The organism is Devosia sp. (assembly GCF_039927955.1).
Lineage (GTDB): Bacteria > Pseudomonadota > Alphaproteobacteria > Rhizobiales > Devosiaceae > Devosia.
Window position 1 is genome coordinate 1 of sequence record NZ_JBDSUA010000022.1, and the last position, 56,871, is coordinate 56,871.

Here is a 56,871-nt window from a genome sequence, read left to right on the forward strand (position 1 = left end):
TTGAGGGACTTGGAGGTAGTGGCGCAGCCACAAACCGCTCCAGCGGAGCGGTTTGAACCGAACAAGGACAGACTTTTCGCGTTCAGCGAAAAGTCAGGGTGAGGGGTTGCTTCCGCAAACTGGAAGCAAGCAAGACACCCCTCATCCGCCTGGAGCCTGCCCTCGGGCGCGACGCGACCCGTGGGGGCACCTTCTCCCTCAAGGGGAGAAGGAAGACTGAGAGATTGCCCTTAAACCGCCTTGCCCATCTCCCCCGCCAGGCTCCGCACCAGCTGGATCGCCACGCGACCGGACCGCGCTCCGCGTGTCGCCGACCATTCGATGGCCCGCGCCCGCAGCGTCTCGTCGTCGATCTCCAGCCCATAATGATCGGCATAGGCCCGGACCATGGTCAAATAGGTCGGCTGGTCGCAATTGTGGAAGCCCAGCCACAGCCCGAACCGGTCGGACAGCGACACCTTTTCTTCCACCGCCTCGCCGGGATTGATCGCGGTCGAGCGCTCATTTTCGATCATGTCGCGCGGCATCAGGTGGCGGCGGTTGGAGGTGGCGTAGAACAGCACGTTCTCCGGCCGCCCTTCGAGCCCGCCATCGAGAATGGTCTTGAGCGATTTGTAGCTGGCTTCGCCATTGTCGAAGCTCAAATCGTCGCAAAAGATGATGAAACGGGCCGGCTCATCGGCGATCTGGCGCATCAGCACCGGCAGGGATTCGATATCCTCGCGGGCGATTTCGATCAGCACCAGCCGTTCAAAGCCGTCGCGGTCGGCGATATGGGCGTGGATGGCCTTGACCAGCGAACTCTTGCCCATGCCGCGCGCGCCCCAGAGCAGCGCGTTATTGGCGCCATGGCCGCGTGCGAACTGTTCGGTGTTGCGCAGCAGGATATCCTGCACCGCATCGATGCCCTTGAGCATTGCCAAAGGCACGCGGCTGACCTTGTTCACCGGCATCAGATGGGCCGCTTCTGCATCCCAGTGGTAGGCATTGGCGCTGGTCAGGGCAGGGGCACTGTCAGCGGAAGCTGGCGCCATGGCCTGCAAGGCGATGCCGATGGCATCGAGCGAAGTGGCGATCCGGGCCAGAAAATCTTTGGTTTTCAAGAGCATATCCTTGGAGGCTGTTCGAAAAATCGCTCTGGTGAGTCGGCTGGCGTGGCTTTCGAGAACCGGCGCGGAGCGTACATTTGGTACGTGAGCACCGGAAGCGCAGAAAGTCGCGCCAGATGACCGCCAGAGTAGAATTTCCGAACGGCCTCCGGGCTTGCCGCGGCAATTTGCGGCGTGGTGAATGCCTTTGCAATGCTACGGTCGCGATTGTATAGTCCGCGCGATTTTGACCGGGGCGCAAGTGCAGATAGCCCCATATGCGTCCACTTGGCGCCATCTCGGTGTTCAACGCTGATGCGCCATCCTCCCAAGAAAAAGAACCCGTAAGGAACTCGCCTCATGTTTGTTACCCAAGCTTTTGCGCAGGCCGCAGGTGCCGCTCCCGCCGGCGGCGGCATCCAGGACATTCTCGTCCAGCTGATGCCGATCCTGCTGCTGGTCGTGATCTTCTGGTTCCTGATTTTCCGCCCGCAGCAGAAGCGCGTAAAGGCCCAGCAGGCCATGCTGTCGGCCGTGCGTCGTGGCGATACCGTGGTGACCACCGGCGGCATTGTCGGCAAGGTGACCAAGGCCGTTGACGGCGAAGACCTCGAAGTCGAAATCGCCCAGGGCGTCAAGGTCAAGCTGACCCGCGCCGCGATTGCCGATGTCCGCTCGAAGGCCGAACCGGTCAACGACAACAAGCCTGCTTAATCAGCCGCCGTTTCAGCCGGGCCCAACGGGCCCGGTTTTGTCGTTTCAGGACCTGCCCAAATGCATATCTCGCCGATTCGGACTGTTATCATTGCTCTCGTCACCATTGCGGGGCTGTTGCTGGCCATTCCCAGCTTCCTGAGCAAGGACCAACTGGCCGCGTGGCCGAGCTTTTTGCCGCACCAGACCGTGGTGCTGGGTCTCGATCTGCAGGGCGGCTCGCACCTGCTGCTGCAGGTCAACAAGGCTGGCATCATCAAGGACCGGCTGACCGAACTGCGCCGCGATGCGCGCCAGGTGCTGGCCAATGATAACGGCATCGGCAATCTGATCACCACCGACGAGCCCAATACCGCGATCAATATCGAGCTGACTGATCCGACCCAGCACGATGCGGCGCGCAAGGCGCTGGATGGGTTGCAGAACAATGTGGCTGGCGGCCTGTTTGGCGTTGCTGGCACAGCCGAGCTGGAATATTCCGACGCGCCGGACGGCAAGATCATCGTCAAGCTGTCAGACAAGGGCGTCAGCGAGCGGATGTCGTCGCTGGTCGCCCAGTCGATGGAAGTGATTCGCAAACGTATCGACGAATTGGGCACTACCGAGCCGCAGATCCAGCGCCAGGGCACCGATCGCGTACTGGTACAGGTGCCGGGCTTTGAAGATTCGACCCGCCTCAAGGACATCATTTCGCGCACGGCCCGCCTGACCTTCCACATGGTCTACAATGGCATGACCGCTGCCCAGGCCCAGGCCCAGGGCCTGCCGGCCGGCACCATGATCCTGCCGAGCGCTGCTGGTGGCGAAGAGTTGCTGGAAGAAGATGTCGCCCTGGGCGGTGAATCGCTGGTCGATTCCCAGCCGGGCTACAACCAGCAGAATTCCCAGCCGGTCGTGACCTTCCGCTTCGATACGCGCGGGGCGGTGACCTTTGGCCAGATTACCGGCGCCAATGTCGGCAAGCGCTTTGCCATCGTGCTCGACAATCAGGTGATCACTGCCCCGGTCATCCAGCAGGCGATCACCGGCGGTTCGGGCCAGATTTCTGGCAGCTTCACCACTGCCAGCGCCAATGACCTCGCCGTGCTGCTGCGCGCCGGTGCGCTACCCGCTTCGCTCGATATCGTTGAAGAACGCTCGGTCGGCCCAAGCCTGGGTGCTGACTCGATCAAGTCCGGCCTCACCGCCGGCATCGTCGCCGCCATCGCCGTGGTCAGCTTCATGGTCATCGCTTATGGCCTGTTCGGCGTTTTCGCCAACGTTTCGCTGATCCTCAACATCGTGCTGATCTTTGGCGCGCTCTCGGCTCTTGGCGCCACGCTGACGCTGCCGGGCATTGCCGGTATCGTTCTGACCATCGGTATGGCCGTCGACGCCAACGTGCTGATCTACGAGCGTATCCGCGAAGAACTCGGGGCCGGCCGGTCGCCGTTGCAGGCGATCAATGCCGGTTTCGCGCGCGCCTGGGGCACCAGTATCGACTCGCACCTGACGCAGCTGATTGCCGCCGTCGTGCTGTATTTCCTCGGCTCGGGTCCGGTGCAGGGCTTTGCCGTGACCCTGGCGCTCGGTATTCTGACGTCGCTGTTCACCGCCTATACGGTGACGCTGTTTCTGGTCGGCATCTGGTTCCGTGCCCGTCGTCCGAAAACCCTGCGCATCCAGCATTTCCGGTTCATTCCGGATGGCACCAAGATCAATTTCATGAAGATCTCGCGTTACGTGATCATCTTCTCGATCGTGATGACCGTGCTGTCGCTGGGCTCTGCTGTGTTCAAGGGCTTCAATTTCGGCATCGACTTCAAGGGCGGTTCCGCCATCGAAGTGCAGCACACCGCCGATGGTCCGGCCGATCCGGCCCGCATCCGTGAGATCATGGATGGCTTGAAGCTGGGCGACGTGCAGGTGCAGGGCTTTGGCACTGCCGAAGACGTGCTGATCCGCGTCGAAGCCCAGCCGGGTGGTGACATGGCCCAGCAGGCCGTGGTCACCAAGGTCAAGGAAGCGCTGTCGGTCGAAAACTACGAAATCCGCCGGACCGAAATCGTCGGGCCGTCGGTCTCGGGCGAACTGGCCACCAAGGGCGTTATCGCGCTGCTGGTGTCGCTGGGCGCCATCCTGATCTATGTGTGGTTCCGCTTCGAGTGGCAATTCGCGCTCGCCGCCATCACCACCACCACGCACGACGTGATCATGACCATCGGTCTGTTCTCGATTACCGGGCTGGAGTTCAATCTGACCTCCATCGCTGCGGTGCTGACGCTGGTCGGTCTGTCGCTGAACGAAACCGTGGTGATCTCCGACCGTATTCGCGAAAACTTGCGCAAGTACAAGAAGATGCCGCTGCCTGACCTGATCAACCTGTCGATCAACCAGACCATCGTGCGCACCTCGCTCACCGCCTTCACCATCTTCCTGGCGCTGATCCCGCTGGTGCTGTTTGGCGGCGAAGTCATCCGCGGTTTCACCATCGCCATGACCTTCGGCGTGTTCGTCGGCACCTATTCGTCGATCATCGTCGGCGGCCCGATCCTGATCTTCTTTGGGCTCAAGGCCCGCGCCGATGTGCCGGCCGAAAAGGCCAGCGAAAAGCGCGCCGACGGTGCGTCAGTCTAGTCGGCCAATAAATGGCCAGTGAAACCGGACATTATCCCTACCAAGCCGCCATTGACGCCTATGGCAATGGCGGCTTTCGCTTTGCCGACATGTCGCATCGCGGCTCGCTGCTCTGCCTGCCCACCGGTATGCACGCCTGGGACGTGAACAATGCGGGGCAGGTGACCCTGGCCTCGCTGGAACCCGTGCTGGCACTGGCCGACCAGATCGACGTGCTGTTCATTGGCCTGGGCAATGACATTGCGGCCATCGACCCGGCCATCCGTGCTGCCTTCCGCGACAAGCAGGTCATCGTCGAGGCGGTCGCCACCGGCGGCGCGGTCCGTACCTACAACATCCTGTTCGGCGAGAAGCGGGCGATTGCTGCGGCCCTGATCGCCGTCGATCAAGTGCGTCGATGAGCGCCGAAAACCAGCGCCTCACCGGCGAATTCCTGCGCGACAAGGACCGCGATCGCTATCTGTCGACATTGGTTCTCAGCGGCGCGACACGCGATGCGATCGTTTCGCTCTATGCCTTCAACGCCGACGTCGCCTCGATCCGCGAACGGGTCTCCGATCCGGCGCCGGGTGAAATCCGCCTGCAATGGTGGAACGATGCGCTGACCGGCGAGGGCCACGGGGCGGTGCGCAGCAATCCGGTTGCCGATTGCCTGCTCGACACAGTCAAGACCTACGCCATTCCCACCGGCACGTTGCAGCGCCTGCTCGCCGCGCGCCGCTTCGATCTCTATGGCGATCCGATGCCGGACCTCGAAACCTTCGAGGGTTATGCCGGCGAAACCACGTCGACGCTGTATCAGCTCGCAGCGATGGTGTTGAACAACGGTGCCGTGATCGAAGCCGGTGACGCCGCTGGCCATCTCGGCGTCGCCCACGCCATGATCGGCCACCTGCGCGCCTTCGGCTACAATGCCTCGATGGGCCGGATGTTTCTGCCGTGGTCGATCTTCGAAGCCAATGGCGTCGCCGAGCGCGACGTGTTCTCGGGCACCGCTAGCGAAGGTGTCGTCGAAGCTTGGAGCCAGATCGCCGAATTGGCATCAGGTCACCTGAACAAAGCCGAAGCGGCGATCAAGCAATTGCCGCCTCCCCTCCGACCCGCTTTTGCGACCCTTTCGGTGCTCAAAGCTCAGCATCGGCTGGTGCTGAAATCGTCCGATCCGTTCGGGGCGGCTCCCGATTTAGCAGCGTGGCAAAAAATCGCCGCGATGAGCTGGTGGATGCTAACCGGGCGCTGACAGTTTCGGCCCTGATGCTAACGCGATGCTACACCCAGCCCATGATATCAACCAGCGCCCGGCTGGTAATCGCCTTGCGCTTGAGCTGGGTCTTTTCCGTGCTCTTGAGCCGCTTGACGCCCTCGGGCTTCACCACCGTAACCTCGGGAAACAGCCCGAAATTGACGTTCATCGGCTGGAAGCTGCGCGCCCCGCTATAGCCTTCGGCCTCGATATGGCCGCCGGTAATATGGTTGATCAGTGCGCCCATCGCCGTGGTGGCGGGCGGGGCATCGAGCGAATTGCCATGGTACTCGGCAGCCGCCATGCGGCCGGCCATCAGGCCGATGGCGGAGCTTTCGACATAACCTTCGACGCCAGTGACCTGACCGGCAAAGCGCAGCCGTGGATCAGCTTTCAGTTTAAGATCGCGCCCGAGCACCTTGGGGGAATTGAGGAAGGTGTTGCGGTGCAGCCCGCCCAACCGCGCGAATTGCGCGTTCTGCAGCCCCGGAATCTTGCGGAAGATTTCGGCCTGGATGCCGTAGCGCATCTTGGTCTGGAAGCCGACCATGTTCCACAGCGTTCCCAGCGCATTGTCCTGCCGCAACTGTACAATGGCATAGGACTTGACCAGCGGGTCGCGCGGATTGGTCAGGCCGATCGGCTTCATCGGGCCAAAGCGCAGGGTTTCGCGGCCGCGCTCGGCCATCACTTCGATCGGGAGGCAGCCGTCGAAATAGGGCACCTTCTCCCAGTCCTTGAACTGGTGCAGGTCGGCTGCCAGCAGCGCGTCGACGAAGTCATTATACTCCTGCTGGTTCATCGGGCAGTTGAGATAATCCGCGCCGGTGCCGGCCGGGCCGACCTTGTCGTAGCGCGACTGCGCCCAAACAATTGATCTATCAATGCTTTCTTCATGCACGATTGGCGCGATGGCGTCGAAAAAAGCCAGCGAGTCCTCGCCAGTCAGCCTGCGGATACCTTCGGCCAAGGCCGGGGAAGTCAGGGGGCCGGTGGCGATCACCACATTGGTCCAGTCAGCAGGCGGCAGGCCGGCCACTTCGCCGCGTTCGATCCTGATATTGGCGTGGCCCTCGATGGCCGCGGTGACCGCCGCCGAAAAACCGTCGCGGTCCACTGCCAGCGCGCCGCCGGCCGGCAGTGCGTGCTGGTCGGCGCAGGCCATGATCAGCGAGTTGGCGCGCCGCATTTCCTCGTGCAGCAGACCGACGGCGTTGTGTTCCTTGTCATCCGAGCGGAAGCTGTTGGAACAGACCAACTCGGCCAGGCCCTCGGTCTGGTGCGCGTCGGTCATGCGCTGCGGGCGCATTTCGTGCAGGATGACTTTGGCGCCGGTCTGGGCTGCCTGCCAGGCGGCTTCCGAACCGGCAAGACCGCCGCCGATGATGTGAATTGGCTGTGTGTTTGACATGGCTGCGCCTTTAGCAAGCGGGCCGGCGCAAAGCAATGTTCATCGCCGGTTCGCGGTTGACGCACCGCGCGGACTCGCCGATTTTGCCGCCCAAGGAGGGCGCCATGAGCAGTGATTTGACCCTGTGGGGTCGCAAGAATTCCGCCAATGTGCGAAAGGTGTTGTGGACGCTGGCCGAATTGAACCTGTCCTACGGGCATATTCCGCTCGGGGGTTCGTTCAAGGGGCTGGATGATCCGGCCTATCTGGTGCTCAATCCCAACGGCAAGGTGCCCACCTTGCGCGACGGCGCCATCGTGGTCTGGGATAGCCACGCCATCGTGCGCTATCTGGCTGCATCGTATGGCGCCGGCTGGCTCTGGCGGGAAGATCCGCGCGAGCGGGCAATCGTTGATCAATGGACCGAATGGGCCGCGACGACCTTCCAGCCGGCCTGGATCGCGGTGTTCTGGAATGTGGTGCGTATGCCCAAGGCGCGGCGGGACGATAAGCTCATCGCCAGCAGCGTTGCCGCCACGCTTGCGGCGCTCCGCATTCTGGATGCGCAGTTGGCGGGCCGGGATTATGTCGCCGGGACATTCAGCTATGCCGATATCGTCATAGGCGCGGCGATGTATCGCTGGTTCACCATGCAGATCGAGCGGCCATCGCTGCCTAATCTCGAAGCCTGGTATGCGCTTCTGTCTCAGCGTCCGGCGTTTCAACAGGCAATCATGGTATCATATGCTGAGCTGGTGGGTCGTTCGGTCTTCTAGACCCAAAACAAAACGCCCGCTTCGTTGAAGAAGCGAGCGTTCAGGGCGTACAGAAGGCTAGTCTAGTCGGGTATGATTTAGAGGTTGCCGACATGATCGCGCGCGATACGGCTGATGTCGGTGCGCGAGATACCCAGGTCATTGAGCTGGCGATTGTCGAGAGAGGTCAGTTCGCGAACGGTCTGCTGATAAGCGGCCCACTTGCGGAAGGTTTTACGGATGTCCATTGGAAGTTTCCTTTCGTTTACGAGACTATATCTAGAGGCGTTCGGCCCCTTTGAGCAGTGGGCTATTGCTCAACCGAGCTATGCGCGTTTCGCAGTGCTTTAACCAGCGTTATTCACCTTGAGTTAAGGTTGAAGGCAAAAGCGCGGCCGCTGGATGGCTTTCCAGCGGCCGCGCAAATTTGGTCTCATTTGATCAGCGGTCGAACAGACCGCGGGTCATTTTGGAGAAGTCTGGGCCAGAAAGCCCCAGAAGATCGACGTCACGCGTGGTGGGAACGTCCATTTCCCGCAAAGTCTGCTTGATATCGATCAGGCGCCTGACGCGCCACACGGCACGGACAAACATGGGCGTATTCCTGAAATAGTGGCTTGGGCACCTTAGAATGGGGTGATTTGTACCCCCTCGCCATGCCCTATACGTCACCTTTGCTATGCAATCAGTGCATGGCAATTTTCACGACCCTGTCACGAATAGGCCACTATGGGCCTATTCAGCCGCCTTGCGCTCAAACTGGTGACGGCGCGCCATCACTTCCTTGAGGAACTTGCCGGTGTGCGAGCGCGGGTTCTCGGCGATATCCTCGGGCGTGCCGACGCCAACGATCTCGCCGCCGCCGTCGCCGCCTTCCGGCCCCAGATCGATCACCCAATCGGCGGTCTTGATCACTTCCAGATTGTGCTCGATGACGATCACGGTATTGCCGCCGTCAACCAGTTCGTGCAGCACTTCCAACAGTTTGGCGACGTCATGGAAGTGTAGCCCGGTGGTTGGTTCGTCGAGCATGTAGAGCGTTCGGCCCGTAGCGCGCTTGCTCAATTCCTTGGAGAGCTTGACGCGCTGCGCTTCGCCGCCAGACAGCGTGGTGGCCGGTTGACCGACCTTGACGTAGCCCAGTCCGACCCGCTGCAGGGTGGCGAACTTGTCGCGAATGGTGGGGACGGCGGAGAAAAAAACGACGCCCTCGTCGATGGTCATGTCCAGAATGTCGGAGATCGATTTGCCCTTGAACTGCACTTCCAGGGTTTCGCGATTGTAGCGCTTGCCCTTGCAGACGTCGCAGGTCACATAAACGTCAGGCAGGAAGTGCATCTCGATCTTGAGGACGCCGTCGCCTTCGCACTTCTCGCAGCGTCCGCCTTTGACGTTGAACGAGAAGCGACCGGGGCCGTAGCCGCGGGTCTTGGACTCGGGCAGGCCGGCAAACCATTCGCGCAGCGGGGTGAACGCGCCGGTATAGGTGGCGGGGTTGGAGCGCGGGGTGCGGCCGATCGGGCTCTGGTCGATATCGATGACCTTGTCGAGGAATTCCAACCCGGTCAGGCTTTCATGCGGCGCCGGCGTGACGCGCGCACCATTCAACCGCCGCGAGATGGCCTGATACATGGTGTCGATCATCAGCGTCGACTTGCCGCCGCCGGATACGCCGGTGATGGCAACGAACAGCCCGAGCGGCACGTCAACCGAGACGTTCTTGAGGTTGTTGCCGGTGGCGCCCTTGAGGCTGAGCTTTTTGGTCTTGGACGGCTGCTTGCGCTCGGCGGGTAGGGGGATGCCCATGCGGCCGCTGAGATATTTGCCGGTGATGCTGTCGGGGTGGTTGAGGATATCCTCGGGCGTACCTTCGGCCACGATATGGCCGCCATGCACACCGGCGCCTGGCCCGATATCGAGCACATAGTCTGCCGTCAGGATCGCATCCTCGTCATGTTCGACCACGATCACGGTATTGCCGATGTCGCGGAGGCGCCGCAGTGTCACCAGCAGTTGCGCGTTATCGCGCTGATGCAGCCCAATCGAGGGTTCGTCGAGGACGTAGAGCACCCCAGTCAGGCCCGAACCGATCTGGCTGGCCAGCCGGATACGCTGGCTTTCGCCACCCGACAGCGAGCCGGAATTGCGCGCCAGGGTGAGATAATCCAGCCCCACATCGTTGAGGAAGGTCAGCCGCTCGCGGATTTCCTTGAGGATGCGTTCGCCGATCGTCGCCTGGGTCGGCGTCAGCTTGGCCGACAGTTCCTCAAACCACTGGGCGCTCTTGCGGATGGATTTTTCGGTGACCTGGCCGATATGCAGGCCATCGATCTTGACCGCCAGTGTCTCGGGCTTCAGCCGATAGCCATTGCAGGCCACGCAGGGAGCCGAGGACATGTACTTTTCGATTTCCTCGCGCATGCCGGCGCTTTCGGTTTCCTTGTAGCGGCGCTCAAGGTTGCCGATCACGCCTTCAAAGGGCTTGGAGGTCTTGTACTGGCGCAGGCCATCGTCATAAACGAAATTGATCGCGGTCTTGCCGGTGCCATAGAGTACCGCGTTCTGAACTTCCTCGGACAGGTCCGACCAGGCGGTACCGGTGGAGGCACCATAATGCTTGGTCACAGCCGTCAGCGTCTGCAGATAATATGGTGCCGAAGTCTTCGCCCAGGGCAAGATAGCCCCGTCGCGCAGCGACATGCTCGCGTCCGGCACAATCAGGTTGGGATCGATCTTCTGTTCGGTGCCCAAGCCATCGCAGACCGGGCAGGCGCCGAACGGGTTGTTGAACGAGAACAGCCGGGGCTCGATTTCGGCGATGGTGAAGCCTGAAACCGGGCAGGCGAACTTTTCGGACATGGTGATCCGCTTGGGCAGACCTTCGTCGTCCAACTCGTCCGCATATTCGATCAGCGCGATGCCATCGGCGATCTTGAGCGCCACTTCAAAACTTTCGGCCAATCGGCCACCGATATCGGATGCGACGACCAGCCGGTCGACCACCACTTCGAGGTCATGCTTGACCTTCTTGTCGAGGTTGGGCGCGTCTTCGATATCGTGGAACTGGCCATCGATCTTGACGCGCTGGAAACCCTTGCGCATGAGCTCGTTGAGCTCTTTCTTGTATTCGCCCTTGCGGCCCCGGATCATCGGCGCCAGCAGGAAAATGCGGGTGCCTTCGGGCAGCGCCAGCACCTTGTCGACCATCTGCGACACGGTCTGGCTCTCGATCGGCAGGCCGGTGGCCGGTGAATAGGGAATGCCGACGCGGGCGAACAGCAGGCGCAGGTAGTCGTAGATTTCGGTGACGGTGCCCACCGTCGAGCGCGGATTGCGCGACGTGGTTTTCTGCTCGATGGAAATGGCCGGCGAAAGGCCTTCGATGTGTTCCACATCGGGCTTCTGCATCATCTCGAGAAACTGCCGCGCATAGGCCGACAGGCTTTCCACATAGCGGCGCTGGCCTTCGGCATAGATAGTGTCGAATGCCAGCGACGATTTGCCGGAACCTGAAAGCCCGGTCATCACGATCAGGCTGTCGCGCGGCAGGCGGACATCGATGCCCTTGAGGTTGTGCTCGCGCGCGCCACGGATGACGATTTCACGGTTTTGGCTGGGCTTTTGCGTCATCAATTCGTCCATTGCTGTGGCGCAGGCCAAGGCCGCGCATAGGCAGATCAATCCGGGTCTGGTCGGGGCGGGCAGGGAGGCTGTTGAGATAAGCACATCGCCACGCTGCGACAAGCGGGCCGCGCGCATGTCCGCCTAGCGCTGCGCTCACCTTAGCGTGTCCACCGCGTTTGACTAGAACGCAGTCGAGTTTGATAGGAACATAAGCGGAACAAATCAGATTCGGTCAAGGGGTTCTCCACTTTTGTCTAGCGTCCGCCAAACTGGGTGAGCCCGTGCCAGGCGGTCAGCGCCGCGGCGACGATGAAGAAGGCGCCGACGCCGCGCCCGATCCATATGGTCACCTGTGGGCCTGATACCAGGAAGTCGCGGCTCTTGCCCGCCGCCAGCGCCAGGCTGCCGTAGATCGCCAGTTGCATGATGACGCCGAGGGCAGCCAGGACCAGCGCCTGGCTCCAGATCGGCCCGAACTCGGCCCGGATAAACTGCGGATAGACGGCAAACACAAACAGATAGGCCTTGGGATTGAGCAGGCAGGTGACGGTGCCTTGGCGAAACGCGCGCCATAGCGAGCGACTATCGGCTCGCCCCACCGCATCGACGTGGATCGAGCTGCGCAGCAGCGTGTAGCCGATCCACGCCATATAGGCAGCGCCGGCCAATACAAGAATGGAAATCAGCGTGTAGGGCAGTTGGGTCAACAGACCGACTGCAAGGTCGCCGAACAGGCCATGCACGGCGCCGCCCACCATGATGCCGCCGGTTGCCGCCAGCCCGGCGCGCCGTCCGCCGGTCAGCGCATTGGCTAATACGAACAGCATATCCATGCCCGGCACCACGATGATGCCAAACAGCAGGATGAGGTAGATCCAAATCGACTGGCCGTATGCCATGACGCGCCCCTTGTGGACCCGTTCCTTGGGGCACTTCTGCTGACAGGGTATGTCAGCAGGTTGGGTTTTCCCCGCTGGCCTAGCACTGGCCGACCATGGCGCAGGGTGCGCCATATTCATCGGGCCAACCTGCCGCAACCATGGCGGTGGGCCAATGTCGAACACCACGACATCCCAACGGTCGCCGGTCTTTTCCAGCACCACCCGCACGAACGGGCCTTCGGAGAACTCTTCAGCGACGGCCTCGGCATACTGGGTTCGCATGAAGTCGATTGGCCGGCCGGTCTGTTTCTGCCAGTCGGGAGGGCTCCCGAATCAGGGTCGGTCGGCGGGGCCAGGAAAGATGTTGGCGATCTTGCCGGTCGCCCAATAGGCCACCAGCCCGATCCATTCGCGCATGGCGATGCTGGTCGTGGACAGGTTTTCCGATGGAATGCTCAAATCCACGCCAAAGCTCTCATGGCCGGTTGAGCGAAAGTCCACGGGCCACGGCAAAACTGGCACCTCTGCCGCCCGGAACAGGCCGACCGAACGCGGCATATGAAATGCCGAGGTCACCAGCAACAGCGCGCCCTGATCGTTGCCGAGCAGTTCCTTGGTCAGGGTGGCGTTTTCCTCGGTGTTGCGCGATTTACTCTCCAGGATCAGTCGCGCTGGATCGATGCCCATGCTGGCATAAAACCCGGGAGCGGCTTCCGCATCGCTTTCTCCGGCGGGGAACAGCGAGCCAAAGCCACCCGTCACCAGGATTTTGGCGGTTGGGTAGAGCCGGGCCAGCCGCAGTCCTTCAAGGAACCGGTCGCCAGCGGCGGACAGTTCTGTCGCGCCCCTCGCTTCGGTGACGGTTGGGTCAACACCACCGCCCAGGATGATGATGGCGGCCACCTGGTCCGGCATTTGTGCCGGCCGGGCGAAGCGGTTTTCCAGTGGCGCAACCAGCAAGGTCCCAAACGTGGTAAAGGCACAAAGGCAAAGCAGCGCCAAGCCGAGGCCAAAGGCCGTTCTGGCAAGGCGCCGCCTGTTGCCCAGCGCCAGTAGGGCCGAGGCGAACAGCAACAGGGCGATCAGCGACAGCGGTTGGACAATTGCCCAGGCAACCTTGGAAACGACAAAGAACATGTCAACTCATCGACTTGAGGGGTGGTTGGGCAGGATTGGCGCGAGGCGCGCCAGCCGGCCGGTGCGAAAATTTGGCAGGCCAGTTGACTCAGTGAAACTCAAATGAGAACATAATAAGAACAAATGGTAGGCGGTTGATGAAACTGCGCTGTTGAATACATAGCTTTAGGCGGCGCATCGGCGGACGATCGGCGTTAAAGTGCGCGCAAAGGCGGCCTTGCCGCCACACAGCATTAGAAGGAATTGTGCCATGGCAGGTAGTGTCAATAAAGTCATCCTCGTCGGCAATCTGGGCGCTGATCCGGAGGTTCGCAATCTGCCGAGCGGCGGCAAGGTAGTGAACCTGTCGATCGCCACATCCGAGCGCTGGAAGGATCGTACCTCCGGCGAGCAGCGCGAAAAGACTGAATGGCATCGCGTGGTGATCTTCTCGGAAGGTCTGACCCGCGTTGCCGAGCAATATCTGCGCAAGGGCTCCAAGGTCTATATCGAAGGCCAGTTGCAGACCCGCAAATGGCAGGACCAGTCTGGTCAGGATAAATACTCCACCGAAATCGTGTTGCAGGGCTTCAATTCCAACATGACCCTGCTCGATGGCCGTGGCGAAGGCGAGGGCGCCGGTGGTGGTGACAGCGGCGGTTTCCGCGGCACCCGCCAGTCGGAAAGCTCGTCCGGCAATAATGGCAACAATGGTGGCGGCGCCCGTCGCCCGTCATCCAATGCGCCGGCCTTCGAATCCGGCGGCATGGACGACGATATCCCGTTCTAGGCTTTTCGGCTTTCATCCGGCCTGGCAGGCGTTTTCAACGCCGCCGGGCCATTTGGGATTATCCCGATTTGATCGAATCGGCGTTGCGACTATGACAGCGCCATGACTGAAACCCGGTTAAGCGATGTCTCTGCGTGGCGCCGCCGTCTGGCGGTTGCCGGCCATTACGGCATTGTGCTGGGTGCCGGCCTGCCGGGCACCATCGGCACCGTGGTTTCGTCGGTTTACCTGATCACGGTGGTCGGCGCCGATCCGCTCGTGGTTGGCCTGTTTGCCAATGCCGGCACCATATTGGGCATGCTGGTCACCTACTATGCCGGGCGCGGGCGCATCGATCAGCGCAGTCCGGTGGCCATCATTGTCTGGTCGATGTCCATTGCCCTGGTCGCGACCGTGCTGCTGCTCCTGGCGCCGGTCACGCTTTGGGTGCTGGTGCTGGTCGTACTATTGCGGGCGCTGACCAATCTGCTGAGCCCGGCCATCTACATGTTCGACGAGCGGTATCGACCGCCGCTCGCCGACGAGAATGCTGGCATGTACTATACTCGGCTGGTGATCTCGATGGTCTGGATCGTCGGGCCGCCGGTCGGGTTCTTTGTATTCTGGATTGGTGAATATCCGCTCATCACGCTGGTATCGGGCGTGTTGACGGTGCTTGCCTGCGCTGCCGTTCTCTACGTCGCCGCCACGCGGCAACCCCATGCCGCGCCGACAAAAGCTGCAGCCAAGCCGGTCGTCGCCGGGGCTCGTCCTGCGATGGACAGATGGCAGGTTTTCACCATCATGGTCTGTGTCACTGCGGCCAATGTCCTGCATTCAATGGCGATGCCGCTCTATCAGTTGCAGCAGCTTGGTGCCGAGCCATATTGGCCAGGCTTCAACATGGCAGTGGCGGCCAGCACCGAAGTTGTCGTCATCTACTGCATCCCGATCCTGCTCAAGCGCACCACCGAAGAAGTGCTGCTGCGCATCGGGCTGGGTATCGGGTTGGTGTATTTCCTGCTGCTGTTCGTCGTGCGCTCGCCGGTGCCGATTCTGTTCATGCAGGTCATTTATGGTGCCCACTTCGCACTTTCGACCGTAGTGTGCCTCGGCCTGCTTAAGACCGCGACCCAACAGAAAATCGGCGCCGTGGCGGCTCAGTTCCTCAATGCCGGCAAACTCGGCGGGCTGATTGGCGCGTCGATTTTCGGGCTGTTTGCAGCGCGGTTGAGTTTTGGTGGGGTGCTCAGCGATTTCGGGCTGGCGCTGATTGTCGCCGCTGCGGTTCTGGCGCTGGTGGTCAGCCAGCGGCGTGTCGTCGCTTGAAACAAAGCTGCGCCGCCGACCTGCCTGGTCCCAACTATTGCTTGGTGAACGGCACCTGGGCTTCGACGCTCTGGCCGCTTTCGTCGTAAACCACCTGGAACTGTACCTGAATATCGCTGTTGTCGAGCACGATCTGGGCGGTGATGGTCACGTCGCGGCCATCGACACCTTCTTCGCGGTCACGCTGGCGTAGGTTGAACACCACTCCGCCATTGCGCTTCTGGCCAACGGCCAGGCCGTTGAACATGGCGTTGGAACTCATTACCGCTTCGAACCGGCGTTTGTCGTCGATATAGGCGATGGTGCCGCTGATCGTCAGGTTATTGCCGGCGATGGCGCAGCGGCCGTTGTAATTAACCTTGTCACTATTGCCCTCGGTCAACGCCAGCCGGCAGATCACGGTTTCCGAATTATCGCCGGTGATCGTGCCGCGACCGCGCCAGTCGCCAAGGTAGGATTTGATCAGCGCCACATCGGCCGGGGCGGCGATGGCAGGCCTGGCAAGGGCCGAGCCACAAACCAGAAGACCGACGAGCGCGACACTGCGCGACAGGGGTCCGAAAAACGTCATGTCGTAGGCCTCCAATAAATGTCGCCCCCCGGCGAAGTGATGTTTGCAAGCCTTAGCAAATTCCCGGGCGATTTGCACAGTTCCGTCGCCGATCGACAAAGTTCACTGTGGAGCCGGCGGCGGCCCTGATGTTTCGGGGCGATCCGGTGTCCGATGATGGTCGATGTTGCGCTGCTTCATCTTGCCCAGCGGCTGAAAGAATTTGCCGCCGGCCGCCAGCAGCGATGGCAGGATGAACAGATCACCCAGAACCGCCAGCGCCAGAGTGATCACGAACAGTGTGCCGAACAGCGCCACTTGGGGCAGGGCCGAGAACGCCACGATGATGGTGCCTGAACACAGGATCAGTGTCGTGGCGATAATGGCACCGCCGATACGGTCCAGCGTGTGCTTGACCGCCTCCATATGCGACAGCTTTTGCTCGCGCCGCGCATGCAGGTAATGCGACAGGAAATGCACCGTGTCGTCCACCGCGATACCGAAGGCGATGGTCAGGGCGATCACTGTGATCAGTTGCAGGCCCTGATGGGTGAAATACAGCCACGCCTCGGTGCCCAGCACCGGGAACAGGTTGGGGATGGCCGACGCCGCCGCGACGCGGAACGATTGGAACGCAAAGCCGATCAGCCCCAGATTGACCAGCACCGAAACCGTCAGATCGAGTTGCAGCCCGCGCACGATCTGGTCGGTGGCATAGGTGGTCAAAATGCGGAAACCGCCGATTTCGGCGCCCTTGATCCCCGCCGCATCCATTTCGTTCTGCACATCGACCACCAGATCGCGCAGCGTATCGCTGTCGATGATGGTGGGCATGAATCCTGTAACCAGCGCCTGGTCGCCATCGTCGGTGATGAAGCGCTTGCGCATGAACGGGCCAACGGCGTCGAACACCTCTTCGCGGCTGAAGCCGGACTGGGTGTAATTGTCCATGCTGGCCGCCGAAATCACCTTGTTGGGGCCGAGGTGTTTTTCCAGAATCTGATGTACGGTCTTGATGGTTTCAAAATCGACCGGCCCGACATAGGGGTTATGTTCGACCAGCGGCACGCGGATATAGAGCGGCGCTACGCCGCCGACGCCACTGTCGATCTCTTCGGCTGCCGCCAGCGCCGTTGAATCCTTCGTCATGAAGTCTTCAAACGAGAAGTGCGGCTGGATCAGCACATAGGGCACGAACAGCCCAAGGGTGAGCACGATGGCAAAGATCGACATCGCCTTGCCGTAGCGGCTGGCAATGAACCATGACAGCGGCAGCGGCGCGGTCAGCACCAGGCTGGAGCGCTTGGGCGGCTTGAAGCCGAGGCGGATCGCCAGCTTGAGCAGCAGTGGCATGAACGTCATCAGGCAGACAAACAGCAGGAAGCTGCCGATGGCGCCGGCGATGGAGAATTCCTGAATGCCCTTGCCCGCCGTCATCGACAGCGAGGCAAACGAGATCAGCGTCGTCAACATGGTCAGAGCCGTGGCAGGTCCCACCAGCCGCACGGTTTCGTCCACCGCCTTGTTCGGCTCCATGCCATCGTCGCGCCAGAACGCGAGCCAGTTGAAGACGAAGAAGGTGCTTTCGGCAAACGAGATCACCAGCACCAGCGTGGTGACGATGATGGTGAGGAACGAGAACGAACCAAAAAACAGCAGCACGATGCCGATGGTCCATATCAGCGCCAGGAACGGCGTGGCGGCGACGATCAGCGCGCCGGCCAGCGAGCGCAGCGACAGGAAGGCGATCAGCGCGCCAAGAATGAAGCCATAGGCAGTGAACTTGACCAGGTCATCGACCGAGGCATTGAGCATTTCCGAGGTCCATACCGGCGGCCCGGTCAGTTCGACATGCAGGTCGTCGCTCTCGTAGCCGGCGATGGTCTTGCGCACGCTGGCGATCATCTCCTTGGTGCCGTCGCCCTTGGTCAGTTCCGGATTGGGGAACATGATCAGCACCACCCCGGTCAGGTCGGGCGTGATCAGATTGCGCATCATCGGATCGTTCTGCTGCAGGTCGCTCAGTGCCAGCGCCACCTGGGCGAAGTCGGTCATGTTCTCGGGCACGGCCGGAACCGAGCCGCCATTCGCCGTCGGCTTGCGCAGGGTGAACGGCGACATGGTGCCGACGGCAAAGTCATTGAGTTCGAGATCGAACGCCAGGGCCCGGACCCGCTCCAGCACTTCTGGGTTGGTCAGGTCCGGCGAATTGACCAGCACATAGATATCGTTCTCGAAGGTGCCGAAGGTCGAGGCCAGCCGCTCATAGGCGTCATAATAATGGCCGGAATCGGCATAAATCCGCAGCAGGTTGCCATCCACATTGGCGCGCGGAACCTGCGAAAAACACAGGATCGAAAAGGCCAGAATGGCGAAGGCGATAAAGCGGGGATATTTGAGCGTGGCCAGCCCGATGTATTCGAGGCCAAAGCCGATCGAGCGATCATGGGTAAACAGCGCCCAGAGGCGTTTGAACACTGAACCCAAGGCCACGAACTGCCCCCAAACCGCAACAAAGTAGGCGATTTTTACGGAATGGCAGTAGAGTCGTCCAGCGGTGGCGGGACAATCGGTTCAACATACAGGCGATTTAGCGCCACCCGCCCGCACCGCGCGGGGCGGATGGCGTTGTGGCCACTGTCAGGCGAAAGCGGCCTTGTTGGTGGCGAGGAATGCCGCGACGCTCTGCGGCTTGCGGCCGGAGAAGGTCTCGACCACATCGGTGCTCAGAGCATGGTAGCCCTTGGCAGCGTCGATGTCGAAATTGACCATCAGGTCGGCGACGGCTTCGGGCAGGCCATTGGCGACCATGCCGCTCTTGAGCTGTTCGCCGGTCAGGCCAACGCGATTGACCGGCTTGCCCGAGAGTTCGGCGAGCAGGCCAGCGACTTCGGCCTGGGCAACCGGAGCAGGGCCGGTCACGTCGAGGATGGCATTGCCTTCTGCACTGAGCAGCGCGCCAGCGGCAGTGCGGGCGGCGTCTTCGCGCCAGACATAGCTGCGCAGGCCATCGCCGGTGGCATCATAGAGTGCGCCGCCGGCCACTGCCGAGCTGGCGCCGTAAAGGATAACTTCGGCATAGAGGTGGTTGCGCAGAATGGTCGAGGTGGCGCCGCTATTGGCCAGTGCCTGTTCGGTGGCGAAATGCTCATTGGAGAGCACATTGCCGGGGTTCGGATTGGCATTGGGGGCGGAGGTATAGACAAAATGCTTCACGCCAGCGGCAGCGGCGGCCTTGACGGCTTTGATCTGCTGTTCGGCGCGGCGGCCGATGGAGTCGGTGCTGATCAGCAGCACGCGATCGACGCCGTTAAAGGCGGTCGCCAGATCTTCCGGCTTGTCGAAATCCAGCGCACGGACGGTGACGCCCTTGGTGGCGAGATCGGCCAGCTTGGATGGATCGCGGGTGCCGGCGATGATTTTGGTGGCGCCGCGCGCCAGCAGTTCGTCGATGGCGATGCGACCAAAATGGCCGGCGGCGCCGGTTACCAGCAGGGTCTGATCTTTGAATTGGGTCATTTGTCGCTCCAGTCCTCAATTGACATCGATCGGCCCGCTTGCGGCATATGCAGCAAGAGAGTAAGTATCGATTGGAGAGTGTATCTAGGGCATGCCGACCGGCTGCGAAAGGAGGCACTTTGAACGCTGAACGGCACCTGGAGGTGACCTTATGAATCAGATGCTCGTGAGCCCAGGACTCGATGCCAAATCCATTCTCGATCAATGGGTGGCCGCCGCAGCCGATGGTCCGTTCGACAGCGGCTGCCCGGTGCGCGGCGTGCTCGACAAGATCAGCGACAAATGGAGCATGCTGCTGGTGATGACCCTGGCCAGCGCCCCCAGGCGCTTTAACCAGCTCCGCCGTGAAGTGCCCGATATTTCCCAGAAGATGTTGACCCAGACGCTGCGTGATCTGCAGCGCGACGGCCTGGTGTCACGTCAGGTGTTCGACACCAAGCCGCCATCAGTGGAATACCGCCTGACCCCGCTGGGCCAGTCGATCATCGTGCCGTTCGGCTACCTGATCCGCTGGGCCAATGAAAACCATCCGGTGATCAACGTGGCCCGGCTGGCATTTGACGCGGCTTAGGAGACAAGCGAATTCGCCACATCCTCGGATCCATTCTTGCGGTGCATGCAGTGTTGAGCAACGCCGCTTTGCCTACAGTCCTGCCCACCGACGATCTGGCGGTATGCGTGAATTGCGGTTGACGGCAGCCATCGCCCCTAAACCACGCCACTCTCCAGCAGCGTCAGCGTGGCTGCCTCACAATCAAGCTCCGCCAGCGCCCCGTAGGGCAGCGTCAGCATCGGTTGGGTGTGCCCAAAGTCGAGCCCCGAAAGCACCGGCATGTGCTCCCGCCCGGATTGTGCCAGCACTGTCGTCACGGCGTCCTCGATCTGCGCTTGATAACGCGGATTGGTGCCGGGGTCGGCCCTGGCAATCAAGATGCCCTTGACCACACCGAGAATGCCTTGTGCCGCGTAGTTGCGCAGCCAGTAGCGCACGAAATTGCCGGAGGGCACGTCCTCCGAGGTTTCGAGGAACAGGATTGCGCCCGTCCAGTCGTCCAGCGATGGCCACCAGGCCGTGCCCTTGGTCATTTCCAGCACTTCGATACAACCGCCCAGCAGATGCCCTTGGACGGTGCCGCTGCCTTGCAGGATGCGCGGCGGTTCGGCGAGCGTCAGTGTGCGTTGGCGCGATTGCAGTGCGGGCTGATCCCAGCCGAGATGCTCACTCGTCCAGCCCTCGGCATTGCGCGGTATCGCGCGTATTGGATCGGTGTTGAACAGCGCCCGGCGGACGCTCTCGGCTGTATAGGCATGCATGCCGGCGTTTTCGGCAAACCCGGCCATGATCGCCGGGCCATAGAACGAGCCGAGGCCCGCCTTGTAGCAGGCCAGATGCAGCGCGGTGGTGTCGGAAAAACCCAGGAAGACCTTGGGATTGTGGCGAATAACCTCTAGGTCGAGGAATGGCAGTAGCCGAATGCAATCCTCGCCACCGATGGTGGTAATGATGCCGTCGATGGACGGGTCGGCGAACGCCGCCATCAAGTCGTCAGCGCGTGCTTTGGGATTGGCCGAAACCCAGTCTGCAGCGGCCAAAGTATGCTGCATTTCAACAGCTGTTACGCCGAACGTCTCCTCCAGTTGGCGTTTGCCGGCCTGATAGCGCGACGGAAACGTGCCCGGACCGCCCCAGGATGGGCTGACCGTGGCGATGCGGCTGCCAGGCCGCAATTGCCGAGGTTTGAGCAGTGGTTTTTGCATGTTCAGCGGCCTCGTGGTGGCGAGCGCCGGGTTGGCGCGTCTCTCCACAGATCGCCAGTGGTTCGACGACGCTGGAATTAGCAATTTCGCGCGGAATCGCCTATACAATTCCCATGTTGGCCAACGTAGAATCAGCCCAGTGACAGATAAGCCAGAAGCCCCCGCCGGCGTACCGCCGTCGTCCGATATCGAACTCATTTCCATCACCGATGAAATGCGCAAATCCTATCTCGATTACGCCATGAGCGTGATCGTGAGCCGGGCGCTGCCAGACGTGCGCGACGGGCTGAAGCCCGTGCATCGCCGCATTCTGTTTTCGATGAGTGAGAATGGCTATGAGTGGAACAAGCCCTATCGCAAGTCGGCGCGTGTGGTCGGCGACGTTATCGGTAAGTACCATCCGCACGGCGACCAGTCGGTGTATTTCGCGCTGGTGCGCATGGCGCAGGATTTCTCGATGGGCCTGATGCTCATCGATGGCCAGGGCAATTTCGGCTCGGTCGATGGCGATATGCCCGCTGCCATGCGCTACACCGAAGTGCGCATGGAAAAGGTCACCAACTCGCTGTTGGATGATCTGGACAAGGACACCGTCAATTTCCGCGAGAACTATGACGGCTCGGAAAAAGAGCCGGTCGTGCTGCCGGCGCGGTTCCCCAATATGCTTGTCAATGGCGGCGGCGGCATTGCCGTGGGCATGGCCACCAATATCCCGACCCATAATCTGAGCGAGGTGATCGACGCCACGCTCCTAGTGCTCGATAACCCGAGCGCCACTGTCGAAGAGCTGATGGAAGTGCTGCCGGGGCCGGATTTCCCGACCGCCGGCATTATTCTTGGCCGTCATGGCATCCGCTCGGCCTATGAAACCGGTCGCGGCTCGGTGCTGATGCGTGGTCGCGTTGCCATCGAGGAAGTGCGCAAGGAGCGCGAGGCGCTGATCATCACCGAGATCCCGTATCAGGTGAACAAGGCGTCGATGGTCGAAAAGATTGCCGATCTGGTGCGCGAAAAGCGTATCGAAGGCATTGCCGACATGCGCGACGAAAGCGACCGCAACGGCATGCGCGTGGTCATCGAGGTCAAGCGCGATGCGCTGCCCGACGTGGTGCTGAACCAGCTCTATCGCTTTACCCCGCTGCAATCCTCGTTCGGCTGCAACTTCGTGGCGCTCAACGGCGGCAAGCCGCAGTTGATGAACCTGAGCGAAATCCTCACTGCCTTCATCGCCTTCCGCGAAGAGGTGGTGACGCGCCGCGCCCGCTTCATGCTCAACAAGGCCCGCGATCGCGCCCATATTCTCGTGGGTCTGGCCGTTGCCGTTGCCAATATCGATGAAATCATCGCCCTGATCCGCACCGCGCCCGATCCTGCGACGGCGCGCGAACAGTTGATGACCCGCCGCTGGCCGGCCAGCGATGTGGCGCCGCTGATCGCGTTGATCGACGATCCGCGCCACCGCATCAACGAAGACGGCACCTTCAATCTTTCGGAAGAACAGGCCCGCGCCATTCTCGAATTGCGCCTGGCCCGTTTGACCGCGCTGGGCCGCGATGAAATCGGCGATGAACTGAACGGGCTTGGGCTAGAAATTGCCGATTATCTCGACATCCTGCGCTCGCGCGAACGGGTGATCACCATCATCCGCGACGAACTGACCGCGATCCGCGAGCAGTTCGCCTATCCGCGCAAGACCGAAATCACCGACAGCGCCGCGGACTTCGAGGACGAAGACCTGATCGCCCGCGAGGACATGGTCGTTACCGTGACCCATGGTGGCTATATCAAGCGCGTGCCGCTTTCGACCTATCGGGCGCAGAACCGTGGCGGCAAGGGCCGTTCAGGCATGGCGACGCGCGACGAGGATTTTGTCTCTCGCCTGTTCGTGGCCAATACCCACACACCGATCCTGTTCTTCACCAGCGCGGGCATCGTGTACAAGCTCAAGGTGTGGCGCCTGCCGCTGGCGGCACCACAGGCGCGTGGCAAGGCACTGATCAATATCCTGCCGCTGGAACAGGGCGAGCGGATCACTTCGATCATGCCGCTGCCCGAGGATGAGGCAAGCTGGGCGAACCTTGACATCATGTTTGCCACGACGCGCGGCACGGTGCGCCGCAACTCGCTGGCCGACTTCATCGAAGTGCGCCAGAACGGCAAGATCGCCATGAAGCTGGACGAGGGCGATGGCATTGTCGGTGTCGATACCTGCTCGGCCAATGATGACATTTTGCTGACCACGGCGCAGGGTCAGGCGATCCGCTTCCAGGTCGACGAGGTCCGCGTTTTCAAGGGCCGCGATTCCACCGGCGTGCGCGGCATTTCGCTGGCTGCCAACGACACAGTCATCTCGATGGCAGTGATCAATCACTTTGACGCCGCCTCGGAAGAACGCGCCGCCTATCTCAAGATGAGCCGTGCAGTGCGTGGCGAGGCCGATGGCGAAGAAACGCCGGCCGATGATGCCGAAGAAGCCGTTGCCGGTGAGTTGAACCAGGACCGCTATGCGGCGATGAGCGCCTCCGAGCAGTTCATCCTGACCATTTCGGAAAACGGCTATGGCAAGCGCACCTCCAGCCACGAATACCGGATCACCGGGCGTGGCGGTAAGGGCATCGTCGCCATGGCGGTCAACAAGCGCAATGGCGAGCTGATCGCGTCGTTCCCGGTTTCCCCGGACGACCAGATCATGCTGGTGACCAATGCCGGGCAGATGACCCGCATGCCGGTCGAAGGCAAAAAGCCGATCCGCATCGTTTCGCGCGGCAGCCAGGGCGTCATCGTCTTCGATACTGCCGAGGGCGAAAAGGTGGTGTCGGTCGAGCGCATCAGCGAACCGGAAGGCGATGAGGACGAGGGGCCGGATGTGCCCGAAACTCCGGTCGAGCCGACTGCCGAATAGAATGAATCAAGGGGCGCGCTGCGCCCCTTGTCTTTTGCGCTGGGCAATGGCTTGGTCGGGGCTCTGGAGGATTCCATGTTCAGCCTTGCCACGCTCATTCCCTATCTCGGTGCCTGTATCCTGTTCTCGATCATTCCCGGTCCGTCGGTGTCGGTGGTCATTGCCAATTCGCTGGCGGGGGGCACACGGGCTGGCCTGCTGACAATTCTGGGCGCCCAACTGGCAATGCTGGTCCTGGTCTTCATTGTCGCCGTCGGGCTTGAAGCGGTGATGAGCTTCGTCGCCGATGCGTTCGTGGTAATCAAACTGGCCGGTGCTGCCTATCTGGTCTGGCTGGGCTGGAAGATGGTCCGCTCCAGCGGGCAGCTCGATTTCACGCCTGGCGAGCGCATGCCGATGCGGCGTTACCTGCTACAGGGCTCATTGGTCAGCTTTTCCAACCCCAAGACTCTCTTGTTCCTCGGCGCGTTCCTGCCGCAGTTCGTTGATCGCGGTCAGCCGACTTTTCCGCAGATCATGGTTCTGGGGCTGATCGTCATGGCGGTGGCCAGCGCCAGCGACAGCGTCTATGCGGTAGCGGCCGGACAGGCACGGCACCTGTTGACCAGCGCCCGCGTTCGCATGCTCAATCGGGTCTCCGGCGTTATCCTGATGTGTGGCGGCGTTTGGCTGGCGCTGCAGCGGCGGACCTGATGAACATCATCAATTTGCGCGATGCACGGGGGTTCTTCCCGGTCGTTGCCGACCGCATCTGGAACGCCTTCTGGCAGCCAGCGCCCCTTTCGGCGGTTGAGACCGCTCTACACGAGGTTATCGCAGCTGCGGAATTTCCGTTTACGCTGGCGGCCTTGGATGGCGAACAGTTCCTTGGGACCGTCACCTGCATCGCATCTGACATGGACGAAAGACCATTGCTCGGTCCGTGGATTGCGGCGCTGTGGGTCGAGCCCGAGGCCCGGAAATCAGGTGTCGCGCGAACCCTGGTCGATACGGCTGTCGTCAAACTTCTCAGTCAAGGCAATCGGTCAATCTACCTGTACTGTAAGCCGCAGATGCGCGAGTTCTATGTCCGGCTGGGCTGGGAGGTGCTTGAGGACGAGGTCGGCGAAGGCCGAAGTGTAGTTTTCGTCCGCCATGCTCACCTTGCCTAATCTCTGCGCCCGTGACAAAAACTGCCCAACAAACCGGGAGGGCGCTGTGAGCAAACTGGTTGGCTTTTATCCGGGTTCGTTCGATCCGGTGACCAATGGCCATCTCGATGTGGTCGAGCGTGCCTGCAAGCTGGTGGATGTGCTGATCGTTGCCGTTGGCACCAACGCCACCAAGAAGCCGCTGTTTGCCCATCAGGACAGGCTGGCGCTGCTAGAGCAGGTGCTGGCCCCCGTTGGGAAGCGCACCGATACCGAATTCAAGGTGGTGGATTTTTCCGGCCTGATGGTCACGGCGGCGCGCGAGCATGGCGCAAGGCTGATCATTCGCGGGCTGCGCGACACCACCGACTATAATTACGAAATGCAGATGGTGGGGATGAACGCCCAGATGGCGCCCGATCTGCAAACCGTGTTCCTGCCCTCCAGCCCGCATGTGCGGCACATCTCGGCCACATTGGTCCGTCAGATAGCTGAAATGGGCGGCGACATTTCCGCCTTCGTTCCCCAGATCGTTCTCAAGGCCCTGAAAAAATGAGCGTTTCCATGCAGCCTCGCCGTACTGTCCTCGGCGCACTCGCCTTTGCCTTTGTCGCCGTGTTTGTCGGCGCTGCCGCGTTCCCCACCGCCGCTCAGGCCCAAACCGGCACCCCGCATCTGCTGCTGGAGCTCAAGAAGGGCACCGTCGATATCGAGCTGGAGCCGAACCTGGCGCCTGCCCATGTCGCGCAGATTGTGGCGCTGGCCGAAAAGGGCGAATATGACGGCGTGGTGTTTCATCGCGTCATCGAGGGCTTCATGGCCCAGACCGGCGACGTGAAATACGGCAAGACCGGCGCTGCCGGCTTCGATCTGGCCAATGCCGGCATGGGCGGCTCCGATCTGCCCGATATCAAGGCTGAATTCTCCAACGAGCCCTTCGTCCGCGGCACAGTCGGTGCTGCTCGCTCGCAGGACCCCAACAGCGCCAATTCGCAGTTCTTCATCATGTATGCCGATGGCAGCTTCCTCAACGGCCAGTACACCGTGTTCGGCAAGGTCGTGTCCGGCATGGAATTTGTCGACGCGCTGGAAAAAGGCCCCGCCGACCAGAACGGTGCGGTTGCCAATCCCGACATGATCGTCAAGGCGACCGTCGAATATAAGTAAGTAAAGAGTGGGGCGGTTAATCACCGTCCCACGATCCGTGATGGCGGAACTGCCCAGGCCAGTCTTGCGCGCGTCGCGCAATGGCCTTACATGCGGGCCACATTCTCAAAACCGAAAGAGTCCGTCATGGCTGAATATGCCGATCCCGAAAACACCCTCGTCATCGAAACCACCAAGGGCAATGTCGTTATCGCCATGCGTCCTGACCTGGCTCCAAACCATGTCGCGCATATCAAGACGCTGGTGCGTGAAGGCTTTTACGACGGCATCGTGTTTCACCGCGTGATCGAAGGCTTCATGGCCCAGACTGGCTGCCCGCAGGGTCGCGGTACCGGGGGTTCGAAGTACCCGGACCTGAAGCAGGAATTCAACGCCGAAAAGCATGTCCGTGGCACCGCCTCGATGGCCCGCTCGTCCAACCCGGACAGCGCCAACTCGCAGTTCTTCCTCTGCTTTGATGATGCGCCATTCCTCAATCGCCAGTACACTGTTTGGGGACAGGTCATCGAAGGCATGGAAAATGTCGATCAGATCAAGCGCGGCGAACCAGTGCAGAACCCTGACAAGATGCTTTCGGTCAAGGTTGCGGCCGATATCGCTGCCTGACCTTTGCATCGCGGCCTTGGTCGCATTTCTGGCGCTTGCTGCCCCGGTGGCAGCAAGCGGCGGGGTTTATTGCCAGGGTGATGGTGCGTCGGTCGATATCGCCATGGGTCATCTGATCGTGGTGCAGGTGCTGGGCGCAGCGATCGAAGTCGATGGTGTCGCATATTCCACCGGGCCGGAACGCGGCCCAGGCACACCGATGATCATCGGCCAGGCCTTTGGCGACGATGATCACATGATGTTTGATTTTACCGATCCGAACATGGAAACTATCCTCGCCAGCGTCCGGCTCGATTTCGTCAAGGGCAATGAGGATTATCCGTTGGCCGGCAAGGTTGCGGTGGCGGGAAAGCCGGCCAAGAAGATTAGCTGCAGCGCCGAATAAGCCGTTCCGGCAACGATTGACCCAAGTTACGGACGCTCCATGCGTGTTGCGGATTTTGATTTTGACCTGCCCGAAAAACTGATCGCCCTGCATCCGGCCGAACCGCGCGATAGCGCCCGGCTGCTGGTCGTTGATCCGGCGCACGGCCTGGCGGACCGGCACATTCCCGATCTGTTGTGGCTGCTGAAGCCGGGCGACGTGCTCGTGGTCAATGACACCCGCGTCTTGCCGGCCGAACTGCGGGGAACCCGCATTCGCGGCGAAAACCGTTCCGCCGTCTCGTTCAATCTGCACAAGCGTGTCGATGCCCGTACCTGGCGCGCGTTTGCCCGGCCAGCCAAGCGGCTGGCGCTGCTCGATCGGCTGGAACTGGGCAACGGCCAGGCCGATGCCCTGACGGCCAAGGTGGCCGGCAAGGGCGAAACCGGCGAGGTGACGCTGGAATTCGATCTCGGCGGCGCCCAGCTCGATGAGGCGATCAAGGCCCATGGTGCCATGCCGCTACCGCCCTATATTGGGGCCAAACGCGAGATCGAAGAGCGCGACAAGCTCGACTATCAGACCGTCTATGCCCGCACCGACGGTGCCGTGGCTGCACCCACGGCCGGTTTGCATTTTACCGATGACCTGTTGGCCAAACTTGCCGAAACAGGCGTGGTGATCGAGCGGGTGACGCTGCACGTTGGCGCAGGGACGTTTCTGCCGATGAAGGTGGACGATACCGACGATCACGTCATGCACGCCGAATGGGGCGAGATCGACGAGGACACGGTCGAGCGCATTGTCGCTGCCCGAGCCGCTGGCAAGCGGGTGATCGCCGTCGGCACCACCAGCCTGCGCCTGCTCGAAACCGCCTCGCGCGCCACCGGCACACTCGTCCCGTTCAGCGGCGATACCGACATCTTCATTACGCCGGGCTTCAAATTTCGTACCGTCGATGCGCTGATGACCAATTTCCACCTGCCCAAGTCGACCCTGTTCATGCTGGTCAGCGCCTTCGCTGGCATGGACCTGATGCGCAAGGCCTATGAACACGCCATCGCCGATGGCTATCGGTTCTATTCGTATGGCGATAGTTCGCTGCTGATCCGGGCAGAATGATACGCGGAGCCTCCCTCGCCCCTTGAGGGAGAGGGACCGGTTTTCTGCGTTCAGCAGAAAACCAGGGTGAGGGGTTGCCTCCGCATACGGAAAAGCAAGAGACCCCTCATCCGCTCTTCGGGCACCTTCTCCCTCAAGGGGAGAAGGAAGGCAGGGGAGTTGTCCGCCGCGCCCCAACCCGCTAGAACCCGCCCCATGAAACAAGTCACCTTTACCCTTTCCGCCACCGATGGTGCGGCGCGCCGTGGGCGGATTGATACGCCGCGCGGCGATATCCAGACGCCGGCGTTCATGCCGGTAGGCACCGCCGGCACGGTCAAGGCGATGTATCCCGAGCAGGTGCGCGAAACCGGCGCCGATATTGTGCTGGGCAATACCTATCACCTGATGCTGCGCCCCGGCGCCGAACGCGTGGCCTCGCTGGGTGGTCTGCATACTTTTATGGATTGGGAGCGGCCGATCCTGACCGATAGCGGCGGCTTCCAGGTGATGTCGCTTAGCCAGTTGCGCAAGCTCAACGAAAAGGGCGTCACCTTCCGCTCCCACATCGATGGCACGGCCTATGAGCTGACGCCGGAACGCTCGATCGAGATCCAGACGTTGCTCGATAGCGACATCATCATGCAGCTCGACGAGTGCATTTCCTTGCCGGCCGAACGCAAGGAAATGGAGCGGGCGATGGAGTTGTCGCTGCGCTGGGCCGATCGCTCCAAGACTGCATTCAACAATCAGGCTAACCGCGCGCTATTCGGCATCGTCCAGGGTGGCGACGCGCCGGATCTACGCGCCCGCTCCGCCGAGGGTCTCAAATCCATCGGCTTTGATGGTTATGCTGTTGGCGGCTTGGCCGTCGGCGAACCACAGGAAACCATGTTTCGCGTGCTCGATGAAATCACCCCCGAGCTGCCGGTCGATCGCCCGCGCTATCTGATGGGTGTCGGCAAGCCGGACGACATTCTGGGCGCCATCGGTCGGGGCATCGACATGTTCGATTGTGTACATCCAACCCGCGCCGGGCGTCACGGCCATGTCTATACGCGCTTCGGTGTCATCAATCTGAAGAACGCCCGGCATAAGGACGACCATCGGCCGATCGATGAAGCCTCGCCGAACCGCAATTGCCGCCGCTTCTCGCGGGCCTATCTGCACCATTTGGTACGGACCGAAGAAATTTTGGGGGCGATGATCCTTTCCCAGATCAATCTGGCCTATTATCAGGAACTGGTGCAAGGCGCTCGCGGGGCAATCGAGAGCGCATTATTCACAAATTTCGCGGAAGCCACGCGTGCCGCTTGGGCCGCGGGCGATCTGCCGCCGCTTTAACCGCCACACCCGCTCAAAAAGGTTCATCGATATGGCCAAATCCGGACGCAAAGCTGCCTTTTCCGCTCTCGACAAGCACAGGAAGCGTCTGGAAGACCAGCCGATGCGCGTGCAATTCGCCATCGATCCGAACCGGTTCAAGCGCTACTCCGCCAGCGCCGGCGATATCCTGCTCGACTACTCCAAGAACCGGATCGACGAGGAAGCGCTGGCTGCGTTGTTTGATCTGGCCCGCTCCGTCGATGTCGAAGGCCGCCGCGACGCGATGTGTGAAGGCGAGCATATCAACATCACCGAAGATCGCGCTGTGATGCATATGGCCCTGCGGTATCAAGGCGACAAGCCGGTTCCGGTTGATGGGCAGGACGTCATGCCGGGCATCCGCGAAGTGCTGGGCCGGATGAAATCCTTCACCGATGACGTTCGCAACGGCACCATTCGCGGCAATACCGGTGAGCAGTTCACCGATGTCGTCAACATCGGTATCGGCGGCTCGGACCTTGGCCCAGCCATGGTGACGCTGGCCCTGGAACCCTATACCCGCGCCGATCTGCGCGCCCATTACGTGTCCAACGTCGATGGCGCCCACATCCACGACACGCTCAAGCGTCTCGATCCGGCCAAGACGATGTTCATCATCGCCTCCAAGACTTTTACCACTGATGAGACGATGACCAACGCCGCCACGGCCCGCGCCTGGTTGGCAAATGCGCTGGGCGATCAGGCAGTTAATGACCATTTCGCTGCCGTTTCCACCAACCTTGAATCCACCGGAAAGTTCGGCATCCGCGCCGATCGCACCTTCGGCTTCTGGGATTGGGTGGGCGGTCGTTACTCGGTCTGGTCGGCCATCGGCCTGCCGATTGCCCTTGCCGTAGGCTTCGAGAACTTCGATCGCGTGCTCAAGGGCGCGGATGCGATGGACCGGCATTTCCTGACTACGCCGCTGGAAGACAACCTGCCGGTGATCATGGCGGTTCTCGGCGTTTGGTACCGCAATGTCTGGGGTTTTTCGACCCACGCGGTATTGCCTTATGACCAGCGCCTGTCGCGCTTTGCGGCCTATCTGCAGCAACAGGACATGGAATCGAACGGCAAGTCGGTGACGCTGGCCGGCAAGGATGTTGCATGGTCGACCGGCCCGATAGTTTGGGGTGAACCCGGCACCAACGGCCAGCACGCCTTTTACCAGTTGATCCATCAGGGCACCGACGTGATTCCGGCGGATTTTCTGATTGCTGCGCAGCCACACGAAGCGTTGCCGCCGCACCACGACAAGCTGGTGGCCAATGTTCTGGCGCAGTCCGAAGCGCTGATGCTGGGCAAGACCGAGGACGAGGTGGTTACCGAACTCAAGGTCGCCGGCATGGACAAGGCCAAGATCAAGGAGCTGACACCGCATAAGGTGTTCCCCGGCAATCGTCCGTCCAATACGCTGTTTTATCAAAAGCTTACTCCGGAAACACTGGGTAGCCTGATCGCGCTCTACGAGCACAAGGTGTTCGTGCAGGGCGTGATCTGGAACGTCAATTCGTTCGATCAGTGGGGCGTGGAGCTGGGCAAGCAGCTGGCCAAGGCGCTGTTGCCCAAGGTTGAAGGCAAGGCCACCGGCGAGGGTCACGACAGCTCGACACAGGGCCTTTTGGCCTATTATCAGGCGAACAAGACCAAGGACTGATGTGACCATTACGACCGAAGAAGAACTGGCAAAGCTCAAGGCCATCGGCAGCATCTGCGCGCAGGTGCTGGACAAGATGGCGGCGGCTTTGCGCCCGGGAATAACCACCGCGGAGCTGGACGACCTCGGCCGTATCCTGCTCGAGCAGGCCGGGGCCCGTTCGGCGCCGCAGCTGACCTACGATTTTCCGGGTGCTACCTGTATTTCGGTCAATGAAGAGATCGCCCACGGCATTCCCGGCGCCCGGGTGATTCAGCCCGGCGATCTGGTCAATATCGACGTGTCGGCCGAGAAAGACGGAGTATTTGCCGATATGGGCGCGTCGTATGTCGTGCCGCCGGTAACCGATATTCTGGCCCGGTTGACGCGTGACGGCCGCAAGGCGATGTGGGCGGGGATCAAGCAGGTGGCGCCCGGCGCGCCGCTGGCCAATATTGGCAATGCCATCGGCAAGTTCGCCAAGAAGAACGGCTATACGCTGATCACCAATCTGGCGAGCCACGGGGTAGGCGATAGCCTGCATGACGAACCGGGCGAGATACCAACATGGCCCGACAAATCCGAGCGGCGAAAGATCGCCGACGGCCTGGTGTTCACCATTGAGCCGTTCCTGTCATTGGGCGGCAAGTACGCCATGGACAGCGCCAAGGATGATGGTTGGACACTGGTCAGCCGGCCACCGGCGCTGTGTGTTCAATATGAGCATACCATTGTCGCCACCAAGCGCGGGCCGGTGGTGGTCACGCTGCCATAGCGGCGGAATGGCCTAGAACTGGAAGTTGGCGCCGACGCGGAAGGTGCCGAAGCGGAAAGTGGCGTCAACCGGCAGGCCGATGCCGGCCTGATAGGTCTTGGTGCCCAGGTCGGTATAGAGGTACTCGGCCTTAATCGTGACGTTGTCGGCAACCGCAAATTCTACGCCGCCGCCAGCGGTCCAGCCGGTGTGAAAGTTCGATTGAGAGAACACGCCGCCGAAGGTGGTGTACTTGCTAGTGCCTTGTCCGCCGACAACGCCGGCCGTGACATAGGGCATGAACTGGTTGTATGCGTAGCCCACCCGGGCGCGGGCGCTGGCATAATAGTCAACATTGAACGAGCTGGTGACGACGCCACCGGTGGTGACCGAGTAGTTCACATTAGCGAGCTGCGCGTCCGCTTCGGCACCAAGCACCAGGCCACCGAGATTGACGTTGAAGCCAAGCTCGCCGCCGCCGGCAAAGCCGCGCAGATCATTCTGTGGATTGCCGATAGCGTTGGTACTCAGCGTTCCCGCGCCGTAGCCGAGGCTGCCGCCGGCGTAGAAGCCGGTCCAGTCATAGGCGGCGCTGCTGCCGTACATCAAGGCCTGCGAGGAATTGCCAGCGCTGGCAGATGGGTCGACCCAGGTGCCGTTTGCCTGCGCATAGGCAGGCGCGGCAATGGCAATGGAAGCGCTGGCCAGCAGCGCTGTGGCGATGATCTTGTGCATGGGATCAATCTTGTCGTTCGATTTGGACTCATCATCACCGCAAAGCGGGGAGCTGTCCAAGCCGACCGGTCAGCAGGGCTAACCATGCGTAAAGATTTACGGAATGGATTTACCCGGCGTTCACCATGCGGCAGCGCTAAACGACAAACTGTGCGTGCAAACGTCGGGTGGAGTTGAGGAAAAGTGGTATGCCGGGAGGGGGTCGAACCCTCGACCATTCGATTAAAAGTCGAATGCTCTACCACTGAGCTACCGGCACACGCGGACGCTCTTTGGCGTCGCGGCGGAACATAGCCATGTGCCCTGTTCTGTCAACCGCTATAAACGCAGGCCTTATAATGGCGTGCCGTTGAACGGCATCGGCATGCAGGAGATCGAAACGCGTTCCAGGCGGGCGCACAGCGCTGTGGCCTCCGACATCTGCTTGATCGGGCCGACGACGATGCGCTTGTTGTCCGAGTTGGCTTCATCAGCCAGCAGCGGTCCCAAGCCGAACAGCAATGGCCCAAGCTTGATCGACAGATCATCCCATTCGGATTTGGCTTCGGCAAAGCTGATGCCTGGACCAATGGCGATACCGAACATGGCCTCGTCAGGCGTGACCGACACGGCGGCGGCCAGAGCCGCTGGCATGGGCTGGGGGGCAGCTTCAGCAAGGGTTTCCAGCGGCTGCTGGCGGATTTTGACCGAGCCGCCATCAGCATCATAGGTGAGCGCTTCGCCTTCCTGGATGGAGGCGGTCAGCGAGGAGCGGTCGACATCGGAGCCGCTTGGCAGCGCTTCAATCAGCTTGGGGATACTGACCTCGAGCGCACCGACGCGATGCGTCATGTCGTTGCTCGCCTGCTCCTGCAGCGAAAATCGGGTCAGCAACGCGGTATTCTCGCGCTCCATGCGCGCCGAACGGCTTTGCAGATCGATCAACTGGGCCCGTACCTGGCTGAGATTTGCGCCTTCAATACGGGTGGCGTGCAGGCCGGAAAGCAGGCTCGGCGGCAGAATTGCTGAAATATTGGCGCTCATCACCGCCATGGCGCCGCAGACCAAAGCGACAATGCCCCAGACCGTCACGTCGGATTGCTGAAATTGTGCCGATGCTTTAGCCAATGCCGGGGTTCCGTTCAGTCAATCGAATCAAGGTTGTTCACTATAATAACACTGCTGTCGCCGTTATCGGTTCGCCAACGGTTCCCTGCCATAAAATTGCGCGAATATGCGTGGATGACGCCTGCGCCGGAGACAAGCCAATGACTGAACTGCTGTCGATCATCTTGGCTGCGGGTGAAGGCACCCGCATGCGGTCGGCAACGCCGAAGCTTTTGCACCCCGTTGGCGGGATGCCGATTGTCGGGCATGTGACGCGAGCCGCCCGCGAGGCCGGCTCGACCAATATTGCGCTGGTGACCGGGCCCAAGCATCAGGCAATCCGTGACATGATCACGGTGATGGACCCGGAAATCCGCCATTTCGAGCAGACTATTGCCAAGGGTACCGGCCATGCCGCGTCGATGGCGCGTGAGCTGTTCGACACCGCGACTGGCTATATCGCGGTGGTTTATGGTGACCACCCGCTGCTGCGCGGGCAGAATTTCCGGGTTGTGCTGGATCGGCTGGATGCGGGGCTCGACGTTGCCATTCTGGGGTTCGAACCCAAAAATCCCACCGGTTATGGGCGTTTCATCACCGATGGCGACCGGCTTCTGGCGATTCGCGAGCACAAGGATGCTACCGACGCCGAGCGCGAAATCGGCTTGTGCAATGCCTGTATCTTGGCGTTCCGGGCCGAAGTGTTCCGCGATCTGATCGACAAGCTCGATAGCAACAATGTGCAGGGTGAGTTCTATCTCACTGATCTGGTTGGCCTGGCCAACAAGGCGGGCAAGAAGGTCGGCTTCGGCATTGCGCCGGAAAATGACGTGATGGGCGTCAATGACCGTGCGCAACTGGCCCATGCCGAGGGGCTGTTCCAGGATGTACAGCGCGATGCCTTTATGAAGGCTGGCGTGACGCTGAAGGATCCCAAGACGGTGTATTTCTCCTACGACACCGAGATCGCCCGCGATGTGGTCATCGAACCGAGCGTGTTTTTCGGTCCGGGCGTCAAGATCGAAGAGGGCGCGGTGATCCACGCCTTCTCCCATATCGAAGGCGCTACCATTGGGCGCAATGCCTCGGTTGGGCCGTTCGCGCGGTTGCGGCCGGAGGCGAGACTGGCAGAGGGTGCCAAGGTCGGCAATTTCGTCGAGATCAAGAAGGCCGATATCGGCAAGGGTGCCAAGGTCAGCCATCTGACCTATATTGGCGACGCCACAGTCGGCGATGAGGTCAATATCGGCGCCGGCGTGATCACGGTGAACTACGACGGCTACAACAAGCACCGCACGATTATCGGCGACAACGCCTTTATCGGTTCGAACAGCGCTCTGGTGGCGCCGGTGACTGTAGGGGCTGGTGCGTTGGTTGCCGCTGGCAGCGTTATCACCGGTGACGTCGAAGCCGATGCACTGGCCGTGGGCCGGAGCCGTCAGACCAATAAGCCTGGCCTTGCCAAAACTATTTTCGGGCGCGCTGCGGCGCTCAAAGCGTCGAAATCCAAGGGGAAATAATCCATGTGTGGCATTGTTGGTATTGTCGGCGTCGGGCCGGTCGCTGGCCGTCTGGTGGATGCACTCAAGCGCCTGGAATATCGCGGCTATGACAGTGCTGGCGTCGCTACCATCGAACACGGGGCGATTTCGCGTCGCCGCGCCGAAGGCAAGCTGGGCAATCTGGCGCAGAAGCTGGCTTTCGAGCCGCTGGGTGGGCAGATCGGCATCGGCCACACGCGCTGGGCAACCCACGGCGCGCCGACGGAGCTGAATGCGCATCCGCATGCCACCGACCGAGTGGCGATCGTTCACAACGGCATTATCGAGAATTTCCGCGAACTGCTGGCCGATCTGGCCAAGGACGGCTACCAGCCCAAGACCCAGACCGACACGGAATCGGTGGCGCTGTGGGTTACCCGTGAGCTGGATCGTGGGCTCGATCCCGAAATGGCCGTGGCGGTGACGCTGAAGCAATTGCGCGGGGCGTTTGCGCTGGCTTTTCTGTTCAAGGGCGAAGAAAGCCTGCTGATTGCTGCCCGTAGCGGTGCGCCACTGGCGATCGGCTATGGGGCGACCGAGATGTATCTGGGTTCGGACGCCATGGCGTTGGCCCCGTTCACCTCGCGCCTGACCTACCTGGAAGATGGCGACTGGGCGGTGATCACCGCCAAGGGCGTGACTATCCGTGATGGCAAGGACGCTATCGTGCAGCGCGAGCAGCTGATTTCGCAGGCCTCGGCGCTGATGGTGGACAAGGGCAACCACCGCCATTTCATGGCCAAGGAAATCTACGAACAGCCGGAGACCATTTCGCATACGCTGAGCCATTTCGTGGATATGGCGGCTGAAAAAGTGGCGATCCGCGAGGATCTGCCGTTCGATTTCGCCACCATGACGCGGCTTAATATCAGTGCCTGTGGTACGGGTTATCTGGCGGCAATGGTGTCGAAATACTGGTTCGAGCGTTATGCGCGGCTGCCGGTCGATGTCGATGTGGCGTCCGAGTTCCGCTATCGCGAACCGCCGCTCGACAAGGGCGGGGTGTCGCTGTTCATTTCGCAATCGGGTGAGACGGCCGATACCTTGGCAGCGCTGCGCTATTGCGCATCGCAGGGGCAGGTGATTGCCTCGATCGTCAACGTGCCGGAATCCACCATTGCCCGTGAATCGAGCGTGGTGTTCCCGACGTTGTGCGGGCCGGAAGTCGCGGTGGCGTCGACCAAGGCGACGACGGCGCAGTTGACCATTCTGGCTAGCCTGGCCATTGCGGCGGGCGTGGCGCGCGGTGTGTTGAACCGTGAGCAGGAAGCCGAACTGGTGCGCGGGCTGATCGCGCTGCCGGGCGCGGTTTCGGCGGCCCTGGCCGAAGAGCACCATATCGAGGCGGTTGCCAAGAAGCTCTCCAAGGCCAAGGACGTGCTGTATCTGGGCCGCGGCTCGATGTTCCCGATTGCCATGGAAGGGGCGCTCAAGCTCAAGGAAATTTCCTATATCCATGCCGAAGGCTATGCGGCGGGTGAACTGAAGCATGGCCCGATCGCGCTGGTGGATGAGGCGATGCCGGTGATCGTGGTGGCGCCATCGGATGAACTGGTGGAAAAGACCCTGTCCAACATGCAGGAAGTGGCGGCACGCGGCGGCAAGATCATTCTGATCACCGACGAAGAAGGCGCGGCGACGGTTGGGCATGGGGTGGCGGAAACCATCCTGATCCCCAAGGTGCTCAGCTTCGTGGCGCCGATCCTGGCGCTGATCCCGGTGCAACTGCTGGCCTATCATACGGCAGTGGCAATGGGCACCGACGTGGACCAGCCGCGCAATCTGGCCAAGTCGGTCACTGTAGAATAGCGCCAGTTGCCGTAGCGGGGATAAGTTTTATCCGGCCCGGATCAGCGGGATCGCCAGGTCTTTGCGGAAGAGATACAGCGCGGTCTGCGCGGCCTCGCCGTCGGCACCGGTCAGGGCCGGGTTACGCTGCAGCAGCGCCTTGGCGTCATCGTGGGCGTAGTCGATCAGGTGGCGATGGACGTCCGGCACGGCGAGGCGATAGCCGGGCATGCCGGATTGGCGGGTGCCCAGCACGTCGCCCTGGCCGCGCAGTTCCAGATCGCGTTCGGCGATCAGGAAGCCATCTTCGCTGGACTTGATGGTTTCGAGCCGGGCCTTGGCGGTTTCGCTCAGCGGTTCCTTATACAGCAGCAGGCAGGCCGAGCGGATGGCGCCACGACCGACGCGGCCGCGCAACTGATGGAGTTGGGCCAGGCCAAAGCGTTCGGCGTGTTCGATGATCATGATCGAGGCATTGGGAACGTCGACGCCGACTTCGATGACGGTGGTGGCGACCAGCAGTTTGACCTCATTGGCGATGAAGCGGGCCATGACCTCCTGCTTGGCGGCGGCGCTCATGCGGCCATGCACCAGCGCCACCTGATTGCCGAACAGCTTTTGCAACTCGGCAAAGCGATCCTCGGCGGAGATAACGTCGAGATGTTCGCTTTCCTCGACCAGCGGGCAGACCCAGAAGGCCTGGGCGCCTTCGTCGAGCCGGGTCTTGAGGCGTTCGACAATGCGGGGATAGTCCTTGATCGAGCTGACGGCGGTATCGATGGGCTGGCGGCCCTTGGGCTTTTGGCGCAGCACGCTGACGGCCATGTCGCCGAAATGGGTCAGGACGAGGGTGCGGGGGATCGGCGTGGCGGTCATGACCAGCAGGTCGGTGTGGCGACCTTTTTCCGAAAGGGCGAGGCGCTGGTGGACGCCGAAGCGGTGTTGTTCGTCGACGACATTGAGACCGAGATTGTGAAACTCGACGCCGGACTGGAACAGAGCGTGGGTGCCGACGGCGATGTGGGTTTGTCCGCTGGCGAGGCCAGCGAGGATGATGCGGCGTTCGGCTGCGGGCATTTTGCCGGTGAGCAGGGCGATGCCGAGCCCCGCTGCCTCGGCGAGGGGTTTGAGGGTTTTGTAGTGCTGGCTGGCGAGCAGTTCGGTGGGGGCCATGAGGACGGATTGAGCGCCGCTTTCGGCGACGGCGGCCATGGCCATGAGGGCGACGACGGTTTTGCCGGAGCCGACGTCGCCCTGCAGCAGGCGGGACATGCGGTCGGGTGAGGCAAGGTCGGCGTGGATTTCGGCGATGGCGGCCTGCTGGCCTTCGGTGAGGGTGAAGGGCAGAGTGGCGGCGACGCGGGTGGTGAGTTCGCCGGTGAATTTGCGGGCGATGCCGCGTTCGGAGATCATCGAGGAGCGGATCAATTGCAGGGTGAGCTGGCCGGCGAAGTATTCGTCATAGGCCAGCCGCATGCGCGCCGGGCCCCAGAGTTCGCCGTCGGCGGGTTCCTGGGGGTTGTGGACGGCCGCCATGGCTTGGGCGAAGGTGGGCCATTTGAATTGGCTCAGGGTTTCGGCCGGTATCCATTCGGGCAAAGCCGGGACGGTTTGGACGACCTGTTTGACCAGTTTGCTCAGGGCTTTGGAGCCGAGGCCATTGGTCAGCGGATAGACCGGTTCGACCAGCGGCAGGGTGTCGAACTTTTCGGGTTCGACGATGTAGTCGGGGTGGGTGATCTGCTTTTCGCCGTTGAAAAAGCCGATCTGGCCGGAGACGTAGCGCTGCTCGCCGACGGGCAGGGCCTTTTCGACCCAGCCGCCGTGGGCGCGGAAAAACACCAGTTGCACTTCGCCGGTTTCGTCATGGGCAAAGACGCGATGGGGAATGTAATCGCGGCCGCGCGGGGCGGGCTGGTGGCGATCGATGTGCAGTTTGAGCGTGACGACCTGATTGAGATAGGCCTCGGCAATGCCGACCTGGCGGCGGCGATCGACGACGCCGGAGGGCATGTGCATCAGGATATCGAGCGCGATGGCTTCCTGGCCCTCGGGGGCGCCGAAAAACCGGGTCAGGAGCGCGGCCAGCTTGTCGCCGACACCCTTGATCGAGTGCAGCGAGCGAAAGAGCGGATCAAGGCTGGACGGACGCGACACGATTCGGATGCTCCAGTAGAGCGGGCAGGCTATAGGGCGCGCGGGTTTGGCCCAAGGGGTTTGGCGGGCGCAGCGAGGCGCCGGACGGGGTTGCCTCCGGGTTGAACAACTGCGGCATGTGGCGAGATTTGCCTCATGATGGGTTTAGTAGAGAGGCAGACCTCGCCACATGCGATGGGTTTTCTGTTCCCCGAAGCGGTTCTGGTCTTTTGCGCTAGACCTGATCCGTCCGGGAGACCCAGGGCCGTGCGACCACCGCCCCTCCCACCTGCTCCCCGCGGACGTTCGTCGCGCACCCACAGAAGTTTGCGAGGATATGGGGTGGAGATTACCCCGGATTTTGGGCGTGGGGATAAGAGGGATTGGGGCCGGAGGTGGTCACCGCACTTGTCCGTCCTCCCGGCGACTGCTTCCGACCCATCTCTGACATTCGACATTTTGTTGCTGCACCTAAATGCCGCCATTCGCCTCCCAAGCCTGCTGCGGATTCGCGCCCCAAAATCTGCCCTCACCAAAACGGATCGCCAGAACCTGTCATTGCGGACGGCTTTGAACGCGCAATGTCCATTACTGAACGGTGCTGAGCGCCGTAGCGGAGCGGTCGGAAATTCGAAATCCCAGGTCTGCGATCATCAGTTGCAAATCGGACGGCCCCTGATCACGGTACGTTCCCGCCACAATGCAACGGCCTAGATGGCGGAAGCCGTGAGCATGACCTTCATAGTCCCGATAATGCTTGCTTCGTCGTACGGCTTGGAAAAAAATCTTGCGCCTGCGGGAAGCTGACTTTCTCCCACAATGGCTCTCCCGGAGGCGACCATTATTTTAATTGGAGGCCACCTATCACGAATATAATGTACGAGCTTTAGACCATCCATGGTGCCCGGCATTTCAACATCTGTGAACACCAGACGAATATCGGCCCGTGACTCCAGTATCTTGATCGCCTCATCGGCGTTTCGCGCTTCCAGAGCTTCAAAACCCGCCAAGTTGACAATGTCCAAAGCTGCTTGTCGGATAAGGGTATGGTCTTCAACGACCAGAACGACGGGCTTATTTGGGGACATGGAAATCTCGGATTGGCGACGGATCGTGCGCGACACTGGTCTTTCGAAATGCATTATGCAGGTTCGAGAATAACATTCTCAACCATAGCTATTTGGCTATGAGCGATTGAGACTTTCGTTCCCGGATGTGCAGTGGTGATCACCACCTCTGCGTCAAGGCGTTTTGCTAGAGCCTCAACGATGTTGGTACCGAGGCCGGGCTTTTTATCGTTCGCGTTTTCAGGCATGCCGACGCCGTCGTCACTCACAGACAGCGTCCAATTTTGGCCATGAGCGCGGTAAAACACGTCAATTATCCCGTGCCGATGTTCCGGGAACGCATGTTTAAGCGCATTGATGACCAGCTCGGTAACGATCAGCCCGAGGCTCACTGACACGTCTGCGTCGATGATGCTGTCATCGACGTCGACCTTTATCGAGAGCTGCTCATGGTCGTGAACCATTGATGCGCTCAGGCTTTTGCAGAGCTGTATCAAATAGGGGGCCAGCTCGACGTTCCCAAGCGTGGATGCCGCCAGCTGCTGTTGTACGGCCGCAATGGACATCACCCGATGGTGGGCGTCTTGCAGATGGCCACGGGTCTCGTCCGATTGCACCTTGCGAGCACTTTGCATCAGCACGCTGGCGATGATTTGAAGGCTGTTCGCAACACGATGCTGAACCTCGCGCAGCAGAATATCCTTCTGCCTGACGAGGTCGTCTTTGAACTTGTCATCAGCTTTGGCTTTGGTCATATCTGCAACCGCCATAAGCAGCAGCACCTGACTTTTGTCCGAATAGTCGAGCTTGTGGGCGCGAATAATCAAATGGCAGACGGGCAGACCCTTTCGATGGAGGTCAATCTCGTAAGCTTCAATTTCCGCCGCACCGGACGCCGTCGCTTCCAGCAGTGATGTGAGCTGGGGCATGGCCCACTCGCCCGCGCCTACTTTTGCAAACTCTTGACCGGGCATGCTTCCCGGATCGATCCCGAAGGCCCTGCAAAAGGACGCGCTCGCTGCCACAACCCTCAATTCCTTATTGAGCAGCAAAAGCGGGGTGCTCGATGACGAAATGACAGCCAGCATCAAGCTCAGAGCAGTTTCGGGATGCAGTGTTATTGGGGCAACCATGACTGGGCCTCCGGTGCCGGAGGCTCGCAAAGCGAAAGCCATATACGGCGGACCAAGTATCACAATTTACTTGGACCCACACACCAACGACTTCACAGTGGAATGGTTGCGTGAGCAGGGTTCGACCAATGCCGGCCAGATGCAATTCGTTCGCCCTCTGCTAATTTAGATCTTCCGGCTCATCGGGAAGATGTCCGCTATCGCATGACTAGCGCCAGATGCGGCCAGTCAACTTTCCACCCACATGTCAGACATTGGCCGCGCTGGCGCCATAGGCCTAACGCTCATCGGGACATTTCAGCGGAGGCCGGAATGCAGTTGTGATGATCGGCGAGTGCGGCGGCCGGATGGCTTTGGGCCGTCGGGATTCCGGCCTGCGCCTGAATGACATTGTGGTTTTGGGGCCTTGGGGCCTTGGGGCCTTGGGGGCGGATGGGTGACGTCTGTTGCTTGATCCTCATGCAGATCGGTGGCGGGGTGCCTGAAGGCGCAGCCAGATTGCCGTGCCGAGCAGGGGTAGTCCCCAGGCGATCCAGGCGTCGAGGGCGTAGAATGTTTCGAAGTGTCTGGAGATGCCGAACACTTTCCACAGGCCCAGATAGAGCCGGAAGAACAGCGCGCCGGAGGTGACTGCGGCCAGCATCAGCATGCAGGCGCGGTGGGCGGCGATGCGCCGGCGCCGGATGTTCCAGATGCCGAAGGCCAGCAGCACGATCCAGGCGATGCCCTGGGCGACGAAGCCCGCTGCAGATAGTTTCGTTACCGGCATGACCACGGCGACCGGGATGGCGGTGATGCCGGCGATGAGGATGTCGATTGCTGCGATGCGCCCCAGCAGGGGGTGCCATCTGGTGCGGCGCAGATAGATCACCAGTGGTACCAGCAGCAGCGCCAGACCGCCCGTGATCATGTGAACGGGGAAAATAATCGGCAGGAGTTCGAGCTTCACCGCCAGCGCTTCGGGAAAGCCGTCGTTGTCGTAACTTTCGGAAATTCCGCGCAGCGCAACATAGATGACAAAAACCGCCAGAGGCGCTAGCAATAGCCATCGCCAGACTGCCACACCGCGCGGGCTAGCTTTATCCAAATGGGAGTTCATGATGGTTCATCGCACCCTTGCAAGCATAACCCTCGGCCTGGCCCTCAGCTTGAGCGGAACTTTGGCGCACGCGGCAACCCCCGAATATTATGGCCGCTGGGCTGTAAGCGATGAAGCGCCCGCTTATTCGTCCAAGGGCATTTTGTACAAGACAATCGATATCGCGCCCTGCGGCAATGATTTCTGCGGCGTTTCGGTAGCTGATGATAGCTCGTGTGGCGACGTTCTGTTTCGCTTTTTTACCACCCACACGATTGACGAAGAGTTGGTCGGCCATGGCAAGTGGGGCAAGGCCAAGAAAAAGCTCGAAATGGGTTACGTAGCGTCTGACCCGGATCCGGCCTACATGTACCTGGCGCTGGGCGCCGACGACATGGACATGAGCGGCCGCGAAGGCAGCATTCCCACATTCCAGGCCAATTATAAACGGCAGGGCGACGTCGCCTGCAAGGCGAAGTAAACGGGCATCCGTATCGCTTCTTTCCCGATAGCGCTCGACGATTGAGCGGTTTTGAGGTGGGGATTGGTGGGTGTATGGCGCAGCCAACTCACCCCCACCCCTGTCCCCCTGCCATTCGAGCATAGCTCTCATAGCCTCTTCCGCTCATTTCGCGCCACTGGCGCGAAATGCCCTACGGGTCGCTGCAGAGCCCCACAAGGGGGAGGGAGACCTGACAGGTGGTTCGGTTCATCCGGAAAATCCGCGGTCGACGGCTTCACTTGGGTTGCGGCCTCACCAGAACATAATGACAACGCGGGCAAAGCCGCGTAAGGAATTTTCATCAATCAACGACCCCAGGATCATGGCATCAAATGACAGCCGGTGAGGACATTGCTATTCGCCGCAAGATGATGCGGTACCGGGCCTGGCATCGGGGGACGCGGGAGATGGATCTGGTGTTGGGGCCGTTTGCGGATGCCCATATCGAGACGCTGTCGCTGGTTGATCTGGATCGGCTGGAGCGGCTGATGAGCGAGGAAGATCCGGAATTGCTGACCTGGGTGATGGGGCAGGTGACCCCGCCAGAGACGGTGGATCGGGCGTTTCTGGACCTGCTGATTGCCGACCATAAGGCGCGAGTGAGCAAATGAACGAGATTGCGCCGATCAAGCCAGCGCGGACCATCGCCAATGTGCCCGATGGCATGCAGCCGCTTGTTCTGGCGCGGCTGGTGCAGCAGCGGTTGAAGGCAGCGCCGGAGGACGGTGCCAGCATCGTGTTCGTGGCGCGCGACGGACGGCGGTTGCAGCGGATGGCGGAAGTTTTGGCGCAGATGCTGCCCGGGCACCCGATCCTGACGCTGCCGGCATGGGATTGCCTGCCCTATGACCGGGTTTCGCCCAATGGGGTGACCATTGCGGCGCGGATGAATACGCTGGCGGCACTGACCGCCGGGAGCGTCAAGGGCGCGCTGGTGTTGACCACGGTCAACGGGCTGATCCAGAAGCTGCCGCCGCGCGATGCGGTGGCGGGGATGTCGTTTTCGGCGGTGGCCGGGCGGATGCTGGACAGCGAGAAGCTGATTTCGTGGGGCGCCAATAATGGCTATCTGCGGGTGCCGACGGTACGCGAGAGCGGCGAATATGCGGTGCGTGGCGGGCTGGTCGACCTGTTTCCGGCCAATGCGGACTTTCCGCTGCGGTTCGATTTTTTCGGGCAGACGCTGGAATCGATCCGCACCTTCGATCCGGATACGCAGCGCACCAATGGCACGCTGAAACGGCTCGACCTGACGCCGATGAGCGAAGTGGTTCTTACTGAAGATACCATCAAGCGGTTCCGGCAGAACTATACGCGGATGTTTGGCGGCAATACCGCCGATGACCAGCTGTATGCGTCGGTCAGCGGCGGCGCGAAATATTCGGGCACCGAGCATTGGTTGCCGTTTTTCTATGATCATATGGACAGGCTCTCCGACTATGTCGGGGACGCGCCGTTTGTGTTCGATGATCAGGCGGTGGAAGCGTTTGGCGATCGGCGGACGCAGATCGTGGACTATTATGAGGCGCGCGAAACGGCGCGGCTGCAGCCGCAGGTGGCGGGCAATGGCGCGCCATACAAGCCGATCCCGCCGGCGCTGCTGTATGCGGTGAATGAGCATCCGTATGCGCTGGCCGGGGCCAGTGTGATCCAGCTGTCGCCGTTTCTGGCGCCGACCGACAAGGAAGATGCGGGCGGGCATATCGCGCCCAGTTTTGCGGCCGAGCGCCAATCGGCCGATACCAATCTGTTTCAGGCTGTGGTCGACCGCTTGCTGGCCGAGCGGCGGGTGGGGCGGCGAGCGATCGTGGCGTGCTGGACCACCGGCACGCGCGACCGCATGGCGCAGGTACTCAAGGACCACGGGCTGACCAATCCGCGCATGGCGGAAAACTGGCGCGATGCGGAAACCACCAGCGCGGCGACAACATCGCTGGTGGTGCTGGGGCTGGAATCGGGGTTCGAGACCAAGGACCTGCTGGTGCTATCCGAGCAGGATATTCTGGGCGAACGCATCCTGCGGCCGCAGCGCAAGAAGAAGGCATCGGACGCGCTGACCGAGGCGACGAGCCTTTCGGCGGGCGATCTGGTGGTGCATGTCGATCACGGGATCGGGCGGTTCCTCGGGCTCAAGGTGATCGAGGCGGGCGGCGCGCCGCATGAATGCGTCGAGATCGAATATGCGGGCGACACCAAGCTCTACCTGCCGGTAGAAAATATCGAATTGCTGTCGCGCTATGGCGCGGAAGACGCTGGTGCGTCGCTGGACAAGCTCGGCGGCGTGGCCTGGCAGGCCAAGAAGGGCCGGCTGAAGAAGCGCATCCGCGAGATGGCGGAGCAGCTGATCAAGATCGCGGCGGCGCGGCTGCTGAGCCGGTCCGATCCGATTGAAATCCATTCCGGTGCTTACGACGAGTTCGTGGCACGGTTTCCGTATGACGAGACTGAGGATCAGCTCACCGCGATTGAATCGGTGTTTGACGATTTGACTTCGGGCCGGGTGATGGACCGGCTGGTGTGCGGCGACGTGGGCTTTGGCAAGACTGAAGTGGCGTTGCGCGCGGCCTATGCTGTGGCGCTGGCGGGCAAGCAGGTTGCCGTGGTGGTGCCGACGACGCTGTTGGCGCGGCAGCATTTCAAGACGTTCCGCGATCGGTTTGCCGGGCTGCCAGTGAATGTGCGGCACGCTTCGAGGCTGGTGAGTTCGAGCGAGCTGGCGGCCACGAAGGAAGGGCTGGACAACGGGCAGGTCGATATCGTGGTGGGCACGCATGCGCTGCTGAGCAAATCGATCAAGTTCAAGGATCTGGGCCTGCTGATCATCGACGAAGAGCAGCACTTTGGCGTGAGCCACAAGGAGCGGCTCAAGGAGATGAAGGACAATGTGCATGTGCTGACGCTGACGGCGACGCCGATTCCGCGCACGCTGCAACTGGCGCTGACCGGGGTGCGCGACCTGTCGCTGCTGGCATCGCCACCGGTGGACCGGCTGGCGATCCGCACGTTTATCTCTCCATTCGATGCCCTGAGCGTGCGCGAGGCGCTGCTGCGCGAGAAATATCGTGGCGGGCAGGGGTTCTATGTGGTGCCGCGGATCAAGGACCAGGCGGAGATCGCCGAGTTTTTGACCCAGCAGGTTCCGGAGGTGTCGTTCGTGGTGGCCAATGGGCAGATGCCGCCGAGCCAGCTCGATGACATCATGAATGCGTTTTACGACGGCAAGTTCGATGTGCTGGTGGCGACCACCATCGTCGAATCGGGGCTGGATATTCCCAATGCCAATACGCTGATCGTGCATCGGGCCGACAATTTCGGGCTGGCGCAGCTGTATCAGATCCGTGGGCGCATTGGGCGGAGCAAGGCGCGGGCCTATGCGCTGTTCACGGTGCCGCCGGACAAGAAGATGACCGATACCGCCGAGCGGCGGCTGGGCGTGCTGCAATCGCTGGAAAGCCTGGGGGCCGGGTTCCAGCTGGCCAGCCATGACCTGGATATTCGCGGTGCGGGTAACCTTTTGGGCGACGAACAGTCTGGTCATATCCGCGAGGTCGGGTTCGAGCTGTATCAATCGATGCTTGAAGAAGCGGTGGCAAACCTGCGCAATGGCGAGGAAAATTACGAAGACAAGAACGAGTGGAGCCCGCAAATCTCGGTCGGCATGCCGGTGATGATCCCCGAGCATTATGTGCCGGACCTGCAATTGCGCATGCAGCTGTATCGCCGCCTGGGCGATCTGACGGAAATCCGCGATATCGATGCGGCCGGTGCCGAATTGATCGACCGATTCGGGCCGTTGCCGGAAGAGGTCGAGGCGCTGCTCAAGGTCATTCTGGTCAAGGCGCTGTGCCGTGTGGCCAATGTGGAGAAGGTCGATGCCGGACCCAAGGGCGCGGTAATCACCCTGCGCAAGAACGAGTTCCCGAACCCGGTGGCGCTGGTCAAAATGGTCAGCGATCCGGCCAATCAGGTGCGGATCAAGCCCGATCAGAAGCTGGTATTTGCCCGCAACTGGCCGACGCCGGATGCGCGGCTCAAAGGGACGGCGGCGATTCTGTCGCGGATGGCGAAACTGGCGGAGAACGTCGCCGCGTAAACCAAGGCGCAGGAGAAGCAGGCGGTTTGGCCACACTTTGCCTATAATGCTTTGGCAAGACAGGTCCGTCATGTTATTGCCCGAATTCAGCACTTGAAGGGCAGCTTAATCAAGGTGGCAGCAATGGCCATCGCGACTGCCAAGGAAGCCAAGGAAATTCTATGAATCTCAGGAAACCCCTCGTTGCCGGTTTTGCGGTGGCTGCGCTGATGCTGTCGTCGCTTTCGGCCTATGCACAGGATGCTGCACCAGCGGCGCCGGCTACCGATGCGGCGGCCCCCGCCGCTCCTGCCGCCGATGCGGCGGCGCCTGCCGCTGATGCGGCCGCTCCTGCTGCTGGCGCTGCCGCCAGCCCGACAACCAACTGGCTCAAGGTTTGCGACCCGATTGCCGATGGCAAGAAGGCCTGCATCATGCGCCAGGTGGTGCTGGCCAATGGCCAGTTCCTCGGCTCGTTCCTGCTGCGTGACGATCCGGGCCAGCAGAGCCGTCTGCTGGCTATTGCCGCGGTGCCGCTTGGCGTGTTGCTGCCGTTCGGCCTGACCTGGCAGATCGATGGCGGCAAGCCGATCCGCGTGCCGTTCATGCTGTGCGATCCGACCTCGTGCGCCACCCAGCTGGTGATCAACGAAGCCTATGTGAATTCGCTCAAGAAGGGTGGCGTGCTCAAGCTCGTCGCCAAGAACCGGCAGAACCAGGATCTCACCATCGAGATCACACTGGCCGGCTTCACCACGGTTTATGACGGCGAAACGGCGTTGACCTTCGACGAATTCCGCAAGGAATCGAACGGCAATAACGCCCTTGAGCAGGTGTTGCAGGACCGTGCCGAACAGTTGCGCAAGCAGCTTGACGCACCGGGCGCTGCCCCGGCTGCTGGCACTGCGCCGGCCGCTGCCCCCGCAGCAGCGCCTGCTGCGCCGTAAGGTTGCAACCGATAGAATTGGAAAAGGGCGCGTTTTCCGCGCCCTTTTTGTTTGTCCTACAGTTGGCCCATGCCAAGCCCGAAAGCCTGTTTGCGCAGGGCCGGCGAAAGTTTGAGGGCCCAGAGCCCGCCGGCGCGCAGCGCTTGCGCGGGCAGCATTTCCTGTAGCAGCGAGCGGAACAGCGTATCGACCATGCTGCCAGTGCGCTTGAGGTCGGCCGCGCGGCGGCGGGCATAGTCAGTACTGAGGCGGGCAGCCCAGCCAGGTTGCGTGCGGTCGATGGACGCCAGCGCTGCCGAGAGGTCGGCGACGTCGCGCAGGCCCAGATTGAGGCCCTGTGCGCCAATCGGCGGGAAGGCATGGGCGGCCTCGCCGACCAGCACGATGCCGTCGGCGCCAGCACGATCGACGGTCAGGGTGCTGAGCGGGAAAATGAAGCTCGGGGTTGCCAGTGCGACAGCGCCGAACAGGCGCTGGGATTTTTCCAACAGCGTGGCGATAAACGCCTCGGGCGCCAGGGATTGGGCCTGCTTGAGCACGGCCAGATCGTCAATCCACACCAGATTGGCGCGGTTGCCGCCGGCGGGAACCAGAGTGAACGGGCCCTGGGGGTAATGGAACTCGACTGAAGTGCCGCCGAGGGGGCGGCCCAGGGTCAGGTCGCAGACCAGCGCGGCCTGGCTGAAATTGTGCTCGTGGACAGCAAAGCCAGCGGTGGCGCGGACGGAGGATTTTTTGCCGTCGGCACCGACAACGAGGGGAGCGCGGAGCTGCGTGCCATCTGTCAGGGTGAGCAAAGACCCTTCGGAATTGGTTGTGAGCGAGGCCAAAGCCGTCGGGCGCGTGGTCAAATTGGGTAAGGCCCGAGCCGCCGTTTGAAAGCTGTCGGTGAGGCGGATATTGGCAAAGTTCCAGCCGAAAGCGTCCAGACCGGCCTCGGCAGCGTCGAACAGGGTTTCGGGGGCACGCAGAAGGCGTGGCGTGGCGTCGATGATGCGGATCTGGGTCAGCGGGTGGCCGATTTGCCCAGGGGCGCCGATCAGGCCCGCGCCGGTCAAATAGCTGACGCTGGGTTGCATCAGCGCCGAGGTGCGGTGGTCGGGCGGCGCCTCCGGCGCCAGATGAATGGTTTGCAGGCCCGATTGCGCCAGCGCAATGGCGGCGGCGATGCCGGTAAGGCCGCCACCGACAACAATTGCGTCAGCGTCAAAATCGGTCATTTGGCGTCGGCCAGCCGGCGGTTGCGACCGCTGGGCACGATGAAGCTGCCGGCATAGGAGCCAACGAACAGGGCCGTCAGATAGATCCAGAGGTTTTCCGGCAGGAAGGCGATCAGCGAAATGGCCGGGCCGGGGCAGATGCCCGACATGCCCCAGCCAACGCCGAACAGGGCCGCGCCGATGACCAGCCGGCGATCCACCTTCTTGTATTCCGGCTCATGGAAGCTGGTATCGAACAGTGGCGCGGTGCGGGTTTTGGAGAACCGTACGGCGATGAACATCACCAGAATGGCTGGAACGATGACGAAAGCCAGGCTCGGGTCCCAGCCGCCGGTGGGGATGGCGGTGAAATCGAGGAAGCGCAGCACCTTGAGCGGATTGACCATCTGCGAGACATAAAGACCGGCGCCGAACAGGGCGCCGCTGAGGGCGGCAGTGGCGAGATAGGGCAGCTTGAGCGCGGACATCAGACGACCCCGGTGACGGTGACAGTGATAATAGCGACAGAAAAGAACACCAGCACCGCGACAAGCGAGCGCAGCGACAATCGCGCCAGCCCGCAGACGCCGTGGCCCGAGGTGCAGCCATTGCCGATCTTGGTGCCAAGGCCGGTCAGCAGGCCGGCAATGACGATCCAGACTGGGGTCGGGATCGCCCATGCGGCAGGCGCGGTGACCATGACCGGCGGGGTGCCGCCGCTGAGACCGGGGAACAATTTGAACGATATGAAGGTGGCGATGACCAAGGCCGCCAGAAAAATGAGGCGCCAAACCACAGTTTGCGCCGGCGGCAGCAATTGTCCGAAGATGCCGGAAATACCGGCGATGCGGCCATTGCCCAACCAGAGCACAGAAGTGGCAAGGCCGATCAGCACGCCGCCGAGCGTCGCTGAAACAGGTGAAAAGGCGTCCATCAGGTCCGCTCCGATACCAAGAGAGAACCGAATTTGTAGCATTGGGCAGACTGGCGAACCAGCTTTGCAACGGCGCTGCCATGCTGCGGCGCGTCAGCGCAGGGAAAAACTAGTGCAGGAAAGCGGGGCTGCATGGGTTTAACGTTCGCGCTGCAACGCCTAGATATATCCACCGCTAAATGAGATGGAGCCGCAAATGCTTGAGTTGTTGAGTGATCCCAATGCCTGGATCGCACTGGGAACGCTGACGGTGATGGAAATCGTCCTCGGCATCGACAACATCGTGTTCATTTCCGTGCTGGTGTCCAAACTCCCCAAGGAGCAGGCCGATCGTGCCCGCCAGCTGGGTCTCGCGCTGGCGCTGATTTTCCGCATCCTGCTGTTGCTGGTGATCAGCTGGATTATCGGACTGACGCAGCCGGTCATCACGGCCTGGGGCCTGCACCTGTCGTGGAAAGACATCATCCTGATCGCAGGTGGTGTGTTCCTGGTCTACAAGGCCACCCATGAGATGCATTCGGAGATCGAGGAGAACCATGAGGGTGATCTGATCACCGCGGCCAAGGCTTCGTTCTCGGCGATCATCGCGCAGATCATCGTCATCGACATGGTGTTCTCGATCGACTCGATCGTTACCGCCGTTGGCATGGCCGAGCATGTGGAAGTGATGATCGCCGCCGTGATCATCGCCGTTGGCATCATGTTCGTGGCCTCCGGGCCGGTTGCAACCTTCGTTGCCAAGCACCCGACGACCAAGATGCTGGCGCTGGCCTTCCTGCTGCTGATCGGCGTGTCACTGGTGGCCGACGGGTTCGGGTTCCACATTCCCAAGGGCTATATCTATTCGGCGATGGGCTTCTCGGTGGCTGTTGAAGCCATCAATATCCTGATGCGGCAGCGCAAGCAGTCGGGGCACGCGGCCTCCAAGGCTGCGGCGCTGGCGACCGTGCCCAGAAGCGAGCTGGTGCCCAACGCTGCACCAGCCAAGCCGAAGGCCAAGGCAACGCCAGCGTCGCGCGCGCAGTCGCGGCCGAAATCGGCCCCGCGCAAGCCAAAGGCCTGATCGATGTCCAGGGCGATACTGGTTCGACAGACTGGCGATGCCGGCGTGATGCAGCTGGAAGAGCGGGAGCTGAACGCGCCCGGCCCCGGCCAGTTGCGTATCCGGCAGTCGGCAGTCGGGGTCAATTTCGTCGATACCTATCAGCGATCGGGGCTTTACCCGATGCCGGTGCCGTTCGTGCCGGGCAATGAAGGCGTTGGCCTGGTGACGGCGATTGGCCCGGATGTTGCTGGCTTCACGGTTGGTGACCGCGTGACCTATCAGGGGCAAGTGGGGGCCTATGCCGAGGAGCGGCTGTTATCGGCCGAGCGGGCGATTGCGGTTCCGGACGGTATTGCCGACGAAACCGTCGCCGCGATGATGCTCAAGGGCATGACCGCCTATTACCTGCTGTTCAAGACCTGGCCGCTGGCGGCGGGCGAAACCATTCTTTACCACGCGGCTGCGGGCGGAGTGGGGCTGATTGCCTGCCAATGGGCCAGGGCGCTGGGCGCACGGGTGATCGGCACGGCTGGAAGCGCCGAGAAGCTGGCGCTGGCAAAAGCCAATGGCTGCGATGAGGTGATCAACTATCGCACCGAAGACTTTGCCGCGCGGGTGCGCGAGCTCACCGATGGGCGCGGTGTCGACGTGGTCTATGACGGGGTCGGCAAGGATACGTTCGAGAAATCGCTCGACTGTCTGCGACCGAGAGGCCTGATGGTCAGCTTCGGCAATGCCTCGGGTCCGGTATCAATCGCCGATCTCGGGATTTTGGCGCGCAAGGGGTCGCTCTATGTGACCCGGCCGACCGGGCTGCATTACTACGCGCGGCGTGACGACTTGCTCGAAGGCGCCAATGCGCTGTTTGACGTGGTGAAAAGCGGCAAGGTGCAGGTGGATATCAGCAAGACCTATTCGCTGGCCGATGCCGTAGCGGCGCATCAGGCGCTGGAAGGGCGGCAGACCACCGGCTCGGTGGTGCTGCTGCCTTAGGTGGTGTGACCACCCGGAGATGGCGGGTGTGGCTCACCCCCACCCCTGTCCCCTCCCCACAAGGGGGAGGGAGACGACAAATCCTAGATTTTGAGCTGTGTGGCTTACCAGTGGAAGCGGCGCTTTTCGATCGATGTGGCGCCGAGCAGGTAGCCGATGGCAATGCCGATGCCGATAAAGGTGGTTGCTGCGGCTGCGCTGGACACTGGGTGTTCCATCACCGCGTCGGCGACGGCGACTGCTTCGTGCTTGACCTGGCGCACGGCGGTCAGCGCCTGACGGCGGGTGCCTTCGGCGAAATCATCGAACTGCTCACCGGCTTCATCGAGCAGGTCAAAGCCTCGATCCCTCAGGCTGGAGCTGATCTTTTCGACCTCGGCGCGCAGGCTGGCGATCTGATCGGCCACGGTGTCGCCGATGTCGTCCACGGTGACGTCCTTGATCGCAATGTCTTTGGTGATGTCTTTGGCCATCGGGCGCTCCAGTGCAGTTGATGCGACTGAACGGGCCGGATGCGTGAAAGTTCCGCAGGGATGGCGGGTAGGGAGGGATTCGAACCCCCGGAACGCTTTCGCGTTCGCCGGTTTTCAAGACCGGAGCAATCAACCGCTCTGCCACCTACCCAGCGTGTTGCGTTTAGCTGGTGGGGCAAAAGCTGTCCAGTGGGGCACGCGTCGCAGCCACAGGAGTGAGCAGGAGGTTTTTGGAAGCCGGTGAAGCGTAAGCCGTGCTGACATTTCTGGCAATATGGGGTGAAACCCTGCCGGTGCAGTTTTCATTATTTATTCTGTAACAGGAATCGTCGCACTATCACGTCATAGGCACTTTGGAGGACGCATCTTGTTCACTCTGATAAACGCCGACGCCGACGACGACGCAGAAATCACCGATCCCCAGGAAATCGCGGAACTGTTCGCCGCCATCGCGGCTGTCGCCATCGAGGCGATTGGTGCGGGGCAGGCAAGGCAGCTGTTCGACGCCGTGGTGGAACAGGACGGCAAGGAGCCGAACTAGGGTTCGCCGATATTCAGGCCAAGCCGGCCTGCAAATGGCGGTTATCTGCGCTTCCGGTGCTCACGTACCAATGTACGCTCCGCTCCGGTTCTCGAAGACCACCATTTTCGACTCGGCCTAGCCAGAAGCTCAACGCTGGTCGTTGGTGTTTTAGTTGCTTAACCGGGCCGCTTCGGCTCCGTGTCGAGTTTTGGCCAGAGTGTTGTGCTCTGGCCGGGTTTGTGCGGTGGCCAACAGGACGCTGCGTGTAAACGCATCGGAGGCGGCCGTGGCCGACGCCAGCTTGTCCAGCATGGAGACGCAACCGTGGATTGTCCCGCTGGGTGACAGAGCGGTGCTGGTGCGCTTTGCCAATTCACTTTCGGACGGCGCCAATCAGGCGGCAATAGGCTTTGCGCGGCGGTTCGGCGTCGATGCGCCCGCGGGGGTGCAGGAGGTGGTGCCGAGCCTGGTTTCGGTGCTGGTGACCTATGATCCCAGCAAGATTGAATGGAGTCGGCTAACGGGGGAATTGCGGCTGGCGCTGTCGGGGCGGTCCGACGATGCGGTCGCCGCGCCGGTTTTGCAAAAAGTGAAGGTCAGATTCGGTGGCGAGGACGGGCCCGATCTCGATGCGGTGGCCGAAACCCTTGGCATGGATGCTGACCGGTTTGTGGAGCTGCATAACCTGAGTTCCCTGCGCGTGCTGGCTGTCGGCTTTGCGCCCGGCTTTGTCTATTGCGGGTTTCATCCAAACGCGCTGATCGTGCCGAGGCGCAGTGCCGTGCGGCCAAGCGTGCCGGCGGGCAGTATCCTGTTTGCCGCGGGCCAGACGGCAATTGCCGCAACGGCGATTCCCACCGGCTGGCATGTGATCGGGCGGACGGCGTTGCGGAATTTTGATCCGCAAGCAGTGCCGCCGACGCGCCTGAGCGCGGGCGATCCGGTGCAGTTCGAGCGGCTTGCATGAGCGGCGCAATTGTCATCACCCGCGCCGGGCCGTTGGCGAGCGTGCAGGATGAGGGGCGCTTCGGCCAGCTTGAGCATGGCGTCACCGCGTCAGGGCCGATGGATCGTCGCGGGTTTCGGCTGGCGGGGGCAATGCTGGGCGTTGCAGGCGCCGCTGGCATCGAGATCACCGCCGCCGGCATTAGGCTGCGGCTGGATGGCGGTTCGTGCCGGGTTGGCCTGGCCGGTGGCGCATTTGGTGCAAGGCATAATGGTGTTGCTGCCGACTGGCCGGGCGTTCTGAGACTTGATGACGGCGATGTGCTTGAAATTACGCCGGGACTGGCGGGCAATTATGGTTATCTGCGGTTTGATCATGAATTGCTCGTGCCGATGGTGCTGGGCAGCCAGGCGACCAATAGTCGGGTTGGACTGGGTGGATTGGATGGGCGGGCAATGCAGGCGGGCGAGCGGCTTGGGTTGGGCCGGAAGGCGGACGTTCGGGTTGTGGGGCCGGCCGATCTGTCATCGGAGGGTCCGATTCGCGTGATCTGGGGTATCCATGCTGAACTGTTCAGCGCGGCCGTGCGGAACAGGTTTGCGGAGGAGACATTGGTGGTGTCGGGCCGGATGGACAGGATGGGGGTGGTGCTGGATGACCGGGCGGGAATATTTGCCGGGGTCAGCAGCCTGTCACTGGTGTCCGATCCAATTGTTGCCGGGGACATTCAGATTTTGGGCAATGGCACACCGACCGTGCTGATGCGGGATCACCAGCCGACCGGCGGCTATCCACGCATTGCCACGGTCATCAGCGCCGATCTGGACCGGTTGGCGCAGATGCGGCCGGGAACTGAGTTGCGGTTTCTGCCGGTCACCGTGGAGCATGCTCACATCATTGCGCGGGCCGGAGGCGGGGCGTGAGCCGGTTCATCGATCTCAACGCCGATCTTGGTGAGGGCATGGGCACCGATGATGACCTGCTCGAGGTCATCTCCAGCGCTTCGATTGCCTGTGGCGGCCATGCCGGCGACGCGCCGACGATCCGGCATATTCTGCGGCATTGCAAGAATCGCGGGGTGCGGGCCGGGGCGCATCCCGGCTATGCCGATCCGAAACGGTTTGGGCGGTTTCGCATCGTCATGCCGCTCGATCAATTGCTGAGCCAGATTCGCTCGCAACTGTTTCTGGTGCGGTTTATTGCCGACGAGGTTGGGGTGCCGCTGTCTTATGTGAAGTTGCACGGCGCGCTGGCCAACCAGACGGCGGAGGAGCTGGCGTTTGCCGTGGGGATTTTCGCCACGATCCAGGCGATGGACGCGCGGATGGCGGTGCTGGCGCTGGATAATAGCCAGCAGGTGCGGGCTGCCAAGGCAGTGGGACTGCCCTTGATCCGCGAAGCTTATGCCGATCGAGCCTATACGCCCGAGGGATTGCTGGTGCCGCGCAGCGCGGAAGGTGCGGTGATCCACGATATGGACGCTGTGGTGGCGCGGTGCGTGCGGTTGGCGCTGCATGGTGAACTGGTGGCCGTGGATGGGACGGTGCTGAAATCGGCGGCCCGCTCGATCTGCCTGCATGGCGACACGCCGGGTGCCGTCGACATGGCACGCGAAGTGCGTGACGCGCTCGAAGGCGAGGGGATCACGATCGCGCCGCAGAACCCGGAAATGCCGCTGGCCTGACGCTGTCGATCTTGCGCGATGGGGCATTCGAGCGCACATAACCGCAGCCATTCGGTTCTCGATCAAGGTGTTCAAAAATGTCTCTGGATATGTATTCGGCCTCGGTGCCGGTGTTTACGCGCATGCTCACCAACCTGCTGGGCATTCTGAGCAAGGCCGAAGCCTATGCGGCCGAGCGCAAGTTCGACGTCAACGTGCTGGTAGACTGTCGGCTGGCGCCGGACATGATCCCGTTCAAGGGGCAGATCATGATCGCCACCGACCACGCCAAGGGCGCTACCGCGCGTCTGGCGGACAAGCCGGTTCCGTCGTGGCCGGATACCGAAACCACCTTTGAGCAGCTCAAGACCCGCATCAACACGGCGCTGAGCTTTCTGGCCGAGGCCAATGCGGCGGATTTTGTCGGGGCGGATGAGCGCAAGGTGACGCTGCGCAATCGCAACAGCGAGACGATCCTCGACGGCCAGACCTACCTGCTGGAACGGGCACTGCCGAATTTTTACTTCCACATCACCACGGCCTACGCGATCCTGCGCCACAATGGCGTGCCGGTCGGCAAGGGCGATTTCCTGGGCTGAACTGACCATCGGCCCGCGCCGCTGGCGTGGGCCT

52 protein-coding genes, 2 tRNA genes and 1 pseudogene are annotated in these 56,871 nt (G+C 61.5%); 32 read left to right on the top strand and 23 right to left on the bottom strand.

What is annotated here, in order from left to right:
* Positions 1-230 precede the first annotated feature (230 nt).
* The gene (locus tag ABIT12_RS06335) at positions 231-1,109 is read right to left on the bottom strand and encodes an ATP-binding protein (RefSeq protein WP_348045856.1); all 879 of its coding nucleotides are present in this window, start codon (positions 1,107-1,109) and stop codon (positions 231-233) included.
* Between the two features lie 339 nt (positions 1,110-1,448).
* Between ABIT12_RS06335 and yajC the strand changes: the two genes are divergently transcribed.
* From yajC to ABIT12_RS06355, 4 genes are read left to right on the top strand one after another with little or no spacing between them, the layout of a single operon-like run.
* A complete protein-coding gene (yajC, locus tag ABIT12_RS06340; protein WP_348045858.1) occupies positions 1,449-1,802 on the top strand; it encodes a preprotein translocase subunit YajC in 354 nt (117 codons plus the stop codon).
* Between the two features lie 60 nt (positions 1,803-1,862).
* Complete coding sequence (gene secD / locus ABIT12_RS06345; RefSeq protein WP_348045860.1) at positions 1,863-4,418, top strand: protein translocase subunit SecD; 2,556 nt, start codon at positions 1,863-1,865, stop codon at positions 4,416-4,418.
* A gap of 11 nt (positions 4,419-4,429) precedes the next feature.
* On the top strand, positions 4,430-4,819 hold the full coding sequence (locus ABIT12_RS06350) for an MTH938/NDUFAF3 family protein (RefSeq protein WP_348045862.1): 390 nt from the start codon (positions 4,430-4,432) through the stop codon (positions 4,817-4,819).
* Positions 4,816-5,658 carry a phytoene/squalene synthase family protein gene (locus tag ABIT12_RS06355; RefSeq protein ID WP_348045864.1) on the top strand — a complete coding sequence of 281 codons (843 nt, stop codon included), beginning with the start codon at positions 4,816-4,818 and terminating at the stop codon, positions 5,656-5,658. The genes ABIT12_RS06350 and ABIT12_RS06355 overlap by 4 nt, the downstream gene beginning before the upstream one ends.
* A 28-nt stretch (positions 5,659-5,686) precedes the next feature.
* Here ABIT12_RS06355 and trmFO read toward each other — a convergent pair whose 3' ends face one another.
* On the bottom strand, positions 5,687-7,072 hold the full coding sequence (gene trmFO, locus ABIT12_RS06360; protein ID WP_348045866.1) for a methylenetetrahydrofolate--tRNA-(uracil(54)-C(5))-methyltransferase (FADH(2)-oxidizing) TrmFO: 1,386 nt from the start codon (positions 7,070-7,072) through the stop codon (positions 5,687-5,689).
* A gap of 104 nt (positions 7,073-7,176) precedes the next feature.
* Here trmFO and ABIT12_RS06365 point away from each other — a divergent pair, with 104 nt between their 5' ends.
* Entirely contained in the window at positions 7,177-7,827 is a 651-nt protein-coding gene (locus ABIT12_RS06365; protein ID WP_348045868.1) for a glutathione S-transferase family protein, read from the top strand.
* 77 nt (positions 7,828-7,904) lie between these two features.
* Here the strand turns inward: ABIT12_RS06365 and ABIT12_RS06370 are convergent, their stop codons facing one another.
* The 5 genes from ABIT12_RS06370 to ABIT12_RS06390 all read right to left on the bottom strand — a co-directional run bounded on the left by ABIT12_RS06370 (position 7,905) and on the right by ABIT12_RS06390 (position 13,448).
* Entirely contained in the window at positions 7,905-8,054 is a 150-nt protein-coding gene (locus tag ABIT12_RS06370; RefSeq protein ID WP_348045870.1) for a DUF1127 domain-containing protein, read from the bottom strand.
* Between the two features lie 193 nt (positions 8,055-8,247).
* The gene (locus ABIT12_RS06375; RefSeq protein ID WP_348045872.1) at positions 8,248-8,400 is read right to left on the bottom strand and encodes a hypothetical protein; all 153 of its coding nucleotides are present in this window, start codon (positions 8,398-8,400) and stop codon (positions 8,248-8,250) included.
* Between the two features lie 141 nt (positions 8,401-8,541).
* A complete protein-coding gene (gene uvrA / locus ABIT12_RS06380; protein ID WP_348045874.1) occupies positions 8,542-11,436 on the bottom strand; it encodes an excinuclease ABC subunit UvrA in 2,895 nt (964 codons plus the stop codon).
* A gap of 248 nt (positions 11,437-11,684) precedes the next feature.
* Entirely contained in the window at positions 11,685-12,329 is a 645-nt protein-coding gene (locus tag ABIT12_RS06385; protein WP_348045999.1) for a LysE family translocator, read from the bottom strand.
* A 315-nt stretch (positions 12,330-12,644) separates the two neighbouring features.
* On the bottom strand, positions 12,645-13,448 hold the full coding sequence (locus tag ABIT12_RS06390) for a YdcF family protein (protein ID WP_348045876.1): 804 nt from the start codon (positions 13,446-13,448) through the stop codon (positions 12,645-12,647).
* 250 nt (positions 13,449-13,698) lie between these two features.
* Here ABIT12_RS06390 and ssb point away from each other — a divergent pair, with 250 nt between their 5' ends.
* Both ssb and ABIT12_RS06400 read left to right on the top strand, forming a co-directional pair.
* Positions 13,699-14,217, top strand: a complete 519-nt coding sequence (ssb, locus tag ABIT12_RS06395; protein WP_348045877.1) for a single-stranded DNA-binding protein — start codon at positions 13,699-13,701, stop codon at positions 14,215-14,217.
* Positions 14,218-14,319: 102 nt separating this feature from the next.
* The gene (locus tag ABIT12_RS06400; protein ID WP_348045879.1) at positions 14,320-15,525 is read left to right on the top strand and encodes an MFS transporter; all 1,206 of its coding nucleotides are present in this window, start codon (positions 14,320-14,322) and stop codon (positions 15,523-15,525) included.
* Between the two features lie 34 nt (positions 15,526-15,559).
* On the opposite strand, the gene ABIT12_RS06405 is transcribed toward ABIT12_RS06400, so the two are convergent.
* The 3 genes from ABIT12_RS06405 to ABIT12_RS06415 form a co-directional block, all read right to left on the bottom strand.
* Positions 15,560-16,096: a hypothetical protein gene (locus ABIT12_RS06405; RefSeq protein WP_348045881.1), complete on the bottom strand. Its 537-nt coding sequence runs from the start codon at positions 16,094-16,096 to the stop codon at positions 15,560-15,562.
* A gap of 102 nt (positions 16,097-16,198) precedes the next feature.
* Positions 16,199-18,568, bottom strand: coding sequence for an MMPL family transporter (locus ABIT12_RS06410; RefSeq protein ID WP_348045883.1), 2,370 nt, complete (start codon positions 18,566-18,568; stop codon positions 16,199-16,201).
* Between the two features lie 147 nt (positions 18,569-18,715).
* Positions 18,716-19,594, bottom strand: a complete 879-nt coding sequence (locus tag ABIT12_RS06415) for an NAD(P)H-binding protein (protein ID WP_348045885.1) — start codon at positions 19,592-19,594, stop codon at positions 18,716-18,718.
* 151 nt (positions 19,595-19,745) lie between these two features.
* Between ABIT12_RS06415 and ABIT12_RS06420 the strand changes: the two genes are divergently transcribed.
* Positions 19,746-20,165, top strand: coding sequence for a helix-turn-helix domain-containing protein (locus tag ABIT12_RS06420; protein WP_348045887.1), 420 nt, complete (start codon positions 19,746-19,748; stop codon positions 20,163-20,165).
* Between the two features lie 137 nt (positions 20,166-20,302).
* Here the strand turns inward: ABIT12_RS06420 and ABIT12_RS06425 are convergent, their stop codons facing one another.
* The gene (locus ABIT12_RS06425; RefSeq protein WP_348045889.1) at positions 20,303-21,352 is read right to left on the bottom strand and encodes a S66 peptidase family protein; all 1,050 of its coding nucleotides are present in this window, start codon (positions 21,350-21,352) and stop codon (positions 20,303-20,305) included.
* Positions 21,353-21,491: 139 nt separating this feature from the next.
* On the opposite strand from ABIT12_RS06425, the gene gyrA reads away from it, so the two are divergent.
* The 11 genes from gyrA to map all read left to right on the top strand — a co-directional run bounded on the left by gyrA (position 21,492) and on the right by map (position 32,398).
* Complete coding sequence (gene gyrA, locus ABIT12_RS06430; RefSeq protein WP_348045891.1) at positions 21,492-24,254, top strand: DNA gyrase subunit A; 2,763 nt, start codon at positions 21,492-21,494, stop codon at positions 24,252-24,254.
* Positions 24,255-24,329: 75 nt separating this feature from the next.
* On the top strand, positions 24,330-24,947 hold the full coding sequence (locus ABIT12_RS06435) for a LysE family translocator (RefSeq protein ID WP_348045893.1): 618 nt from the start codon (positions 24,330-24,332) through the stop codon (positions 24,945-24,947).
* The gene (locus ABIT12_RS06440; RefSeq protein WP_348045895.1) at positions 24,947-25,405 is read left to right on the top strand and encodes a GNAT family N-acetyltransferase; all 459 of its coding nucleotides are present in this window, start codon (positions 24,947-24,949) and stop codon (positions 25,403-25,405) included. Before ABIT12_RS06435 ends, ABIT12_RS06440 begins: the two co-directional genes overlap by 1 nt.
* Positions 25,406-25,451: 46 nt before the next feature.
* Complete coding sequence (coaD, locus tag ABIT12_RS06445; protein ID WP_348045897.1) at positions 25,452-25,940, top strand: pantetheine-phosphate adenylyltransferase; 489 nt, start codon at positions 25,452-25,454, stop codon at positions 25,938-25,940.
* Entirely contained in the window at positions 25,937-26,551 is a 615-nt protein-coding gene (locus ABIT12_RS06450) for a peptidylprolyl isomerase (RefSeq protein ID WP_348045899.1), read from the top strand. Before coaD ends, ABIT12_RS06450 begins: the two co-directional genes overlap by 4 nt.
* A 126-nt stretch (positions 26,552-26,677) precedes the next feature.
* Positions 26,678-27,157 carry a peptidylprolyl isomerase gene (locus tag ABIT12_RS06455; RefSeq protein WP_348045901.1) on the top strand — a complete coding sequence of 160 codons (480 nt, stop codon included), beginning with the start codon at positions 26,678-26,680 and terminating at the stop codon, positions 27,155-27,157.
* A 16-nt stretch (positions 27,158-27,173) separates the two neighbouring features.
* The gene (locus tag ABIT12_RS06460) at positions 27,174-27,542 is read left to right on the top strand and encodes a hypothetical protein (RefSeq protein WP_348045903.1); all 369 of its coding nucleotides are present in this window, start codon (positions 27,174-27,176) and stop codon (positions 27,540-27,542) included.
* Positions 27,543-27,581: 39 nt separating this feature from the next.
* Entirely contained in the window at positions 27,582-28,643 is a 1,062-nt protein-coding gene (gene queA, locus ABIT12_RS06465; RefSeq protein ID WP_348045905.1) for a tRNA preQ1(34) S-adenosylmethionine ribosyltransferase-isomerase QueA, read from the top strand.
* Positions 28,644-28,838: 195 nt separating this feature from the next.
* Complete coding sequence (tgt, locus tag ABIT12_RS06470) at positions 28,839-29,966, top strand: tRNA guanosine(34) transglycosylase Tgt (RefSeq protein ID WP_348045907.1); 1,128 nt, start codon at positions 28,839-28,841, stop codon at positions 29,964-29,966.
* Positions 29,967-29,997: 31 nt separating this feature from the next.
* On the top strand, positions 29,998-31,644 hold the full coding sequence (pgi, locus tag ABIT12_RS06475) for a glucose-6-phosphate isomerase (protein WP_348045909.1): 1,647 nt from the start codon (positions 29,998-30,000) through the stop codon (positions 31,642-31,644).
* Position 31,645: 1 nt separating this feature from the next.
* Entirely contained in the window at positions 31,646-32,398 is a 753-nt protein-coding gene (gene map / locus ABIT12_RS06480; RefSeq protein ID WP_348045911.1) for a type I methionyl aminopeptidase, read from the top strand.
* A 12-nt stretch (positions 32,399-32,410) separates the two neighbouring features.
* On the opposite strand, the gene ABIT12_RS06485 is transcribed toward map, so the two are convergent.
* The 3 genes from ABIT12_RS06485 to ABIT12_RS06495 all read right to left on the bottom strand — a co-directional run bounded on the left by ABIT12_RS06485 (position 32,411) and on the right by ABIT12_RS06495 (position 34,219).
* Positions 32,411-33,112 (bottom strand): outer membrane protein, encoded by a 702-nt coding sequence (locus ABIT12_RS06485; protein ID WP_348045913.1) that lies wholly within the window; start codon positions 33,110-33,112, stop codon positions 32,411-32,413.
* Positions 33,113-33,296: 184 nt separating this feature from the next.
* Positions 33,297-33,371, bottom strand: a tRNA-Lys gene (locus tag ABIT12_RS06490).
* Positions 33,372-33,445: 74 nt separating this feature from the next.
* Positions 33,446-34,219, bottom strand: a complete 774-nt coding sequence (locus ABIT12_RS06495) for a hypothetical protein (protein ID WP_348045915.1) — start codon at positions 34,217-34,219, stop codon at positions 33,446-33,448.
* A gap of 140 nt (positions 34,220-34,359) precedes the next feature.
* Between ABIT12_RS06495 and glmU the strand changes: the two genes are divergently transcribed.
* A complete protein-coding gene (gene glmU / locus ABIT12_RS06500; RefSeq protein ID WP_348045917.1) occupies positions 34,360-35,718 on the top strand; it encodes a bifunctional UDP-N-acetylglucosamine diphosphorylase/glucosamine-1-phosphate N-acetyltransferase GlmU in 1,359 nt (452 codons plus the stop codon).
* 3 nt (positions 35,719-35,721) lie between these two features.
* On the top strand, positions 35,722-37,548 hold the full coding sequence (glmS, locus tag ABIT12_RS06505; protein WP_348045919.1) for a glutamine--fructose-6-phosphate transaminase (isomerizing): 1,827 nt from the start codon (positions 35,722-35,724) through the stop codon (positions 37,546-37,548).
* 27 nt (positions 37,549-37,575) lie between these two features.
* On the opposite strand, the gene recG is transcribed toward glmS, so the two are convergent.
* From recG to ABIT12_RS06525, 4 genes are all read right to left on the bottom strand, one after another.
* Complete coding sequence (gene recG / locus ABIT12_RS06510; protein ID WP_348045921.1) at positions 37,576-39,684, bottom strand: ATP-dependent DNA helicase RecG; 2,109 nt, start codon at positions 39,682-39,684, stop codon at positions 37,576-37,578.
* Positions 39,685-40,373: 689 nt separating this feature from the next.
* Positions 40,374-40,751, bottom strand: coding sequence for a response regulator (locus ABIT12_RS06515; protein ID WP_348046001.1), 378 nt, complete (start codon positions 40,749-40,751; stop codon positions 40,374-40,376).
* 53 nt (positions 40,752-40,804) lie between these two features.
* Positions 40,805-41,863 carry a sensor histidine kinase gene (locus ABIT12_RS06520; protein ID WP_348045923.1) on the bottom strand — a complete coding sequence of 353 codons (1,059 nt, stop codon included), beginning with the start codon at positions 41,861-41,863 and terminating at the stop codon, positions 40,805-40,807.
* 457 nt (positions 41,864-42,320) lie between these two features.
* Positions 42,321-42,962 (bottom strand): DUF2306 domain-containing protein, encoded by a 642-nt coding sequence (locus ABIT12_RS06525; RefSeq protein WP_348045925.1) that lies wholly within the window; start codon positions 42,960-42,962, stop codon positions 42,321-42,323.
* Between the two features lies 1 nt (position 42,963).
* On the opposite strand from ABIT12_RS06525, the gene ABIT12_RS06530 reads away from it, so the two are divergent.
* From ABIT12_RS06530 to ABIT12_RS06545, 4 genes are all read left to right on the top strand, one after another.
* Positions 42,964-43,422, top strand: a complete 459-nt coding sequence (locus ABIT12_RS06530; RefSeq protein WP_348063311.1) for a hypothetical protein — start codon at positions 42,964-42,966, stop codon at positions 43,420-43,422.
* Positions 43,423-43,775: 353 nt separating this feature from the next.
* Positions 43,776-44,054 (top strand): succinate dehydrogenase assembly factor 2, encoded by a 279-nt coding sequence (locus tag ABIT12_RS06535; RefSeq protein ID WP_348045929.1) that lies wholly within the window; start codon positions 43,776-43,778, stop codon positions 44,052-44,054.
* On the top strand, positions 44,051-47,536 hold the full coding sequence (mfd, locus tag ABIT12_RS06540; protein WP_348045931.1) for a transcription-repair coupling factor: 3,486 nt from the start codon (positions 44,051-44,053) through the stop codon (positions 47,534-47,536). Before ABIT12_RS06535 ends, mfd begins: the two co-directional genes overlap by 4 nt.
* 161 nt (positions 47,537-47,697) lie before the next feature.
* Positions 47,698-48,462 carry an invasion associated locus B family protein gene (locus ABIT12_RS06545; RefSeq protein WP_348045933.1) on the top strand — a complete coding sequence of 255 codons (765 nt, stop codon included), beginning with the start codon at positions 47,698-47,700 and terminating at the stop codon, positions 48,460-48,462.
* A 56-nt stretch (positions 48,463-48,518) separates the two neighbouring features.
* Here the strand turns inward: ABIT12_RS06545 and ABIT12_RS06550 are convergent, their stop codons facing one another.
* Genes ABIT12_RS06550 through ABIT12_RS06560 form a run of 3 tightly spaced genes read right to left on the bottom strand, consistent with a single transcriptional unit; the run spans position 48,519 to position 50,595 of the window.
* Positions 48,519-49,682 carry an FAD-dependent monooxygenase gene (locus tag ABIT12_RS06550; protein WP_348045935.1) on the bottom strand — a complete coding sequence of 388 codons (1,164 nt, stop codon included), beginning with the start codon at positions 49,680-49,682 and terminating at the stop codon, positions 48,519-48,521.
* Positions 49,679-50,149, bottom strand: a complete 471-nt coding sequence (locus ABIT12_RS06555) for a DUF6691 family protein (RefSeq protein ID WP_348045937.1) — start codon at positions 50,147-50,149, stop codon at positions 49,679-49,681. The genes ABIT12_RS06550 and ABIT12_RS06555 overlap by 4 nt, the downstream gene beginning before the upstream one ends.
* Positions 50,149-50,595 carry a YeeE/YedE family protein gene (locus ABIT12_RS06560; protein WP_348045939.1) on the bottom strand — a complete coding sequence of 149 codons (447 nt, stop codon included), beginning with the start codon at positions 50,593-50,595 and terminating at the stop codon, positions 50,149-50,151. The genes ABIT12_RS06555 and ABIT12_RS06560 overlap by 1 nt, the downstream gene beginning before the upstream one ends.
* Before the next feature lie 196 nt (positions 50,596-50,791).
* Here ABIT12_RS06560 and ABIT12_RS06565 point away from each other — a divergent pair.
* Positions 50,792-51,514: pseudogene (locus ABIT12_RS06565) on the top strand (TerC family protein); the annotation flags it as partial.
* Positions 51,515-51,661: 147 nt separating this feature from the next.
* Entirely contained in the window at positions 51,662-52,633 is a 972-nt protein-coding gene (locus ABIT12_RS06570; protein WP_348045941.1) for a quinone oxidoreductase, read from the top strand.
* A 104-nt stretch (positions 52,634-52,737) separates the two neighbouring features.
* Here ABIT12_RS06570 and ABIT12_RS06575 read toward each other — a convergent pair whose 3' ends face one another.
* Positions 52,738-53,106, bottom strand: coding sequence for a hypothetical protein (locus ABIT12_RS06575; protein WP_348045943.1), 369 nt, complete (start codon positions 53,104-53,106; stop codon positions 52,738-52,740).
* A 61-nt stretch (positions 53,107-53,167) separates the two neighbouring features.
* A tRNA-Ser gene (locus tag ABIT12_RS06580) sits at positions 53,168-53,257 on the bottom strand.
* 216 nt (positions 53,258-53,473) lie between these two features.
* Between ABIT12_RS06580 and ABIT12_RS06585 the strand changes: the two genes are divergently transcribed.
* The 5 genes from ABIT12_RS06585 to ABIT12_RS06605 all read left to right on the top strand — a co-directional run bounded on the left by ABIT12_RS06585 (position 53,474) and on the right by ABIT12_RS06605 (position 56,837).
* Positions 53,474-53,647, top strand: a complete 174-nt coding sequence (locus tag ABIT12_RS06585) for a hypothetical protein (protein WP_348045945.1) — start codon at positions 53,474-53,476, stop codon at positions 53,645-53,647.
* 268 nt (positions 53,648-53,915) lie between these two features.
* A complete protein-coding gene (locus ABIT12_RS06590) occupies positions 53,916-54,596 on the top strand; it encodes a carboxyltransferase domain-containing protein (protein ID WP_348045947.1) in 681 nt (226 codons plus the stop codon).
* On the top strand, positions 54,593-55,498 hold the full coding sequence (locus tag ABIT12_RS06595) for a biotin-dependent carboxyltransferase family protein (protein WP_348045949.1): 906 nt from the start codon (positions 54,593-54,595) through the stop codon (positions 55,496-55,498). The genes ABIT12_RS06590 and ABIT12_RS06595 overlap by 4 nt, the downstream gene beginning before the upstream one ends.
* Positions 55,495-56,259, top strand: a complete 765-nt coding sequence (locus tag ABIT12_RS06600; protein WP_348045951.1) for a 5-oxoprolinase subunit PxpA — start codon at positions 55,495-55,497, stop codon at positions 56,257-56,259. Before ABIT12_RS06595 ends, ABIT12_RS06600 begins: the two co-directional genes overlap by 4 nt.
* A 77-nt stretch (positions 56,260-56,336) precedes the next feature.
* Positions 56,337-56,837, top strand: coding sequence for a DUF1993 domain-containing protein (locus ABIT12_RS06605; RefSeq protein WP_348045953.1), 501 nt, complete (start codon positions 56,337-56,339; stop codon positions 56,835-56,837).
* Positions 56,838-56,871: the final 34 nt, after the last annotated feature.

Bases quoted from the DNA above. Each gene is read 5' to 3' on its own strand.
- ABIT12_RS06335 (WP_348045856.1), bottom strand. From the start codon at position 1,109: ATGCTCTTGAAAACCAAAGATTTTCTGGCCCGGATCGCCACTTCGCTC.
- yajC (WP_348045858.1), top strand. From the start codon at position 1,449: ATGTTTGTTACCCAAGCTTTTGCGCAGGCCGCAGGTGCCGCTCCCGCC.
- secD (WP_348045860.1), top strand. From the start codon at position 1,863: ATGCATATCTCGCCGATTCGGACTGTTATCATTGCTCTCGTCACCATT.
- ABIT12_RS06350 (WP_348045862.1), top strand. From the start codon at position 4,430: ATGGCCAGTGAAACCGGACATTATCCCTACCAAGCCGCCATTGACGCC.
- ABIT12_RS06355 (WP_348045864.1), top strand. From the start codon at position 4,816: ATGAGCGCCGAAAACCAGCGCCTCACCGGCGAATTCCTGCGCGACAAG.
- trmFO (WP_348045866.1), bottom strand. From the start codon at position 7,072: ATGTCAAACACACAGCCAATTCACATCATCGGCGGCGGTCTTGCCGGT.
- ABIT12_RS06365 (WP_348045868.1), top strand. From the start codon at position 7,177: ATGAGCAGTGATTTGACCCTGTGGGGTCGCAAGAATTCCGCCAATGTG.
- ABIT12_RS06370 (WP_348045870.1), bottom strand. From the start codon at position 8,054: ATGGACATCCGTAAAACCTTCCGCAAGTGGGCCGCTTATCAGCAGACC.
- ABIT12_RS06375 (WP_348045872.1), bottom strand. From the start codon at position 8,400: ATGTTTGTCCGTGCCGTGTGGCGCGTCAGGCGCCTGATCGATATCAAG.
- uvrA (WP_348045874.1), bottom strand. From the start codon at position 11,436: ATGACGCAAAAGCCCAGCCAAAACCGTGAAATCGTCATCCGTGGCGCG.
- ABIT12_RS06385 (WP_348045999.1), bottom strand. From the start codon at position 12,329: ATGGCATACGGCCAGTCGATTTGGATCTACCTCATCCTGCTGTTTGGC.
- ABIT12_RS06390 (WP_348045876.1), bottom strand. From the start codon at position 13,448: ATGTTCTTTGTCGTTTCCAAGGTTGCCTGGGCAATTGTCCAACCGCTG.
- ssb (WP_348045877.1), top strand. From the start codon at position 13,699: ATGGCAGGTAGTGTCAATAAAGTCATCCTCGTCGGCAATCTGGGCGCT.
- ABIT12_RS06400 (WP_348045879.1), top strand. From the start codon at position 14,320: ATGACTGAAACCCGGTTAAGCGATGTCTCTGCGTGGCGCCGCCGTCTG.
- ABIT12_RS06405 (WP_348045881.1), bottom strand. From the start codon at position 16,096: ATGACGTTTTTCGGACCCCTGTCGCGCAGTGTCGCGCTCGTCGGTCTT.
- ABIT12_RS06415 (WP_348045885.1), bottom strand. From the start codon at position 19,594: ATGACCCAATTCAAAGATCAGACCCTGCTGGTAACCGGCGCCGCCGGC.
- ABIT12_RS06420 (WP_348045887.1), top strand. From the start codon at position 19,746: ATGAATCAGATGCTCGTGAGCCCAGGACTCGATGCCAAATCCATTCTC.
- ABIT12_RS06425 (WP_348045889.1), bottom strand. From the start codon at position 21,352: ATGCAAAAACCACTGCTCAAACCTCGGCAATTGCGGCCTGGCAGCCGC.
- ABIT12_RS06435 (WP_348045893.1), top strand. From the start codon at position 24,330: ATGTTCAGCCTTGCCACGCTCATTCCCTATCTCGGTGCCTGTATCCTG.
- ABIT12_RS06440 (WP_348045895.1), top strand. From the start codon at position 24,947: ATGAACATCATCAATTTGCGCGATGCACGGGGGTTCTTCCCGGTCGTT.
- ABIT12_RS06450 (WP_348045899.1), top strand. From the start codon at position 25,937: ATGAGCGTTTCCATGCAGCCTCGCCGTACTGTCCTCGGCGCACTCGCC.
- ABIT12_RS06455 (WP_348045901.1), top strand. From the start codon at position 26,678: ATGGCTGAATATGCCGATCCCGAAAACACCCTCGTCATCGAAACCACC.
- queA (WP_348045905.1), top strand. From the start codon at position 27,582: ATGCGTGTTGCGGATTTTGATTTTGACCTGCCCGAAAAACTGATCGCC.
- tgt (WP_348045907.1), top strand. From the start codon at position 28,839: ATGAAACAAGTCACCTTTACCCTTTCCGCCACCGATGGTGCGGCGCGC.
- pgi (WP_348045909.1), top strand. From the start codon at position 29,998: ATGGCCAAATCCGGACGCAAAGCTGCCTTTTCCGCTCTCGACAAGCAC.
- ABIT12_RS06485 (WP_348045913.1), bottom strand. From the start codon at position 33,112: ATGCACAAGATCATCGCCACAGCGCTGCTGGCCAGCGCTTCCATTGCC.
- glmU (WP_348045917.1), top strand. From the start codon at position 34,360: ATGACTGAACTGCTGTCGATCATCTTGGCTGCGGGTGAAGGCACCCGC.
- glmS (WP_348045919.1), top strand. From the start codon at position 35,722: ATGTGTGGCATTGTTGGTATTGTCGGCGTCGGGCCGGTCGCTGGCCGT.
- ABIT12_RS06515 (WP_348046001.1), bottom strand. From the start codon at position 40,751: ATGTCCCCAAATAAGCCCGTCGTTCTGGTCGTTGAAGACCATACCCTT.
- ABIT12_RS06520 (WP_348045923.1), bottom strand. From the start codon at position 41,863: ATGGTTGCCCCAATAACACTGCATCCCGAAACTGCTCTGAGCTTGATG.
- ABIT12_RS06525 (WP_348045925.1), bottom strand. From the start codon at position 42,962: ATGAACTCCCATTTGGATAAAGCTAGCCCGCGCGGTGTGGCAGTCTGG.
- ABIT12_RS06530 (WP_348063311.1), top strand. From the start codon at position 42,964: ATGGTTCATCGCACCCTTGCAAGCATAACCCTCGGCCTGGCCCTCAGC.
- ABIT12_RS06535 (WP_348045929.1), top strand. From the start codon at position 43,776: ATGACAGCCGGTGAGGACATTGCTATTCGCCGCAAGATGATGCGGTAC.
- mfd (WP_348045931.1), top strand. From the start codon at position 44,051: ATGAACGAGATTGCGCCGATCAAGCCAGCGCGGACCATCGCCAATGTG.
- ABIT12_RS06545 (WP_348045933.1), top strand. From the start codon at position 47,698: ATGAATCTCAGGAAACCCCTCGTTGCCGGTTTTGCGGTGGCTGCGCTG.
- ABIT12_RS06550 (WP_348045935.1), bottom strand. From the start codon at position 49,682: ATGACCGATTTTGACGCTGACGCAATTGTTGTCGGTGGCGGCCTTACC.
- ABIT12_RS06555 (WP_348045937.1), bottom strand. From the start codon at position 50,149: ATGTCCGCGCTCAAGCTGCCCTATCTCGCCACTGCCGCCCTCAGCGGC.
- ABIT12_RS06560 (WP_348045939.1), bottom strand. From the start codon at position 50,595: ATGGACGCCTTTTCACCTGTTTCAGCGACGCTCGGCGGCGTGCTGATC.
- ABIT12_RS06570 (WP_348045941.1), top strand. From the start codon at position 51,662: ATGTCCAGGGCGATACTGGTTCGACAGACTGGCGATGCCGGCGTGATG.
- ABIT12_RS06575 (WP_348045943.1), bottom strand. From the start codon at position 53,106: ATGGCCAAAGACATCACCAAAGACATTGCGATCAAGGACGTCACCGTG.
- ABIT12_RS06595 (WP_348045949.1), top strand. From the start codon at position 54,593: ATGAGCGGCGCAATTGTCATCACCCGCGCCGGGCCGTTGGCGAGCGTG.
- ABIT12_RS06605 (WP_348045953.1), top strand. From the start codon at position 56,337: ATGTCTCTGGATATGTATTCGGCCTCGGTGCCGGTGTTTACGCGCATG.